General features: G+C 38.3%; 55 protein-coding genes and 1 pseudogene. 37 read left to right on the top strand and 19 right to left on the bottom strand.

Annotated features, from left to right (window positions below; genetic code table 11):
- Window positions 1-69: 69 nt before the first annotated feature.
- Window positions 70-240: a hypothetical protein gene (locus tag BMW39_RS19355; RefSeq protein WP_165569364.1), complete on the bottom strand. Its 171-nt coding sequence runs from the start codon at window positions 238-240 to the stop codon at window positions 70-72.
- A gap of 431 nt (window positions 241-671) precedes the next feature.
- Between BMW39_RS19355 and BMW39_RS16105 the strand changes: the two genes are divergently transcribed.
- The 5 genes from BMW39_RS16105 to BMW39_RS16085 all read left to right on the top strand — a co-directional run bounded on the left by BMW39_RS16105 (window position 672) and on the right by BMW39_RS16085 (window position 4,368).
- Window positions 672-1,592: an HsdM family class I SAM-dependent methyltransferase gene (locus BMW39_RS16105; protein ID WP_083391947.1), complete on the top strand. Its 921-nt coding sequence runs from the start codon at window positions 672-674 to the stop codon at window positions 1,590-1,592.
- 311 nt (window positions 1,593-1,903) lie between these two features.
- Window positions 1,904-2,677: an XRE family transcriptional regulator gene (locus tag BMW39_RS16100; RefSeq protein ID WP_034978555.1), complete on the top strand. Its 774-nt coding sequence runs from the start codon at window positions 1,904-1,906 to the stop codon at window positions 2,675-2,677.
- 21 nt (window positions 2,678-2,698) lie between these two features.
- Window positions 2,699-3,310: an alpha-ketoglutarate-dependent dioxygenase AlkB family protein gene (locus BMW39_RS16095; RefSeq protein WP_034978557.1), complete on the top strand. Its 612-nt coding sequence runs from the start codon at window positions 2,699-2,701 to the stop codon at window positions 3,308-3,310.
- 32 nt (window positions 3,311-3,342) lie between these two features.
- Entirely contained in the window at window positions 3,343-3,555 is a 213-nt protein-coding gene (locus tag BMW39_RS19190; RefSeq protein WP_073334137.1) for a hypothetical protein, read from the top strand.
- Window positions 3,556-3,690: 135 nt separating this feature from the next.
- On the top strand, window positions 3,691-4,368 hold the full coding sequence (locus tag BMW39_RS16085; RefSeq protein ID WP_034978559.1) for a type 1 glutamine amidotransferase domain-containing protein: 678 nt from the start codon (window positions 3,691-3,693) through the stop codon (window positions 4,366-4,368).
- A 108-nt stretch (window positions 4,369-4,476) separates the two neighbouring features.
- Here the strand turns inward: BMW39_RS16085 and BMW39_RS16080 are convergent, their stop codons facing one another.
- On the bottom strand, window positions 4,477-5,370 hold the full coding sequence (locus BMW39_RS16080; protein WP_165569365.1) for a lipase family protein: 894 nt from the start codon (window positions 5,368-5,370) through the stop codon (window positions 4,477-4,479).
- A gap of 111 nt (window positions 5,371-5,481) precedes the next feature.
- On the bottom strand, window positions 5,482-5,643 hold the full coding sequence (locus tag BMW39_RS19350; protein WP_165569366.1) for a hypothetical protein: 162 nt from the start codon (window positions 5,641-5,643) through the stop codon (window positions 5,482-5,484).
- Between the two features lie 201 nt (window positions 5,644-5,844).
- On the opposite strand from BMW39_RS19350, the gene BMW39_RS16075 reads away from it, so the two are divergent.
- The 9 genes from BMW39_RS16075 to BMW39_RS16035 all read left to right on the top strand — a co-directional run bounded on the left by BMW39_RS16075 (window position 5,845) and on the right by BMW39_RS16035 (window position 16,043).
- Window positions 5,845-6,126: a helix-turn-helix domain-containing protein gene (locus BMW39_RS16075; RefSeq protein WP_034978563.1), complete on the top strand. Its 282-nt coding sequence runs from the start codon at window positions 5,845-5,847 to the stop codon at window positions 6,124-6,126.
- 99 nt (window positions 6,127-6,225) lie between these two features.
- On the top strand, window positions 6,226-7,680 hold the full coding sequence (locus tag BMW39_RS16070) for a DUF3945 domain-containing protein (RefSeq protein WP_034978565.1): 1,455 nt from the start codon (window positions 6,226-6,228) through the stop codon (window positions 7,678-7,680).
- A gap of 42 nt (window positions 7,681-7,722) precedes the next feature.
- Window positions 7,723-9,852, top strand: a complete 2,130-nt coding sequence (locus BMW39_RS16065) for a type IA DNA topoisomerase (protein ID WP_034978567.1) — start codon at window positions 7,723-7,725, stop codon at window positions 9,850-9,852.
- Window positions 9,853-9,922: 70 nt separating this feature from the next.
- Window positions 9,923-10,108 (top strand): hypothetical protein, encoded by a 186-nt coding sequence (locus BMW39_RS16060; RefSeq protein WP_131474360.1) that lies wholly within the window; start codon window positions 9,923-9,925, stop codon window positions 10,106-10,108.
- 223 nt (window positions 10,109-10,331) lie between these two features.
- A complete protein-coding gene (locus BMW39_RS16055; protein WP_051880046.1) occupies window positions 10,332-12,188 on the top strand; it encodes an HsdM family class I SAM-dependent methyltransferase in 1,857 nt (618 codons plus the stop codon).
- Window positions 12,189-13,256 (top strand): BsuBI/PstI family type II restriction endonuclease, encoded by a 1,068-nt coding sequence (locus tag BMW39_RS16050; RefSeq protein ID WP_074719364.1) that lies wholly within the window; start codon window positions 12,189-12,191, stop codon window positions 13,254-13,256. It abuts the gene before it with no gap.
- Between the two features lie 209 nt (window positions 13,257-13,465).
- Complete coding sequence (locus BMW39_RS16045) at window positions 13,466-14,521, top strand: hypothetical protein (protein WP_034978571.1); 1,056 nt, start codon at window positions 13,466-13,468, stop codon at window positions 14,519-14,521.
- Between the two features lie 11 nt (window positions 14,522-14,532).
- Window positions 14,533-15,303 (top strand): hypothetical protein, encoded by a 771-nt coding sequence (locus tag BMW39_RS16040; RefSeq protein ID WP_034978573.1) that lies wholly within the window; start codon window positions 14,533-14,535, stop codon window positions 15,301-15,303.
- 137 nt (window positions 15,304-15,440) lie between these two features.
- Complete coding sequence (locus BMW39_RS16035; RefSeq protein ID WP_034978575.1) at window positions 15,441-16,043, top strand: hypothetical protein; 603 nt, start codon at window positions 15,441-15,443, stop codon at window positions 16,041-16,043.
- 57 nt (window positions 16,044-16,100) lie between these two features.
- Here BMW39_RS16035 and BMW39_RS16030 read toward each other — a convergent pair whose 3' ends face one another.
- Genes BMW39_RS16030 through BMW39_RS16020 form a run of 3 tightly spaced genes read right to left on the bottom strand, consistent with a single transcriptional unit; the run spans window position 16,101 to window position 18,214 of the window.
- A complete protein-coding gene (locus BMW39_RS16030) occupies window positions 16,101-16,598 on the bottom strand; it encodes a PD-(D/E)XK nuclease domain-containing protein (protein WP_034978577.1) in 498 nt (165 codons plus the stop codon).
- A gap of 26 nt (window positions 16,599-16,624) precedes the next feature.
- Entirely contained in the window at window positions 16,625-17,410 is a 786-nt protein-coding gene (locus BMW39_RS16025) for a hypothetical protein (protein ID WP_131474361.1), read from the bottom strand.
- A gap of 27 nt (window positions 17,411-17,437) precedes the next feature.
- Window positions 17,438-18,214 carry a DUF6602 domain-containing protein gene (locus BMW39_RS16020; RefSeq protein WP_051880048.1) on the bottom strand — a complete coding sequence of 259 codons (777 nt, stop codon included), beginning with the start codon at window positions 18,212-18,214 and terminating at the stop codon, window positions 17,438-17,440.
- An 89-nt stretch (window positions 18,215-18,303) separates the two neighbouring features.
- Between BMW39_RS16020 and BMW39_RS19345 the strand changes: the two genes are divergently transcribed.
- Window positions 18,304-18,480, top strand: a complete 177-nt coding sequence (locus BMW39_RS19345; RefSeq protein ID WP_165569367.1) for a hypothetical protein — start codon at window positions 18,304-18,306, stop codon at window positions 18,478-18,480.
- Window positions 18,481-18,643: 163 nt separating this feature from the next.
- Here BMW39_RS19345 and BMW39_RS16015 read toward each other — a convergent pair whose 3' ends face one another.
- A complete protein-coding gene (locus tag BMW39_RS16015) occupies window positions 18,644-19,009 on the bottom strand; it encodes a helix-turn-helix transcriptional regulator (protein WP_051880049.1) in 366 nt (121 codons plus the stop codon).
- 646 nt (window positions 19,010-19,655) lie between these two features.
- On the opposite strand from BMW39_RS16015, the gene BMW39_RS16010 reads away from it, so the two are divergent.
- The 3 genes from BMW39_RS16010 to BMW39_RS16000 all read left to right on the top strand — a co-directional run bounded on the left by BMW39_RS16010 (window position 19,656) and on the right by BMW39_RS16000 (window position 26,483).
- Window positions 19,656-22,661, top strand: coding sequence for a SusC/RagA family TonB-linked outer membrane protein (locus tag BMW39_RS16010; protein ID WP_034978578.1), 3,006 nt, complete (start codon window positions 19,656-19,658; stop codon window positions 22,659-22,661).
- 11 nt (window positions 22,662-22,672) lie between these two features.
- Entirely contained in the window at window positions 22,673-24,043 is a 1,371-nt protein-coding gene (locus tag BMW39_RS16005; protein WP_034978580.1) for a RagB/SusD family nutrient uptake outer membrane protein, read from the top strand.
- A 109-nt stretch (window positions 24,044-24,152) separates the two neighbouring features.
- Window positions 24,153-26,483 carry an alpha/beta hydrolase family protein gene (locus BMW39_RS16000; protein WP_175459338.1) on the top strand — a complete coding sequence of 777 codons (2,331 nt, stop codon included), beginning with the start codon at window positions 24,153-24,155 and terminating at the stop codon, window positions 26,481-26,483.
- A 31-nt stretch (window positions 26,484-26,514) separates the two neighbouring features.
- Here the strand turns inward: BMW39_RS16000 and BMW39_RS15995 are convergent, their stop codons facing one another.
- The 3 genes from BMW39_RS15995 to BMW39_RS15985 form a co-directional block, all read right to left on the bottom strand.
- Complete coding sequence (locus BMW39_RS15995; protein ID WP_034978584.1) at window positions 26,515-26,784, bottom strand: DUF6520 family protein; 270 nt, start codon at window positions 26,782-26,784, stop codon at window positions 26,515-26,517.
- Between the two features lie 24 nt (window positions 26,785-26,808).
- Window positions 26,809-28,314, bottom strand: coding sequence for a DoxX family protein (locus BMW39_RS15990; RefSeq protein WP_034978586.1), 1,506 nt, complete (start codon window positions 28,312-28,314; stop codon window positions 26,809-26,811).
- A gap of 198 nt (window positions 28,315-28,512) precedes the next feature.
- Complete coding sequence (locus tag BMW39_RS15985) at window positions 28,513-28,722, bottom strand: hypothetical protein (protein ID WP_175459337.1); 210 nt, start codon at window positions 28,720-28,722, stop codon at window positions 28,513-28,515.
- Between the two features lie 288 nt (window positions 28,723-29,010).
- On the opposite strand from BMW39_RS15985, the gene BMW39_RS15980 reads away from it, so the two are divergent.
- The 3 genes from BMW39_RS15980 to BMW39_RS19625 all read left to right on the top strand — a co-directional run bounded on the left by BMW39_RS15980 (window position 29,011) and on the right by BMW39_RS19625 (window position 31,606).
- Entirely contained in the window at window positions 29,011-30,714 is a 1,704-nt protein-coding gene (locus tag BMW39_RS15980) for a helix-turn-helix domain-containing protein (protein WP_034978590.1), read from the top strand.
- A gap of 45 nt (window positions 30,715-30,759) precedes the next feature.
- Entirely contained in the window at window positions 30,760-31,326 is a 567-nt protein-coding gene (locus BMW39_RS19630) for an RteC domain-containing protein (protein ID WP_260262221.1), read from the top strand.
- Between the two features lie 64 nt (window positions 31,327-31,390).
- Window positions 31,391-31,606 (top strand): RteC domain-containing protein, encoded by a 216-nt coding sequence (locus BMW39_RS19625; RefSeq protein WP_260262222.1) that lies wholly within the window; start codon window positions 31,391-31,393, stop codon window positions 31,604-31,606.
- A 48-nt stretch (window positions 31,607-31,654) separates the two neighbouring features.
- On the opposite strand, the gene mobC is transcribed toward BMW39_RS19625, so the two are convergent.
- From mobC to BMW39_RS19340, 4 genes are all read right to left on the bottom strand, one after another.
- Window positions 31,655-33,655: a conjugal transfer protein MobC gene (gene mobC / locus BMW39_RS15970; RefSeq protein WP_034978592.1), complete on the bottom strand. Its 2,001-nt coding sequence runs from the start codon at window positions 33,653-33,655 to the stop codon at window positions 31,655-31,657.
- A 145-nt stretch (window positions 33,656-33,800) separates the two neighbouring features.
- Window positions 33,801-35,087 carry a conjugal transfer protein MobB gene (gene mobB / locus BMW39_RS15965; protein ID WP_034978594.1) on the bottom strand — a complete coding sequence of 429 codons (1,287 nt, stop codon included), beginning with the start codon at window positions 35,085-35,087 and terminating at the stop codon, window positions 33,801-33,803.
- Window position 35,088: 1 nt separating this feature from the next.
- A complete protein-coding gene (gene mobA, locus BMW39_RS15960; RefSeq protein WP_034978597.1) occupies window positions 35,089-35,526 on the bottom strand; it encodes a conjugal transfer protein MobA in 438 nt (145 codons plus the stop codon).
- Window positions 35,527-35,980: 454 nt separating this feature from the next.
- Window positions 35,981-36,151, bottom strand: coding sequence for a hypothetical protein (locus BMW39_RS19340; protein ID WP_175459336.1), 171 nt, complete (start codon window positions 36,149-36,151; stop codon window positions 35,981-35,983).
- 37 nt (window positions 36,152-36,188) lie between these two features.
- Between BMW39_RS19340 and BMW39_RS15955 the strand changes: the two genes are divergently transcribed.
- Genes BMW39_RS15955 through BMW39_RS15945 form a run of 3 tightly spaced genes read left to right on the top strand, consistent with a single transcriptional unit; the run spans window position 36,189 to window position 37,991 of the window.
- Complete coding sequence (locus tag BMW39_RS15955) at window positions 36,189-36,956, top strand: ParA family protein (protein ID WP_034978688.1); 768 nt, start codon at window positions 36,189-36,191, stop codon at window positions 36,954-36,956.
- A 4-nt stretch (window positions 36,957-36,960) separates the two neighbouring features.
- The gene (locus BMW39_RS15950; RefSeq protein WP_034978599.1) at window positions 36,961-37,356 is read left to right on the top strand and encodes a DUF3408 domain-containing protein; all 396 of its coding nucleotides are present in this window, start codon (window positions 36,961-36,963) and stop codon (window positions 37,354-37,356) included.
- Between the two features lie 11 nt (window positions 37,357-37,367).
- Window positions 37,368-37,991 (top strand): hypothetical protein, encoded by a 624-nt coding sequence (locus BMW39_RS15945; RefSeq protein WP_034978601.1) that lies wholly within the window; start codon window positions 37,368-37,370, stop codon window positions 37,989-37,991.
- A 15-nt stretch (window positions 37,992-38,006) separates the two neighbouring features.
- Here BMW39_RS15945 and BMW39_RS15940 read toward each other — a convergent pair whose 3' ends face one another.
- Window positions 38,007-38,807 (bottom strand): TIGR02391 family protein, encoded by an 801-nt coding sequence (locus BMW39_RS15940; protein ID WP_034978603.1) that lies wholly within the window; start codon window positions 38,805-38,807, stop codon window positions 38,007-38,009.
- A gap of 208 nt (window positions 38,808-39,015) precedes the next feature.
- Between BMW39_RS15940 and BMW39_RS15935 the strand changes: the two genes are divergently transcribed.
- The 12 genes and pseudogenes from BMW39_RS15935 to BMW39_RS15880 all read left to right on the top strand — a co-directional run bounded on the left by BMW39_RS15935 (window position 39,016) and on the right by BMW39_RS15880 (window position 49,106).
- Window positions 39,016-39,321: a DUF4134 domain-containing protein gene (locus BMW39_RS15935; protein WP_034978605.1), complete on the top strand. Its 306-nt coding sequence runs from the start codon at window positions 39,016-39,018 to the stop codon at window positions 39,319-39,321.
- Between the two features lie 10 nt (window positions 39,322-39,331).
- Window positions 39,332-39,664, top strand: a complete 333-nt coding sequence (locus BMW39_RS15930; protein ID WP_034978690.1) for a DUF4133 domain-containing protein — start codon at window positions 39,332-39,334, stop codon at window positions 39,662-39,664.
- Window positions 39,661-42,168 (top strand): annotated as a pseudogene (locus BMW39_RS15925) (TraG family conjugative transposon ATPase). The gene BMW39_RS15930 and the pseudogene BMW39_RS15925 overlap by 4 nt, the downstream one beginning before the upstream one ends.
- Window positions 42,169-42,196: 28 nt before the next feature.
- Window positions 42,197-42,829 carry a DUF4141 domain-containing protein gene (locus tag BMW39_RS15920; protein WP_051880050.1) on the top strand — a complete coding sequence of 211 codons (633 nt, stop codon included), beginning with the start codon at window positions 42,197-42,199 and terminating at the stop codon, window positions 42,827-42,829.
- A 1-nt stretch (window position 42,830) separates the two neighbouring features.
- Complete coding sequence (gene traJ / locus BMW39_RS15915; RefSeq protein WP_034978607.1) at window positions 42,831-43,823, top strand: conjugative transposon protein TraJ; 993 nt, start codon at window positions 42,831-42,833, stop codon at window positions 43,821-43,823.
- 12 nt (window positions 43,824-43,835) lie between these two features.
- On the top strand, window positions 43,836-44,459 hold the full coding sequence (traK, locus tag BMW39_RS15910; RefSeq protein ID WP_034978609.1) for a conjugative transposon protein TraK: 624 nt from the start codon (window positions 43,836-43,838) through the stop codon (window positions 44,457-44,459).
- An 11-nt stretch (window positions 44,460-44,470) separates the two neighbouring features.
- On the top strand, window positions 44,471-44,740 hold the full coding sequence (locus BMW39_RS15905) for a hypothetical protein (protein WP_051880051.1): 270 nt from the start codon (window positions 44,471-44,473) through the stop codon (window positions 44,738-44,740).
- Between the two features lie 4 nt (window positions 44,741-44,744).
- A complete protein-coding gene (gene traM, locus BMW39_RS15900; RefSeq protein ID WP_034978694.1) occupies window positions 44,745-46,037 on the top strand; it encodes a conjugative transposon protein TraM in 1,293 nt (430 codons plus the stop codon).
- Window positions 46,038-46,056: 19 nt separating this feature from the next.
- Entirely contained in the window at window positions 46,057-46,953 is an 897-nt protein-coding gene (gene traN, locus BMW39_RS15895) for a conjugative transposon protein TraN (RefSeq protein ID WP_034978612.1), read from the top strand.
- 7 nt (window positions 46,954-46,960) lie between these two features.
- On the top strand, window positions 46,961-47,518 hold the full coding sequence (locus tag BMW39_RS15890) for a conjugal transfer protein TraO (protein ID WP_051880052.1): 558 nt from the start codon (window positions 46,961-46,963) through the stop codon (window positions 47,516-47,518).
- Window positions 47,519-47,529: 11 nt separating this feature from the next.
- Window positions 47,530-47,970 (top strand): DUF3872 domain-containing protein, encoded by a 441-nt coding sequence (locus BMW39_RS15885; RefSeq protein ID WP_034978616.1) that lies wholly within the window; start codon window positions 47,530-47,532, stop codon window positions 47,968-47,970.
- Between the two features lie 146 nt (window positions 47,971-48,116).
- Window positions 48,117-49,106: a DNA adenine methylase gene (locus BMW39_RS15880; RefSeq protein WP_034978618.1), complete on the top strand. Its 990-nt coding sequence runs from the start codon at window positions 48,117-48,119 to the stop codon at window positions 49,104-49,106.
- 318 nt (window positions 49,107-49,424) lie between these two features.
- Here BMW39_RS15880 and BMW39_RS15875 read toward each other — a convergent pair whose 3' ends face one another.
- The 3 genes from BMW39_RS15875 to BMW39_RS15865 all read right to left on the bottom strand — a co-directional run bounded on the left by BMW39_RS15875 (window position 49,425) and on the right by BMW39_RS15865 (window position 51,456).
- On the bottom strand, window positions 49,425-49,868 hold the full coding sequence (locus tag BMW39_RS15875) for a JAB domain-containing protein (RefSeq protein WP_034978620.1): 444 nt from the start codon (window positions 49,866-49,868) through the stop codon (window positions 49,425-49,427).
- A 61-nt stretch (window positions 49,869-49,929) separates the two neighbouring features.
- Complete coding sequence (locus tag BMW39_RS15870) at window positions 49,930-51,003, bottom strand: DUF932 domain-containing protein (RefSeq protein ID WP_034978622.1); 1,074 nt, start codon at window positions 51,001-51,003, stop codon at window positions 49,930-49,932.
- A 42-nt stretch (window positions 51,004-51,045) separates the two neighbouring features.
- Entirely contained in the window at window positions 51,046-51,456 is a 411-nt protein-coding gene (locus BMW39_RS15865) for a single-stranded DNA-binding protein (RefSeq protein ID WP_034978696.1), read from the bottom strand.
- A 928-nt stretch (window positions 51,457-52,384) separates the two neighbouring features.
- Here BMW39_RS15865 and BMW39_RS15860 point away from each other — a divergent pair.
- Entirely contained in the window at window positions 52,385-53,878 is a 1,494-nt protein-coding gene (locus BMW39_RS15860; RefSeq protein ID WP_051880053.1) for a sensor histidine kinase, read from the top strand.
- A gap of 258 nt (window positions 53,879-54,136) precedes the next feature.
- Here the strand turns inward: BMW39_RS15860 and BMW39_RS15855 are convergent, their stop codons facing one another.
- Window positions 54,137-57,301, bottom strand: a complete 3,165-nt coding sequence (locus BMW39_RS15855) for an SIR2 family protein (protein ID WP_034978624.1) — start codon at window positions 57,299-57,301, stop codon at window positions 54,137-54,139.
- Between the last annotated feature and the right edge of the window lie 370 nt (window positions 57,302-57,671).

Below are 57,671 nucleotides of genomic sequence, written 5' to 3'. Positions count from 1 at the left end.
AGCAAAGAAAACCCTGGAGTTTCCTCTGCCACTATTAACTAAATATTTAAAAAGAGATTACTGCTTCCATCATAAAACCTTTGAATTCACCATCTTTTTTGATGCTGGTTGAAGGATATCCGTCATATTTCTGGTTGACGTATTCCAATTTTGCGAGAAAATTTTGGTCATAAACCAGCCTCCGCCAATATTATATCTGTCCACACTGATATCTTGTCCTGTGATTGTACAATCTAACATATAGAAAATGAATTTATTTTGTGTCTCTGACTGGATTACAATCACTCCTTCTGTTTTATCAGTATTGGTAAGCATAATATTATACCAACGAGTTCTCAAGAAAAAATTTATATATTTAGAAAAACAAAATCTACAATTAATGTTGCCAACTTTGCAACATTAACAGATTTCAAAATAATACATAACGATGAAGAAATTCATAATTATCTTTATTTTGTATCAGGTACAATTATTGTCCCAGGAGATCAAGATATTTCTCCGCCTGAAATACATCATTAATTATATTTTAAAACTAAGGATAATGAAGGTGTTTGGAAAAGACAAAATATATTTGATATTACCCCTCTACTTGAATGTAATCCTAAACCTAATGAAACTATTGCTGATCCCTCTTGTAGAACTGAGGATTTTTTTTAGGAGCATTAAATCATATCGCAGAAAAAAATGAATTAAGTACTAAACAGGAAGATTTTTTAAGATTTAAAACTTTCCATGGCTGGGAAATCGAAAAATCGACTGCTAGACTTTGTTTAATGAATCTCTACCTTCATGGCATTGGTGACTTACAAAAAACGCCTGATATACATGTCTCATACAGTTTAAATCCACATAAAATAAATAAACAGGTTCCAAAGATTAAAATTGTGCTTGCAAATCCTCCTTTTGGAAAAAGTAGTAGTGATATACCCACAACTGATGAAAATTTAGCTAAAAGGGATGGCTACTTCCTGAGTGATGACTTTTGGGTAACAACTAGCAATAAACAATTAGCATTTTTACAACATATTGTATCTATGTTAGAATCAAATGGAAGAGCTGCTGTTGTGCTTCCAGATAATGTATTGTTTGAAGGAGGTGCAGGGGAAATTATACGCAAAAAATTGCTTAGCGAAACAAATCTTCATACTATTCTTAGGTTGCCAACAGGAATATTCTATGCGCAAGGTGTTAAATCAAACGTACTTTTCTTTGAAAAAAATCAAAAATTAGATTCTGTAAAGTCGTCACAAAATCTGTGGATTTATGATTATCGAACCAATATACACCACACGCCTAAAAATAATCCTATTGAAATAAAACACTTATTAGGCTTCATAGATTGCTATAAAAATAGAGACGAAAAACAGTTAAAGGAAGAATGGTCAACAAACAACTCAAATGGTCGTTGGCGAAAGTTCTCATATGATGAAATTATTCTCAGAGATAAAACAAATCTAGATATAATTTGGCTCAAGGATGAAAACTTAATTGATTTTAATAATCTTCCAGACCCGGATATTATAATGGAAGATATAATAGAAAATATTGAAAGCGCTCTATCTGGTCTTAAAATGATTAGGGATTCATATTAATTAGAAATAACAATCCTTCTAACAATAAACTTTAGAAGGATTATTGTTTTCTACAAGTATGCTATTCTATTAATCTGGGGATTTTTGTTAAAAATATCTTTTTCAGATTGTTTAAATTACAATATATTTTTTATTATTTACTTCCTTTGATGTTATAGGTTACCACAGCATTGGTATATGCAAGTAATTTGTATGAAGTGATGGATGAATTTTCATGCATACTTATATTAATTTCTGTTGCTCTTTCCATTTGACAAAATTAGATACATTATGTATCTTTTTTATTATATTTGCAGATACAAATTGTATCAATGTCAATATTTTCAGAAAACATCAGGCTTCTAAGGCATAAGAAAAATTTATCTCAGCAGAGCTTTGCAGAAAGTCTAGGGATGAGTAGAGTACGGTATTCAAAATACGAAGACGGGCGTTCAGAGGCACCTTACGAGATCCTAATCCGGATCTCCAAATTCTTCAATGTGAGCATCGATCTGCTGCTGACCCTTGATATCAGCAAATATCCGGTGGACAATATGATGAAGCTACCGGAGAACAGGGTGGTATTGCCGATCACCGTAGATTCTGAAGGGGAGAATTTTATCGAGATCGTACCTCAGAAAGCATCGATGGGTTATCTGAAAGGCTTCAGTGATGCAGATTATATTGATAAGCTTTCCCGAATGAAACTTCCCTTTTTGAAGAATGGAAAATACAGGGCTTTTCTGGCGGATGGTGATTCGATGCCTCCTTTTGCAGACGGCTCCTATATTATAGGCGAATACATAGAACAATTGACCGACCTGAAACCTGGGAAGGAATATATTTTCGTCACTTCAGAAGGCATCACTTACAAGACATTGGTCAAGCAGACGAAAAAGTCAGTTATTGTCTCGGCTGACAATACATTTTATGAGCCTTACGAGATCCCTCTTGAAAATGTTTTTGAGGTATGGAAATATGTGCGTGGGATCCTTCCGGAAAATTATAAACCTGGAAAGACAAATGAGACCTATATCAATACAGTGTTGCAGGAACTTAAAACCAGTATCAAAGAACTGGATGACAAAGTCTCTTCCATTAAATAATTTTTTTCAATCAATATTCCCATGCAGCTTAGTTTATTTGATACAGAAGAATTTTACGAGTTTCCAAAAGACCTTTTGGAGTACCGGGAGAATTTCCTGAACAAGGAAGAGGCAGATCGGTTAAAAGATCATCTGCTTCAAACAGCGCCATGGGAACAGCGAACTCAGAAGATGTATGATAAGACGGTCATAACACCACGACTGACCGCTTGGTATGGTGATGACAAAAAATCTTACGAATCGGCTGATAATAATACATTCGGTACCAATCCCTGGACTTCGGAGTTGCTGGCATTAAAAGAAAGAATTGAACAAGAATTCGGTTATAAGTTCAATGGGGTTCTATTAAACCTGTATCGGGACAATAATGATTCCGTGGCCTGGCATAGGGATAAGGAAAGCAGGTATGGAAAGCGTCCTGTTATTGCATCCATTAGTTTAGGCGAAACAAGAAACTTTGATTTTAGAAAAAAAGACCATCATCAAAGCAAATACGGTCTGCCGCTTCCTAATGGTTCACTCCTTATTATGAAAGGTGACCTGCAGGAAAACTGGGAACACCGGATCGCCAAATCTACTGTACGTATGAAGGAACGTATTAATCTAACATTCCGATTGATCAGTGAACTATAATATCATAAAAAATAAAATTAAATAATAGTTATATGTCTATTTCTTACTACGATTTTAAAAATCTACCCACTCAATCTCAATACGAATTGGCCTTGGCCGAAGGAAGGGTCATCAGTGAAACCTCTAAGGATGGACTAAAGTTTGTATTGTATGAGCTGTCAAGTTTTTCAGTTGAGATCGTATATAAGACCATCAATAACAAGATAGAAGGTCTTAGCGTATTCCAGAATAAAGGAACTCTATGACACATAAGATAATTTTCATTTGTCTGCGTATCAAAACTAGTGTGATCCAGATCACATTAAAATAGTGATTTGGGTCCTGTGTTTAAAACACAGATAAATTCCAACTTTGTAGTACTAAATTAAATAGATATAAAAATGAGCAAAAAAGTTTTATTCGTGTTAACGAGTCACGACGAATTAGGAAATACTGGTTTGAAGACAGGATTCTGGACCGAAGAATTGGCTGCCCCTTATTATGCACTGTCTGATAAAGGAGTTGAAATAACACTGGTATCTCCAAAGGGAGGTCAACCGCCGATCGATCCGAAAAGTGAAGATCCCTCATCTCAAACGGATGCCACACGCAGAATGGACAATGATGAGGTTTTAAAGAATAAATTAAAAAACACCCATAAATTATCGGAGGTTAAAAGTGAAGATTTTGATGCGGTATTTTATCCTGGTGGACACGGTCCTTTGTGGGATCTGGCTGAAGATAAGGTTTCACAAGACCTTATAGTTGATTTTTATACCAACGGTAAGCCTGTAGCATTCGTTTGCCACGCACCCGGAGTTCTGAAGGATGTGAAAATAGACGGTGAGTATCTGGTAAAGGATAAAAATGTGACTGGATTCACCAATACTGAGGAAGAGGCAGTACAATTGACTGATGTTGTTCCCTTTCTGGTAGAAGATATGTTGAAAGAGAATGGCGGCCTTTATAGTAAGATCGAAGACTGGAATCCTTATGCGATTGTTGACGGAAGACTGATCACAGGACAGAATCCTGCATCATCTGAGAAAGTGGCAGAGGAATTATTGAAATTGATATAGACCATTTCATTCAGAAATAGATCTTGTCATCAAAGATCAGTTGATGACAAGAAAAATGATTGCTTTTTTAGGAAACATTAAGATAATCAGGTCTTTTTTAAAATACAATTAACACCATTGATCATCTTCAAATGTATTTAGTTTCCATAATTTTGCAAAGGAAATACTTGTAAAAAGGTTTTCATGGTTATTAGTTTTTATCCCCATATCATTTGGGGATTTTTTATGACAATTATGGCTATATAGGGATCCGGGTATTATTTTTTTAAATAAAAGATCAGCTAAATATTGACATAATTCCCTTACTTTTCCCTTGAGCTCGATACATGGAAAATGACCTGCTGACCTTTGATCGATCAGTACACCCGTATTTTCATCTTTTCTGAGCATCTCAATATGACTCTTCAGGGCGTGTAACTTAAATTCAGTAAAATATTCGGAGAAAATGAATTTGACATAGGCTTCCTGTTCTTTATAAACATAGCCGTCATCACAGATCCGGTAGAACTTTCCGAAATGTGCTGTTCCATTACGACCTGCTCTGGGCACATAGTCTTTATAGTTAACAATATCATAGACGATAGAACCATATTTCTCCCGCAATTCAGCATTGATCTGACAGGTAACAGCCAAAGGTGGTGCAAAATGATAAGCACCTTTAAAGTTAAGCTGATGATATTGGAGTGGAAGAATAAATAACTGTGCTAAGGCCGCACCAAGAGAATGCCCTGTTAAATAGATAGGAAAAGTTCTCGTATCAGCTTGTGGATCCACTTCCATAATTTTATTTTTGATCTTCTCGACCAAATTTTCCTTTTGCATCAAACGCATCAGAGACCTTCTGAACCCACCGTGTCCTGCCGGCATATTGGACAACTCGTCATTAAAACCTTTCGAATTTTCATAATTCCAATATTTTGAGTCCGTGAGCCAGTCTTTAAGAACAGAAGGTTCGGTACCTCTGAAAGCAATAACCATAAAATCCTTGTTTGCCCATAACAAAACCTGGTTGTGATGTATACCATACGAATCATCAATTAAGGCATAAGTAATTTTGTTTTCCGGATAATTTTGATTGACCTGTTGCTTGAGAATTTCAATATTGCGCTCATTCTAATAGGCAACTTCGGAAATTTGCGCACAAAACAATGCCGTCTTTTGATCGTATTTTGAGAAATCCTGATTAAAATTGGATGGATCAATATCTGAAAGCAAAACATCCTGACCTGGAGAAAGACCCGCCATAGCGAGAAATAGGAAGAATAGTTTTTTCATGGGGTTAGTTTTTTTGGTTCAATATAAATGTACAAAAAATTAATAATCAATGTGTTATGTTTTAATTAAATATGTTTAGCGATATAAATCTTTTCGGTACTACGAAAAGGTAGTGATTTTATGTGATGTTCAATTTCCAACTTTACCCTAATAAAAAGTTGATCAACTGTTCATACCATTTAACATCAAAAATTCACCGTTATGAATACCGAAAGAACAGAATTTATAGCCTGGATGGAAAGGATCATGGAACGATTCGACATCCTCAAAGAACAAGTGTCATCCAGCCAGTCCAGATTCATAGAGATCGACGGCGAAGTGCTGCTTGACAATCAGGACGTGTTGCAACTCTTAAAGATCAGTTCAAGATCATTGCAGCGCTACCGCACCGATAAGAAGCTACCGTACTACACCATCAGCGGCAAACTCTATTACAAGCTGTCCGATGTCCATCAGCTGATCAGGGAATGCCTTAGTTCGTAATTGAGCAGAGACATCAACAGCCAAGAAAACATCTCCAATACCATTATTTAAAGTTTGACCGCAGGTGCACTTATTTTCGTCTCATCAAAATTAATTGTGATGGAGGAAATAACAAAGCCAGCCGCTAACGCTAATGCGATCAAACCGGTATCGGACACCCTTTTGGTTATGAAGAAGGACACCAATAAAATCGAGATGGTCAAAGGCGTAAGCGAGGATGGAAGTCTGCAAAAGGTTCCGCCAAAAGAGATGAAGGAAAATGACCAGCTGATCCGGGTTGACAAGCACGGCGATTTGTTCTCCAACTTCTTCTCCAATTTCTACAGGCAGCTGAAGAACCCGTCGCAATTTAATTTCTTCAAGGTCTCGGAATACGATGCTGTCAATACAGCAAAGGATCTTCAGCAGTATATCGATCAGGCCTCCCCGGAAGAAAAAGAAAAGCTGAAGGAATACGAAGTCTTACCAAACAATACTAACCCATTAAAAAATCAGAATACAATGGAAAACAACACAGAAACTCAGGAATACCGTTTTCAGCCGGAACAGATCGACTGGAAGACAATGGAAAAATTCGGGCTTAATCAGGAAAAGCTCGAAAAGATGAATGCTTTGGATCCACTTCTCAGAGGCTTCAAGACCAATACGCTCATCCCCGTGACGATCAATCTGGGAACAGCGGTCAGCAAAATGGATGTCCGTCTATCCCTTCAGACAGCAGACAACGGCGAGGTAGCCGTTAACCTGCACGGCATTCGCAAAGAGCCGAACTACAACCTCAAGTTCCTCGGTCACGAGTTCACCGATGAAGACAAGAAAAACCTTAAAGAAAGTGGCAATATGGGAAGGGTCGTCGATCTGGTCAACCCCAAGACCGATGAGATCATCCCATCAGTCATCAGCCGTGACCGACTGACCAATGAATTGGTTGCGTACAGGGCAGAGTATATGAAGATCCCGGATGAGATCAAGGGCATCAAGCTGGATGATCACCAGAAGCAGACCTTACTCGAAGGTAAGCCACTTTATCTGGAAGGAATGACCTCCAAAAAAGGAGAACTGTTTGATGCTACTGTACAGTTCAACGCTGACAAACGCTATGTCGAATTCATCTTTAACAACAATCAGAACCAGCAACAATCACAGCAACAAAACCAATCACAGCAGCAAACTCAGAATAATGATGGGGAAGCCCCAAGAGTATTCCGAGGAAAAGAGCTGGACGATGCACAATACGACAAATTCAAAGCGGGGCAGACGGTGTATGTGGATGGTCTTGTAGACGGCAAAGGAAAAGCCTATCAAGGCTATATCACCTTCAACAAGGAAACATCTAAAACGGATTTTTCTTTTACCAACCCCAACAAATTGAAAGAAAAAGCCCAAACATCAGAAGACCATAAGACCCAGAAAGCGGTCAATTCCGATGGCAAGACGAATGAAGCCACCAAGAATCTCAAAGAGCCTTTAGATTCCAAACAGCAACAGCCTGCCAACAAGCAACAGGAAGCCCAGCAAAAGAAACCGGTCAGATCTAAAGGACGCAAGATGTAACCAAAAAATCAAAACAATTCCAACCACAATAAACCCAAAGATATGAAAGCTATCATCGCAGAAAAGCCCAGTGTCGCAAGAGAGATCGCACAATTATTAAATGCCAATGAAAGAAAAGACGGTTACCTGGAAGGCAACGGGTATTGCGTGACCTGGGCATTGGGTCATTTGGTATCATTGGAAATGCCGGAGGATTATGGTATAAGAGGCTTTGACAAAGCCTCTTTGCCAATCTTTCCAGACCCATTCCTATTGATACCCAGACTCATTAAAAAGCCAAATCAAAAAGGCTATCAGCCTGATCCTTCCGCACTGAAACAGCTAAAGATCTTACAAAATGTCATTGATCGATGCGACAGCATCATTGTCGCAACCGATGCAGGAAGGGAAGGAGAGTTGATCTTCCGGTATATTTATCACTATCTCCAATGCAACAAACCCTTTGAAAGATTATGGATCAGCTCTCTGACAGAAAAGGCCATACAGGACGGTTTTAAAAAGCTCCAGCCAGGTTCAGCGTTCAACGGCTTATATAATGCCGCCAAATCCAGAAGCGAAGCAGACTGGCTGGTCGGAATCAACGCTACGCAGGCCTTGAGCATTGCCGCCCATCTGGATGTCTATTCTTTGGGAAGAGTACAGACCCCGACACTGGCCCTGATCTGCAAGAGATTCGAAGACCATCAGAATTTCACACACACAAAATACTGGCAGATCCAGTTGAAGCACCGCAAAGATTATCTGGACTTTACCAGCCAGTCCAATGAACAATGGGAGGACAAAAAGCAGGCAGAACAGATCCTAAAATCTATAGAGCGGGAAGGCAAAGCTACTGTTGAAGATGTATCCGTCAAGACAGTACAAGAATCATCTCCCGTACTTTTTGACCTGACCGAACTTCAGAAGGAATCCAACAGAAAGCTGGGTATGTCTGCTGACGAGGTTCTGCAGACTGCTCAGGCGCTGTATGAAAAGCGATTCATCACCTATCCGAGAACCGGCAGCAAATATATTCCCGAAGACCTTTGGGCAGAGATCCCGGAACTGGTCAGGATCCTGAATACCGTCGATCAATTCAAAGATGCCGTGTCAACCCTGAAATTTGGCAGTTTTAACAAACGGATGGTGAATGACCTGAAAGTGACCGACCACCACGGACTATTGATCACTACGAAGATACCATCCGCGCTTACTGCAACAGAAAAAGCCATCTACGATATGATCGCCTACCGTCTTCTTGAATCACTCTCAGAGCATTGTTCCAAAGAGGTCAGCCATATTATGGTCAAAGTACATCACTATGAGTTCCTTATTAAAGGATCCAAAATACTGACCAAAGGCTGGCGGGCCATCAAAGGCATCGTTTCAGAAAACAGCGACAATAAAACTGAGGACAGCAAAGTCCCCAATAATCATAACAACAATAGCGTTGAAGAACCCCTCATTGACCTTCCTGAGTTCAAGGCAGGAGATGAACTCAAGATCTCACAAGCGGACCTTTCGGAAAAAACAACGCGACCTCCCAAATTATACAGTGAGGCCGATCTGTTGTCGGCGATGGAAAATGCAGGAAGGACAATTGAAGATAAAGAACAGCAAAAAGCCATTTCAAGTACAGGGATCGGCACACCTGCCACAAGAGCCTCTATTATTGAGACTTTGCTTAGCAGGAGCTATATCATCAGAAAAAGCAAAGCTTTAATTCCAACCGAAAAAGGACTGAAAGTTTTTGATCTTGTCAAAGACCAAAAAATAGCCAACGTCCATATGACCGCAGAGTGGGAGATGGCATTGGACAAGATCGAGAAAGGTGAGCTCAATTCAAAACAATTCATCATGGATATTAAAGACTACACAAAAGAGATCACCAAAGAACTATTGTCACTATCCATCCTTCAAGAAAATATCCCCCAACTCAAATGCCCAAGATGTCAACAGCACAACCTCATCATTAAAGATAATATCATCAAATGTCCTGATGAGCAATGCAACTGGGTGCAGTTCAGAAACGTTTGTGGAATAACGCTCAACATACAGCAGATCACTTCACTGATCAACAACAGAAAAACCTCGCTCATCAAAAATATGAAGGCCAAAAACGGCAAACAGTTCAGTGCCTACATCGTTTTGAAAGAGGATCACCATACCATATTTGAATTCCCAGATCACTAAATTTATTTTGAAAATAAGTATCTTAGAATAAAAAAATATGAAAGTGTTTTTATGTTATAAACATTCATCAGTGGAAATCAAATGGGACCTCCCATTCCTTCCCCATATTGGAGAATACATTTCAACCACTGAACTTTTATCCGAAAAACAACATAAACAGCTTGGAGCCCAAAATGATTATCTCAAAATCATCAACATCTCATGGTTTCTGTATAAAGACAGCAGAGAATCTTCTGTAGAAATTCTTCTTGAGTAATCGGTAAATAGAATTATGGTGTACAGGCTATTTTAATATTAAATATATTTCATGATATTAGTTGATGGTTTACGACTGTTTTTATTCGCCCGATTAGTTTTATGATAAAAATATTTATTTAATACGTCATAATTTGTCGCATTAGGAACCTAGCTTTGCAAAAGACGATTCTTAAGAAGTTTCTTGTCCAAAGATTACAGTTTAGCTATATTTGAAATATATTATGAGTACTCTATTAAGCCATAAAAAAACTACAGTTAAATCAACTATCACAAAGGAGATTTTAGCTGTTTTGAATAACACAGATAAAGACCCTTCAAAAACTTTGGTCAGTGGGAGGGTTATGGCTAAAGCTTGGGTAAAACAATTTGAAGATGAGGTAAGACTCCCCACAGTGCAATACTTCATGCAACGTGTTATTAATTCATATTGGAATTCGAATCGAAATTTTTCTTTACAATCTTTTCCGATACAACTCAGTCGAATTGAGTTACCATTTGTTGAATTTGACGATAGTATCGAAGCGGTTGCCAACGTTATCGGCAAGGCTGCCGCTGAACTAGACGTAATTAAAGCCTCATATGAGTTAGGAAATTTATACACCAGTATCCTTCCGGAAAAAATGAGATCAGATAACGGTGTGTTTTATACTCCACCTGCACTTACGGACAGACTATTAAACGGTGTGGAAAGTGCTGGAGTAGATTGGGCATCTTGTTCTGTAGCCGATCCGGCATGCGGGGGTGGTGCATTTTTGGCACCAATAGCTCTTCGTATACTCTCTGCAATTCATTATCTGTCACCTGAAGAACAATTACAACATCTGGAACAAAACCTAATGGGTTATGAAATTGACCCATTTTCAGCATGGTTAACAGAAATATTTTTACAAATTGCAGTAAAAGATATTATGAACTTAGCGGGTCGTCGTATCAAATCTATGGTAACGATCTGTGATACAATCACTTTTTTTTCAAATAAAGCCAACCGAAGAGCATTTGATGTTGTCATTGGAAATCCCCCTTACGGTAAACTGACATTGACTAAAGAAGTAAGAGAAGAATACGAGGACAGTCTTTTTGGTCACGCAAATCTATATGGCATATTTACTCATTTAGCGATCAATCTTGTTAAACCCGGTGGGGTTATAGGGTATCTTACACCTACGAGTTATCTTTCTGGTGAATATTTTAAAAAATTGAGAATGTTCATTCGAAAAGAAACTAGCCCTGTAACGATTGATTTTGTTGCTGGTAGAAAGGGAGTATTTGAAGATGTGCTCCAAGAAACCCTATTGGCAGTGTATAAAAAGAAAAGTCAATTGTCTGACGAAATCCCAGTTGTAGAGATTAGCGAGATTGCGACTTTACCTAATGGCAAATTAAAGATTTCTTCGGCTGGTAAGTATGAATTACCTATTGATAAAGGCTCTCCATGGATATTACCACGAAATATAAAACATGCTAAAATTGTAGCATCAATGTCCAACATGAACGATAGTCTTGTTACTTACGGATATAAAGTAAGCACGGGGCAATTGGTTTGGAACAGACATAAAAAACAATTATCTGATAAAAAAAACGGAAATTCTTTTCCCATAATTTGGGCTGAAGCCGTTTCAAAGGATGGGAATTTTCAGCTTAAAGCAGAGAAGAAAAATCATAAAAAATGGTTCCAATCTAAAGATGGTGAGGATTTCCTGAAGACCAAAAACTCTTGTGTTTTGTTGCAACGAACTACTTCTAAAGAGCAGGAGAAAAGATTGATCACATCGGTACTTCCAGATGAATTGATTGAAAAATATACAGCGGTAATTATTGAAAATCATTTGAATATGATTATTGCAACGGTCGCTAATCCTCTTGTAAACCTTAAAACATTATCAACTTTCTTAAATAGCAGAGTTGTTAACGATGCATTCACGACAATCAGCGGGAGCGTTGCGGTATCTGCGTATGAATTAGAATCACTACCATTACCCGAACCATTAAAATTGAAACGCCTAAATACATTAATCAATAATAATGCAAGTTCTGATCTTATAGAAAAAGAATGCACAAAAATATATAATAAAAACTAAATGAGTCAATTGCCTCCATACGTGACAAGAGAATTAATCCATGAGCGTCTTCCTTTGATATTTCCTGAAGGTACTCCCAACAGAACATATCTTATTAGGGAGATGGCTGCCAGTACGATTTTTACCATGCTTTATGTTGGTGCGATTGATGGAAATGACACTTTTATCGGTCCTGTTCATGTATATAGGATGACAACTGAGCAGTCAGTCCTCTCTGATGATTTGAATCGTAAGCAGTATGGTATCCAAGCATTATCGAAAGGTTTTCAGCCCGAAGGCAAAAGATGGTATGCAGATAATACGAGAGAACCTATCAGAGACGAGACTTTAAGAGAAGGATTGATTCCTGTAGGAGCGGTTATTACTAGAGCTGGTCTACCTACTACGTCCAGCCGACCTCGCTATACACTTCAGAATGATTTTGCAAATCTTTTCAACCCAACGATTGCGGAAGAGGAATTGGAATCAGAAATCAAATCATGGCAGAGTACCAATTTATCAGCCAGCGCAAGAGCGAGATTATCGTTAGCAAGCCGCACTGGAAATGTAACTGATGGGAGAGTTCTGGTGACGTTTCCGAATGGTGAAGCAAGAAACTTAAGTGCTGGTCCAAGTTCGGAAATATCTAAAGCTGTTGTGGAAGTTTTTTCCAAAAAATTTTTAAAAGAACCAGCTGTTTTATGGCTAAGCACAAGTGACGCTAAAGTAACATTTGTAGATGATGCTATTGCTAAAACCATAGGCCTTGAAATCGAAGCAGATAAAAATTTGCCAGATCTGATCTTAGCAGATCTGGGTACACCCGATCCGCTTTTGGTATTTGTTGAAGTTGTTGCCTCTGATGGGCCAATTTCCGAGAGAAGAAAAGAAGCTTTGTATGAACTCAGTGACAAGGCTGGTTTCAAACGACAAAATATTGCATTCGTTACTGCTTATAGGGACAGACAGGTACAACCATTCCGCAAAACCGTTCCTGAATTAGCTTGGGGGAGCTTTGCGTGGTTTATGTCAGAGCCCGACAACCTTATTTTCTTAAGTGACAGTGAGAGGAAATTGTCTGAATTTTAATCAATACCGTTAATACTTAGTTTTATTAATACTTACATTGTCTCAACGAATGTTCTATAGTACTATATGATTTTTCCATTTAATTACGGAAACACGTAAATACTGATAATGTATTTTTAATATATTTGGCAATTATGTTATAAATCATAACATTAGCAAAAATTATTAACCATAATACATTAAAGTTGTATTTTCATTCAATTACTCAAATGGCAGACAATAACGATTTACAGCAGGAAGCTGCTTTTCCACAGCGCGACCTTCAGCTTCATAGCATCGGTTCATATACATTGGATTTAGATGCTAACAAGCATACAAGTTTAGAAGCAACTGATAATGAAGCAGATTACATGAATTTTATTCATGGCATTGTTCACGAAATTTCAACACAAGGAGGTAGACAGTTTATATGTAATAGCATGCATACTGAGGTTATTAATATAGTCAGCCAAATTGTTAATAATGATATAGATTTTAGTGAAGTAGAAGCAATTGCCGACAGATTATTGAGAATTGAAGTTGAAGCCCAGGAAAAAATTTCAAGATTAGGTAAACAACTGCATGAAGGCTTGCTTATCATTTCGCATATTACCGATCGAAATGTTGAAAAAATTATCATATGCAAAGCTGAAACTCTTTCCTATATAGAAAGGACAACCTTTACTCAACAAGATGGATTTCCATTAAAGAAAAAGATTTTTAAATCTGTCCAAATTACTTTTGACAATGATAAAAATATAGAAGAGATTTATGTTAATGATATTAATGAATCAATATCAAAATATTGGTGGGATACTTTCTTAGAACTCGCAAAAAAATATGAAGATGAAGAAAATACGAAAAAAGCATTTTCTATTATAGAATCTAAAATTCTCAATATTATTAGAAAGGAATCAAATACTGATTTTTGGAACTTAAGAAATACTACTATTCATTATTTCCGCTCCAATGAGGAGTTTGAAATACAAGACTATATTGAAAAATGTTTGGATGGATATGTTCCAGAGAAGGAAGATTTAGATATTGAAAAATTTGCGCTTAAGGCTAGAGAGCTTCCTACAAAGTTTGTCTTTGATCCTCAGTTTAGCTTAGTTAAAAAGGCAATTACTGCGAAAATTAAGAAAACTATTAGTTTACATGAGAGTATTGATTTAGTTCTTAAAGGGGAAGTAAATCCTGGTACAATAGAAAGTGCTCGGAATGGCCGACAAGAAAAAGGTATCTTTATCAAAACCTCAACAGGCTTTGACGAATTTGGTGGTTAATATTTAGAAGTATGAAATATAATTCTTTTTTAAATAGTATTGGAACTCCTAATGAGATTAAAATTTTTGAAGAAGATTTCAGTGAATTTACTGTAGAATATTCATATCCTACAATCCTAATGCCTACAGAAGAGAATTTCAAAGATATTTTTACAGAAATCAGAGGTTCAGATATTTGTTCTGTTTATTTATCTATTGAGCAGGGTGAAGCTGTTGTAATCAAAGACGATAATAATTTTACATCAGGTTTAAACGATCTAAAAAATTTACTGGTAAGTCATGAAGAGGGAGAAAAGATCAATGTTAAACTCAATGTTTATAAGAATTCAAACGATAATCAATTTTATTTTTACTCAAAAGACTGTTTTTTCAATTATATAAAATCATTTGACAGTTTAAGTTTAGCAAACTTTTTCTCCAGCAATATTTTTAATCATAATTCAAAGGTATATATCTTTATAAATGATTTTGTTGGTACATTAAACAGCAATAAATTTTTTATTTCGGCTCAATATCAACCTACAGAAGATAATTATGAATATCCTGAAAAAAGAATTAGTAATATAGTTTCTAATAATCACTCATCATTTTTTGGAAAACTACATGTTCTTCCAGAAGATTTTATTTTCAGCGGTAATGGTGAAATTGATTTGTCAACATTGGAACGATTTCAGAGGTTAGCGAAAATTCTTATAATATCATCAGTTTTTGATATCACTGATTTAACAAAAGAAAGTTTTTTTTATAAGTTAATGGTTATAAGTCAATCAGTGAATCCATAGATGAAGATAATATTACTATTAAAAATTTAGATGATTTTTACAATATATATTTATGGATATACAGTAGCGGGAATATTTTAGATAAGATTGGATTAGCTAGAAACTTAATCTCGTTACATTTAAGAAAGAACTCTAGTTTGGAGCTTGAGGGAGATGTATTTGAATCTTTAAAATCCAGTTATAAAATTTATGAAAAACAGAATGTAAAACAATACATTGAAGTTAGAAATAAAATGTCCGACCAAATTTTAGATTATGGTAAGCGCGTAGCCAGTTTTACAGATAATTTTGCTAACGGATTTCAAAAGTCTGCACTTTCATTAGTTACATTTTTCTCTTCCTTAATAGTTACGCGAATTCTGGCTACTCCAAAAAACAATTCTGATTTTATTATGTACAGTACTCTAATAACTATAGTATTTATTGGAATAACATCAGTTTACATGATAATTTCAAGATTTGAACTGAATGAGCAAGAAATTAGATTTAAAAAAAGTTATAAAGATTTTAAAACAAGATATACTGATTTATTAACTGAAGAAGATATTGCCCGTATCCTTAATAATGATGAAGAACATAATTCTGATCTATTATATATCAAGAAAAAGAAAAAATGGTATACCACCCTTTGGATTATAGTGCTCGTTCTTATATTAATTGCTACTATTATATATTACATTTGTGGAAATGTTAATCAGACTTCGCCAGAAAACATCGTTCCAATGCCGAAATTTATATAAATATTATTCAATATTTCAAGTCGCGCTTTGCAAAATTTAACATTTTGTATGTAGCTTTTATTTTTTATTTTTAATTGTATGTCCGCTTAAAACTAAGTTCCAATTATTTGGAAAATGTTTACTTTTCCACGCAATTTCAATACTTTCAGGTGTTGATATTGAAATATCTTCAATGTAGATAACAGCATAAAAATTTTCGTATCTAGAATCGTTAACGTAATTTGTTGCATCAATTTTTATTTGATCCATAAATTCATCAATATTATCATTCGCTGAATCCACATATTTATATTCTATTGCGGTTTTCATCTCAGGGATTAAAATATCTGGATTGTAGGCCTTGAATTCTTGTATAAACGAAGCTTTATTTCTAAGTCTACAGCTCGGATAGTACAGACCCAAAATCCATTTCACTTGCTGATAGATGTCGCTTTCATTTTTTATGGGTTTGTTTAAATTTTTTACTATAAATCCTGTGTTTTGTAAAAGAGAAAACAATTTTAGATTTTCATCCTCTTTTATTTTTGCATAATCGAAAAATGAGAATGGCTCCAAATACCTTCTGAAAAGCTGAGTTATGACTAATTCAGGCTCTCCTTCAGGATTAGATAATTCAGACTCATGTATGTTTTTATCAAATTTGTACTAAAAGTCACACAAATCACATTAGAAAATTTGTCACTTTGGTACTGTGTATTAAAAATGAACTGTCCGTCGTTAGAATTACTGTTTGGTTGTAAAACGGAATTAACCATTTTGTTCAACAGGTATGATTTTCCTACTCCGTTACTACCTATAATTATCTGAATATTTGTTGGAGGATATTGTTCTGCAATTATATCGAAACCTATTGGCGGAGTATGTTCAGTTTGCGAAGAATAAGTAAAACTGTAGTTACTTAGCCTGGCTCCTCCATTAGCAATTCTTTTAAATTGATTAACTATTGTATAATATGAAATATCTCTCAGAAGAGAATCGGTAGTTACTTCTTCATTTATTGCTAGATTCAATTTGTCACTATTTAGAGCGATATCATTAAGTCCAACTAAAACAAAATACTTAACTTCTTCTGGTAATTCATTTAAAGTTTCGTAGTAAGAATCTTCAGTACCTACAGAAAAATGATTGTCATCAAGTGTTTGGAAAGACTCTCCAATCTTAATTTTTTTCTGATCAATACCTTTTCTCTGGCCAATATAAGCGATTCTAACAGCCCCTATTGTGCATTTTTTTCCTTCGGAATCGACATACTCAACACCGAATAATGTGTAATATGAATAATCATTCCAATCGTCCCAAGTTAATAGGATTGTATTTTTTGTATTTTCGGGATAATTACCAAATTTATCTGTTACTAAAAAGTTCATTTCTGACATTTGCAAGTAGCTTAATTGTTATAGACACACTGTTCTGATCCTTTTAGTTTCTTTAGAACCTTCTATCGGAAAATCCATGAAATATCTGTCTGATAGATCAACTGATGTTGTCATATGAATAAGATTTGAAATAAAGTAAGAATGGGATAAGTCTTCAAGTTCGTATAAATTATAGAAATTCGAATTGCAGTTTGCATCAACCGGTGGATCTAATCCTATACCGTCTATCCAGTGCCTTATAAAAATATTTCCTCCCAGTGAAATATGATTAATTACTCCACGAGATAATCGTATTGAATCGTCAATAACACTAGAGTTTATTTTACCTCTATAATCGAAGGAAATTAATCCTCTAAAAATTCTGTTTTCATCGGTTCGACATAATGTTGGGAATCGATTAATAAAATTAAAATTTTCCACAATTTTCGATAGACCATTTTTGTCTGTACGACTTGATGATATGTTTGATTTTACTTCGATAATAGCTTTTACAGAACTTGGCGTAACAATGACAAAATCTCCCTCTTCAAATATTTTAGAATAATTATTATCGTAAACAATAATATCTATTTGTTTTGATAAAACATTTTCTGTTGGTGTAATTTGATGCAGTATAAAACCTGTTCCAACAGATAAATTATTAGGTAATTTTGTTTTTAAAAGAGATTTTAGCTTTTCTTCTTTATATCTTCCATCTTCACCCCAGTGTGCATCTCCGATTAAATTTCTGACTCTATTTTTTACAATGTCTAATTCTCTATTTAAAGATTTTTGATAATCTAGGGTATTAATCATGGTTATTAAAAGTTCGTTATAATTCAAATATACAAGATATCACCCTATTTGACGTTTCAATTTTTCTTAACTTTACAAAAACCACAAATATGAAAACACTAAAAATCTACAGTGTAATTGCTACTATTGCAATCATCGCATTATCAATAAGTCTTTATCAGACCATCAAAGAGCACGACAAAACCAAAAAAGTGCTTAAGGAAACAGAAGAAGTTCTGCTGCAATGTTCTGATAGGTACTATAAGGAAATATCTATTTCAAAATAAATAAATACATTTGCATGATCTCTCATATAAATGAGTTTTCATGGTTATTAGTTTTTATCCCCATTTATTGGGGATTTTTGTATTGAATCTATCTATACTACTTGAACTTAAAAAACAAATCCTGACAACCGTCAGGATTTGTTTTTTAAGTTATCCTAAAGTATCATTTTTTTATTTTATTAAATTTTTCTTTAGCATCAATCTCTAAGTTTTTGTAAAATAGTTCTTTTTCAGCGGTTAGTTTTTCTTCCAAATTAAATGATTCCTTAATTATAGATAGGACATAATCCAATGATTGTAATATAAACAGGGGATTGTATTCGATTTTTAGTGACTGACAAACTTTAAATAGTATTTTCCAACTTGTAGAATGCTCATATCTCTCCAATCTACCAATAGTAGTCTTATTAGATCCGATCAAAAGTCCGAGACTTTCTTGGGATATTTTTTGTTTAAGTCTTTCAACTCTAACTATACAGCCGATCTGTAAGGCTAAAAAGTCAATTTCTTCATTACTATATTCTTGCATATAGTAAAATTTGAAATATTCAATAATATTATTCGATACAAATTTGTATCGAATAAGAATTTTTTTATTATATTTGTAAAAGAGGTTACAGAAAATGTAACTTTGCGATACTTCAAAGAAATATAGAAGCTATTGCTTAGAATCTTGTAATAGAAAACTGGTAATTTTTAAACACACAAGACGATAAGTAAGCGGCTCACGACCTAGGCGTGGGTCTCTTCCCCTTATCTGTGTGTAAGGTATACCAGTACCCCTATTACTGATAATGTAGAGTACCCATGCCGTCTTTTTTCAATGCAGTTCGCTCATTTCTACAAAAAATCTAAGCCCGCTTCCTAAAATACAGTATCAGACTACACGATACAATAGGAAGGTACAACCTATTGCGGCTTTAAATAGCTCACTCGGGACACAGATTTCATTCATATCAAATTCTTTCCGGTGCCTTGCGGTCACTGCTTACAGATCCTCACCAGTCCTTTTTCACACCAAAGGGCATTAGGAAAGTTTTTAACTATCAATGAAGCCACTACTACAATTACAAAAGATCAAAAAACAAAAAAGCCCCTTCCCATACAGTTTGACGACCTAGGGAAAGAGCGAAGCTTAGTAATTACTGAACAATTAAAAAACCTTTTACAAATCTATGAAAAATTCCTATTCTAATATAGGAGGTATTTTCTTTGGCCTTATGCTGACCGCTGTCAGCAGTAACACAAACGCCCAAACACGCACCATATCCGGTACCGTTACTTCATCCAACAAACCCCTTTCAGGAGTAATGATCTCCCAAGAGGGAAGTGACCAGGTAACCACCACCAGCGAAAATGGAACCTATACGTTACAGGTTTCAGTAGAAAATCCCATCCTATTGTTCAGACACCCTGATTATTCAGAAGAGCGAATCACCGCTACCAATCAGAAAGTCATCAATATCAGTTTAAAGGAAAACGTAAAGGGAATCGAAGAAGTTATTCTCAATGCAGGCTACTACAAGGTCAGAGACAAAGAAAGCACCGGTAGTATCGCCAAAGTTTCAGCAAAAGACATAGAAAACCAACCCGTGACCAATGTTCTGTCAGCTGTGCAGGGAAGAATGCCCGGCGTCAGCATCACCCAGAATTCAGGTGTGGCTGGTGGTGGCTATGATATCCAGATACGTGGAAGAAACAGTCTCCGCAACAGCGTCAACAGCAGTGTGGATGGCAACCAGCCGCTCTACGTCATCGACGGTGTACCATTGGGAGGTCAGCTCAATTCCGCCTATTCCGTGACCATTATGCCTCTGCGAAGCATAAGCCCGCTCAATGCCATCAGTCCCAATGATATTGAGAGCATTGAAATCCTGAAGGATGCCGATGCCACCGCGATCTATGGGTCGAGGGGTGCAAACGGAGTGGTATTGATAACGACCAAAAAAGGGAAGAAGGGTACTTTGGGGCTGAGCCTGAATACCAGCTACAGCCTGAGCAGTGTCGCCAGTCATATGGATATGATGAGTACAGAACAGTATCTGTCAATGAGAAGGCAGGCCTATCAGAATGCCGGAATCGCCACACTGCCTGCTACGGCCTATGATGTGAATGGCACATGGGATCAAAATCGTTATACGGACTGGCAGAAGGAACTGATCGGACGGAAGGCTGCGGGAAGCATGACGCAGGCCAGTATCAGTGGAGGGACAGACCGAAACAGTTTTCTGGTAAGCTTTACGCACAACGACCAGTCTAGCGTATTTCCAGCCGATTACCACTACAAGACCAACATCCTGAATTCTTCCTTCAGCCATGTGTCGTCGGATCAGAAATTCCGCATCGAGGCTTCCAATATGTTCTCTTCACTTTCAAATAATGTCGTGAACAGCGACCTGACCACGCAGGCACTCGGTATGAGTCCCAATGCTCCTGCACTATATGATTCTGCAGGAAATATCAACTGGGAGAATAACACCTTTACAAATCCTGTGGCTTCTCTGGTAAGTACTTATGAAAATAAGATCTCACAGTGGAATACCAATGTTAATCTCTCCTACAGATTTTGGAAGGACCTTTCGTTCAAAATAAATGGCGGCATCAATTATCAGAATCTGGACGAATTATCCCTGAAGCCCAGCAATATGTACAATCCCGCCTACGGCATTAAGCCTGCCAGTTCTTCTGTCCTGAAAAGCAATAACAGCCTGTTTTCGTACATTATCGAACCTCAGTTGTCGTGGAAGAAAAATATAGGCTTGCATCAATTGGATGTACTTGCAGGAGGTTCTTTTCAGGAAACCAACGGTAGGCAGTCCTCGATGATCGGAGTAGGTTTTGCCAGCAATGCCCTGATCACCAACATAGGTGCCGCAACGACAAAGATCGTAGCCGATCAGGTCAATGCGCCTTACAAGTACGCCGCCTTGTATACACGTCTGAATTACCAGTATAACAACAGATACATTGTCAACCTGACGGGACGCCGTGATGCATCCAGTCGCTTTGGAACCAACAACAGGGTCGCCAATTTCGGTGCGGCAGGAGCTGCCTGGCTATTCACGAAAGAATCTTTTTTCGAAAACATCAGCTGGCTGAGTTACGGAAAGCTTCGTGGAAGCTATGGGATTACAGGAAGCGACTTTATCGGCGATTACCAGTATCTGGATACCTACACGATCAATGATATAGGCTACAACAGTATCACGGGATTATATCCTTCAAGACTCTATAATCCTGACTACAGCTGGGAGAAGACAAAAAAACTGGAGGCCGCTTTGGAATTGGGTTTATTTAAAGACCGACTGATGCTGACGACGTCCTGGTACAGAAACCGTTCATCGGATCAGCTAGTAGGGATCCCACTGCCATCGACCACAGGGTTTTCAAATGTCCTTGCCAATCTTGGTGCGACGGTCGAAAATTCAGGCTGGGAAATGTCCCTGAATTCCAATATCGTAAGGTCTGAGCAGTGGAAGTGGGAATCGGGTGTGAATCTGACCGTTCCACAGAATAAACTGCTGTCATTTCCAGGATTGGAAGGCTCTACCTATGCCAACACTTACAAAGTAGGCTATCCAACCTCGATCGTCAAAGTATTTGAATATCAGGGGATCGATCCTGTGACAGGCAATTACACTTTTAGAGATTTTAATGGTGACGGAAAGATCAGTGCGCCTGATGATACGCAGGCGGTAGAAAATATTGGGGTCCGATATTTTGGTGGATGGCAAAACCAGGTTTCCTACAAGAATATAAGCTTGTCATTTCTTTTCTATTTTGTGAAACAGAGAAACTGGAACTACACCAGGAATATGCCGACGCCAGGAACCATGAGCAACCTGCCGGCGGAGTTTGTCAATGTTTGGTCTGTGGAAAATCCGGGCGGGATCATTATGCCTTATTCCACTGGTACCAACACGCAAGTCAATACACTGACGAATAATTTCAGGAACAGTACCGCAGCGATCGGTGACGCTTCCTTCATCCGTCTGAAAAATGTACAGCTGAATTACCGTATTGAAAGTTCCGACAGGTTCTTTAAGGATGCGGTCGTCTATGTGCAGGGGCAAAACCTGTGGACCTGGACCAAATATTTTGGATTGGATCCGGAATTCAGTGTAACGGGCTACCTGCCACCGCTTAAAACCATTGCCTTTGGACTACAGTTGAATTTTTAAATAACAACATTATGAAACACTATATCATATTAATTACAGCATTGATCTCATTAGGTTTTTTGCTGAACTGCGAAAAACTGGTAGAGATCGACGCACCAAATAATCAGATCAGTACCGCCGCCGTTTTTCAGGATACCAACACCGCAGATGCGGCACTTGCCAATTTATTGGCAGAGATCAGAAATAATTCGCTTTTGTCTGGTGGAAACCGGGGGATGGGCGCTTTGCTGGCAAGCTATGCCGATGACCTTGATGGCTATTACATCAATAACATCAATGCTTCAATGGATATTTACAACAATCAGCCGCTGGCAGGAAATACCATTGTCGAATCAACCTGGCAAAATGCTTATAAAGAGATCTATATGGCCAACGCAATTATTGAGGGACTGAAAAGTTCATCCATACCGGAAGCTGACCGCAAGCGGATCAGCGGTACTGCCTTACTTATTCGATCGGTTATTTATTTTAATCTCCAGCGTATATTCGGTGACATTCCCTACACGGACACAACCGATTTTGAGATCAACAAGCGTTTAAAAAAAATGACAGCCGATGCAATATTTATCCAGGTTGAAAAAGACCTGCAGGAATCATCGAGGCTTCTGGAAGATAACTATACCAATGCTGAACGCCTTTACCCCAACCGAAAAGTAGTCCATATGGTACTGGCTGACCTTTATCTGACACAACGTGAATGGCAGAAGGCAGAGTCAGCGGCCAAAGAGGTCATTAACAGCCCATTGTATTTGTTCGAAGGAGACATTAAGAAAGCATTTTTAAAATTAGGAAAACATATTCTGTGGCAGTTAAAACCGCAAAATATCAATGACGGGACAGCGGAGGCACAGCTCTACTATTTCGATAATGCCGCACCGCCATCCTATGCGCTTTCCACAAGTCTTGTGAATGCTTTCTCCAATACAGACCTGCGGAAAGAAAACTGGATGAAGCCTGTCACCTTCAATCAGCAGACCTGGTACAGACCTTACAAATACAAAAGCCTGTCACCGAATACCACAGAATATTCGATACTGTTCAGATTGGAACAGGCTTACTTTATTGTAGCAGAAGCACTGGCACAGCAGAACAGGGTAGGTGAGGCCTTGCCATATATCAATGCTGTAAGGCAGAGAGCCGCCTTATCAGCATTGCCGGGCACTCTTTCCAAAGATCAGTTTTTAGAAGAATTAATAAAGGAAAAGCGCCGTGAATTTTTTACCGAAGGCGGGCAGCGTTTTTATGATCTGAAGCGTTTCGGAAGGCTGCAGGATCTCAAAGCAGTGAAGCCGAACTGGAATAATTTTAATCAGCTGTGGCCGATCCCCCTCAGTGAACTGTTGCTCAACGCCAACCTCAACCCCCAGAATGAAGGCTATTAAACTGTTATATTGTGCTATCCTGTTGTTGTCATCTAAACTTCATTGTCAGTCCGGAGTTTACCCGAAGGGCACCGTACCCGAGCAGCATAATCGCCGTTATACGATCGGGATGCAGGTGTCTTCACCCGATCATCAATGGACAGCATTTCGTAAGATATACGATGAACAGGATACATTGATGGTGGTCAGCCACAAAGATCCTAACGTTAACAGACAATACGCCGGAATAGCAAAGTATTATTTTACAGAAAGCTCAAAACTGCTGCTCATCAGGAGCGGCAGTGCGGAGCTTATCAACGTGCATTCCGGAACTGTGAGACATTGGTCTCAGATGGCAAAAGCAGCATATCTGAAATCAAAAAACCTGCTGGTCATTTTGCAAAAAAGAGAAGATGCAGAAAAGGATCTGGAAGTGTGGTCAGAGGACCGGTTGCTGAAGAGATACGAAAATGTGGACCAGTTTTTTATTAAGAACGATCAGTTGTTTTTTACCAGACTAAAAGAAGGTCACACGACATTGCATGATGGTCAACAAACTGATAAACTGATCCTGACAACGGATCAGAAGATAGTTGACCTCACCTGGACAGACAATGGTGAAACTGCCTGGGTCGAGGAGCAAAAAGACGGGCGTAGGGATATGGTCTATATTGATCAGAATGGTCAGGTTTTTAGGATCAAGGACGATATAAAGCAGGATTTCCGCTCTGCCAGCATAATGCCTATTCCTAACAGCCTTTGCTTTTTTGTCACCCTGAGCCTTAAAAGTGAAGCCTCCAAAGGATCTTCTGATCCAGATATCTGGAATACAGTTAACCGGAAATTGGAAAAGAAATTTCACAATGGATCTGAAAGTCTCTCCCTGATATGGAATCCGGTCAGGCGTGTTAGCAAAATAATAACTGAAGAACCATCTACCACTGCGGTCAGTATAGGCCATGAGAACTATTTTATAACATTTGACCCTTCTCTGAACCAGGATTATGTGAAATATTATCCTGAAATCGATTTTTACCGTTATGACAGCAGGAACCTAAGTAGGGAATTCATTGGTGCAGGAGGCTCAAAGGTCATTTACGGAAAGACAGGCCGTTACTTTCTGTCTGATTTCAATGGTCTGTGGATCCTGTTTGATGTAGAGACACTTGCTGTAAAAAAACTCGGTATCGAAAGCAGTAATGAGGGATTCTTCTCTTCAGACGGCCAATCTATAATGTTCACATCTAAAGAAGGTCTGATGAGGTACAGGATCAACGACGGGCAAACAGAAAGGATCCGACTATTGGAGGGCTATGTTCCAACTATTTTAAATGCCGCTCAAAAAAGGCAGAGTTCGGGTGACGCATCGCAGAATATCTATGATCCTGAACAAAGACTTCTGTTGAAGATGTATGATCACAGTGAAGATAGGACGGCTGTGATTTCCTACTTCAATCATCAGATAAAAATACTGGTTAAGCCCACAAGGCAAAGGATTGAATCAATCGTCCAAAAAGATGGCGATCTGATAAGCTACGTTGCAGAAGATTATAGCGTACCACCTTATCTTAACGTGATTTCAGGGAAAAAGTTGAAAACGGTTTTTAAAAGCAATGGCGATGACCGATTGCTGCCATCGATTCACAGCGAAAGGATTTCCTATACCAACGCAGAAGGTGTCAGGCTTACTGGGATTCTTTATTTTCCTGTCGGCTATAAGGCTGCTGCAAAGTACCCTATGATCGTCAGCATCTACCAAAGGCAGAGCAAATACGGGAATGAGTATCTTAGGGATGGTTTTTTTGAACGGACAGAAGGCCTGAACATCAGATCCTATCTTGAAAGATCCTATTTTGTTTTTTTACCTGATATTGTTTATGGTAAGTCAGGAACCGGTTTTTCAGCACTTGACTGTGTCAACCGGGGTTTAGATGCCTTAACCGGATTTTCTGCCATTGATTTTGGCAGGATAGGGCTGATAGGACATTCGCACGGTGGTTATGAAGTTAATTTTATTGCCACACACTCCAAAAGGTTTGCCGCCTATGCTTCAGGAGCAGGAAACAGCGATCTGGTAAGATCTTATTTTTCTTTTAATTATAATTTTCTCAAACCTTTTTACTGGCAGTTTGAAGATGGACAATATGAAATGCCGCAAAGTTTTGAAGATAATAAGGCGCTTTATATCAGAAATAGTCCTGTCTACAATGTTTCCGGAATCAATGCTCCCATCTTGCTGTGGGCTGGAATGCTGGACAAGAATATTGCCTGGGACCAGGTCATGGAATTTTATGTTGGCTTAAAACGAAATAAAAAAGAAGGTGTTGCACTCTTTTATCCCGATGAAGGCCACGGTTTTCTAAAAAGAAAAAACAGGCTGGATATTGCAGGGAAAATAAGTGATTGGTTTGATCATTATCTCAAAGATGCGGATATTGAAGAATGGATGGATCAAAAATAACAAAGGATGCTTTTCAGCATCCTTTTTAAATTTATGGTCTTACGAAAAGAGGGTTCGGACAAGAAGTATCATCGATCTTCTCATAGAGTTGTTCCGGACCACTGCCTAAATTAGCCATGCAGGTAACAGATCCCGTTGTACTGCAAGAGACATTGCTGTCTATACATTTTACTACTGGTTCTGCATTATGGAATGCAAAACCGTTTACAATTGCTTTATCGCTGCCTTTTCCTAAATTGCCAGCTAAAGCTGATGTTGCGCCTATCATCACAATCGCGACAGGCATAATGAACTTTTTCATAATATTAAGTTTGTTTGTTGCTGCCTACTCTAATGTAAGGTTTTCGGCATTCCCTTTCCTGAGATCGCTAGCAAACGCCTGCGCATAGCGGTAACGAATAATCTCATTTCCTATAAGCGTGTAGAAGTATTCATATGTAGCGAACATTTGGATCAATTTGTCATCGCCCTTATTCTGAATGTAGAAACTTCCTCTGTAGCTTTTATTGTTTGTATTGTAGATATCGATGATTGAATTGGTTTTCCATTGATTGCGGTTTTCATATTTCCCCATCAGATTGGACTGGTTGAATAAGAAACCATTAACTGCGGTTCCCATCTTATTTACCATCACGGGTGGTGCGTTCATTTTGATCTTACCATTGGTCATCATCTTACTTTGAACCTTGGCAATGCTGGTTGTATCTATGGTATGTTGACTGCTGAAAAGCTGATCCGCATCAGCGCTGGTAATCACATTACGGTAGAAGTAATTATAATAATATTGATCCGTTTGATTGTCTGCAATGAGATAACCATCTGTATCAAAAATACCGTCCTTCTGCTTTTGAATGATATTCGGATTCAATTCATACTTTCCGCTTGCTGTATTTAAGATTCCTAGAGATCTGACCATCGTTTTAGGATTAAAGGTTCTGAATGCAATTTTTACTGAATCAATGACCGCTATCTGGTCAAAATAGAATTTTTTGTAGCTAACGGTCTCAGCATAATGGCTTTTGATAGTTCCTCTGTAAATAATTGGAACCGTCCCGTCTGCAAGATAAAATTCAGAACCTTGGACATACAGCTTTAGAAATTTAAATCCGTGATCATAGTTATCAAGCTTGATCATCTGTTTTCGGTAATTGTTCATTGATGGGTCAACCTCCGTTATTATCATTGGATTTGTATAATTGCCAAGAATGATTTTTCCCTCGCTCACACCCGCAAAATAATAAGAGTTGACCTTCAGGTCAAGGCTTTTCTCTTTTATAATGAGATGATGGGGAAATCGTCTCACGAAACTATTTCCTTTCTTTATCATCTGTTCTGAAGAAAAAAATAAAATCATGACCAAGGCACAGTTTAGAATGATCATGATTGTAACTGAAACCAGTGTTTTGATCCAATGCTTCCTTACATGTTCAAGAATGAAAATGCTTACAGCAGCAGCGACAACACAGCAAACATTAAAGATCAGATGTTCTTCCCATCCTAATTTTTCTAATATGCCTCCGCAAGAACATGGTATAAATTCACTGTAGTTGAGAATAAGGTAAATGTATATTGTAAATGATGTCATTATACCCAGTGAGCCGTATAATCCTATTATTCTGTATTGAGAAAATATGAGAAGAAAAGCAATAAATAGCTCTGAAATGATCACTGAATAAGAAACAATACCTGCATAAGAACTTAATAATGGAGATTGCCCGATCTGCACCTGGAAATTTTCAAAGTCAAGAATTTTACTGATACCCGCATAGACGAACAGCAGAATAAAAAAATAACTGACTATTAAAATGAAGATATTCAAATAATTTTTCATCACCAATATTTTTAGAATTTAACTGGACCGCAACAGTCTCCATTTAACTTTCAATCCGCAATAATCCGGCATCTTGCTGCCTTTCATAATCGGACAGGTGGTTTTAAAATTCCCCATACTTTCCCAGATGCCGCTTTCCGGACATGGTAAGCCTGTGACAACTGATATGGAGGTATGGGGAATCATAGGATATAGAATTTAATTATTTATTGGAACAGTCCGCCAATTGTCACCATCTCTCACAGGTGGATCGGGATATACTGGTGGATTGTCTTTTCTGATCGTGTCCCCACGCAGAAATACGGCAGGTTTCAGATCATCAGTTTCGGTTTTCGGTAACACAGCATCATCATGTTCTGCACAATTCAGCACACCAAATGCGCATGCGATAAGACTTAAAAATGGCAATAACTTTTTCATTTTAAATAATTTTAAATGGTTATTCCGACCGGATTATATTAGAATTCTGAGACCAAAGGTAGAGTCGTCGGGAATTGAAAAAAAGCCTGCTGTGGCGCTATTTTAAAATGAAGACGTATCAATTTTAAAATTGTACCACTCATTTTCAGGTATTAAGCCCTTAGTCATGAGAGTTAGGAACAATTTCCGTTTGACAGACCATCAAGCCGCACAGAAATCCTTTATTTAATGGGAAAATGTTTAATTTTGAGATGGTGAGGTTCTAATAATAAGCATATGAAAAAGTGTTACGGCTTTCTCATGCTCTTTTCCTTTTTATCGCAGCTTACATTTTCACAGCCAAAGAAAGAAAAGACCTTTGAGAAAATAAGAAGAAAGTATGAGATGAAAACCATTGATGACATCAGTGCGATGCCTGATGTGAGGATCTTTATCCTAAAGGCAAAGGATGAATCCAATTTCTCAAAGCTGATCCAGGGTTACCGGGACGGCCGGCAGTTCGATCTTCCGCATAAGATCAACTATGCGGACAGTGCTATCGCAGCCAGCATCAAATATGGATCTAAGGACGACATCAGTAATGATTATCTCAGCAAGGGTATCATTTACTATTTCTATCACAAAAACTATAAACTTGCACTGGACCAATATCTAAAAGCCTATGGATTTTCCAAAAGGTCATATGACCAATATCTTCATCATAAGGTGATCTATCATTTAGGGGTTGTGAAATTACATTTAGGTTATTATGAGGAGGCTCAGGAGCATTTTGATGAGTGCGTTGCTTATTATGGAAAAAAAACAGAGGCGAAACTTCATTTCAACGAAAAGTTTAACCGCAAAAAGGCCTATCTAAACAGCCTCCACCAGCTTACGGTCACCTGCCGGTATCTTAAAAACTACAAGAAGAGCGACAGTCTGAGCCAGTTGGGACATGACCTTACATTAAATGATGACGATTTTGCTTTAGAGCACAGCTATTTTCTAAAGTGCAGAGGCATTTCAAAATATATAAAAAAGGATTACTCAGGTGCTGAGGCCGACCTTGAAAGTTCATTACCAGTCATAGTCCAGAGAAATGATTTCGCCTGGGCCTCTGTGGTGTATTACTATCTGGGCAAGATCAACGAGGCACAAAACGATACCGATAAAGCCATTTTATATTATACGAAGATCGATTCTATCTTTGAAGTTCACGCCTTTGTATTACCCGAGGTCTATAAAAGCTACAACTTTCTGATCGAACATTATAAAGATAAAGATGTTAAAAGACAGTTGTACTATACCAACCAATTGCTGAAAGCTGACAGCCTGCTGACCAAGAATTATGCTTATCTCTCGTCAAAGCTTCACAGGGATTTTGATCGCCGCATGCTGGTAGAGGAGAAGGAAAGGCTGGAGCAGGTCAGCAAAAAAAAGACTGTTTACGCTCAATTCCTTGCAGGACTTGTCTTATTGATCCTGATTATTTTCACAGTCCGTTACCGGAAAGACCGAACAATTAAAAAGCAGTATTTATTCCTTCAAAAAAAACTGGCAGAACAATCAATTGCCAAAGACGACCTCGTCATTGATGAGGCACCGGAATATTCGATCAGAAAAACTTTTCTGACCGATGAGATGGCGCAGAAGATCACAGAAAAACTAAAAAAGTTCGAAGATGAACATCAATTCCGGAAAAAGGGATTGACGCAACATAGTACAGCCGTAAAACTAGGTACGAATTCCCACTATCTTTCCATCTACATCAATGAGAACAAAGGCATGAATTTCAACAGGTATATCGCTGAACTTAGGATCAACTATATTACCAATCTTCTCAACACCAACAATAAATACCTCCATTACACCATCGAAGCTTTGGCAGAGGAGTGCGGCATAGCGGCACGCCAAAATTTCTCCAGCCTGTTTAATGAGATCAATGGTATCAGACCGACTGATTACATCAGGAACAGAAAAAAAGAATTGGGATTGAGCTAACTAGGCATCAATAAAGGATTTTTTGTAAATTTCTAAAAAAAGGACATGGTAACAAAAACTATTTTTAGAAAAATCACAAAACTAAATGACGACCTGGAGTTGAAGATCAACGAAGTGTATGACGACGACGAAGACATGGTTAAGATCGCTGAGAAATCTCTTATACTCATCGATGAATCGGTCAGAAATTTAAAGGAGATGATCTCCCCGCATCATTTTGAGACGGTTGCTGAAGAAGTCTACTTCTTTAAAACACTGAAGCCCCAGTTTATTTCTAAATTCATTTATTATTCCACTATTCTTGACATCGAATCCCATAAACCTAATGCGGGAAACAAGGCTCTGAAAAAGTATTACGAGGCAGAACAGGAAAAGCTGAAAACCTTTTATGAGGAGCAGGCAGAATTTTACAGTTATTACAGGAGGGAAGCCACCTATCTTGACCAGAAGATATTTGTCAGAAATTCCTACGACCTGAAAATGAAATTATCATTTGGCTTCTACAATTTTGACACGAGTTTTACCACTTCTCACGATCAGATGATCGCGAGGTTCCTTGCCAGCCAGAAAATGGACCAATATTTAAAAAAAACAGCTCGAAAATATTGGTGATCATCCCATTGGTAAAAGCTTTTCACCACTGGTATGGTCTGCATCAAAGGTCGGCCTGATCGAATTGGTCTATGCGCTTTACCAGATGCGATGTTTCAATGGCGGTAATATCGAGCTCAGTGAGGTCATTAAGTTTGTGGAAAGATCTCTGGACACAGACCTCGGCAACTTCCACAAAACCATTTTTGAGATCCGGAACCGTAAACAGGGGCCGACAAAATTTTTGCATCTGGTCAGTGACCATCTTCACCAGCATTTTCTGAATACTGAAGGGGAGTGATCGGTTTAAAAACCTTGAATGCCTGTCAGTCTGCATTCAAGGTTTTTTTTATTCTTTATTGATCAAATGCTGCAGATCGGGATCGTTTGAGATCCTGTCCATTTCATTCGTAATAATCATCAGGATATCCGCTTTGATATTTTTATAATTGGCTGTAATTTCCTCCCGCATACGCTCGGCTCCGTTCTCGTCAACAAATGAACGGATGTGAGGTATTGGTTGATAGTTTTTTTCTTCCGCAGAAAGTTTAACGGTGTCAACGACAATCTCAGAATGGAATATTTTCTGATTGATCCTTTCATCAAAGTTGTCAGAAACGGCACCCACAAAAAATCCCTGTGTGAGCGTTGAGATCTTCGAGGCCGGGATCAGGCTGTCCAGTTGTGTTGAAATGGACGTTGACGTGTCATTTCTATTGATCGATATGCTTTGCCTTTTTTGCAGTACTTTCCCAAACCTTTCTGACAGTGATTTTGCAGTTTCGCCAACCACCTGTCCACTGAATATATTTCCCACGGTGTTTTGAATCACTTTGCTTTCCTTATCTCCATAATCTCTTGTCAGCTGAGAAAAGTCCTGAAATCCCAAGCAGACCGAAACCTTGTTGCTTCTGGCAGTTGCGATCAGGTTGTCCAGTCCCCTAAAGTAAATGGTGGGCAGCTCATCAATAATGACTGAACTTTTCAGCTGCCCTTTTTTGTTGATCAGCTTGACAATTCTGGAGTTGTAAAGTCCCAGTGCGGCTGAGTAAATATTCTGACGGTCAGGGTTGTTGCCTACACATAATATCTTGGGTTCCTCCGGATTGTTTATGTCCAGTGAGAAATCATCTCCTGTCATCACCCAATAGAGTTGCGGGGAGATCATTCGGGACAAAGGGATCTTTGCAGAAGCAATCTGTCCCTGCAGCTGATCCTGCGCACCGCCCTGCCAGGCATCCATAAAGGGGGAGAGGTAGTTTTCAAGTTCGGAATAGGAGGTAAGTATTGTAAACACATCCTCGTACTTTTTATTGAGCAATTCTATGGCGTGCGGGAAAGTGCAGTATTGACCATCTTGATAGATCTTCAAGAACCAAATGATCGCTGCCAAAAGGATGATCGGGCTTTCCACAAAAAAGTCTCCCTGCTTTTGGATCCAACTTCGGTTCAGATTGAGCATAATTGTGTAAGCTGCTTCATAGGCATCTGATATATCCGTCATAAAGTTTGGATTCAACGGATTGCAACGGTGGCTTTTTCTGGGGTCATCGAAGTTGATAATATAAAATTTCGGTTTGATCTTGTAACCCTCCGAATGATTTAACAGATGGTTGTAAGCAATAAGGGAAAGGTCGTCAAACTTAAAATCGTAGATGTACATGGAAAATCCCTTTTCAATATGCTGCCTGATATAATTGTTTACAACAGCATAGGATTTTCCTGATCCAGGCGTACCAAGAACTATAGTAGCCCTGAATGGATTGACCACATTGATCCAACCACTGTTCCATTTGTTTTTGTAGTAAAACTTTGTGGGGAGATTGACGGAATATTCGTTTTCCATCAGTCTGGTCTCCTGCAGAAAGCTTTCATTCTCACTATTAAAAACATCATCCATCAGATTATGTTTCAGAAGACGACTTACCCATACACCGGCTATCATCAATAAGATATAGCCCGAACCAGTTGAAATCATATAAAGCAATGTGAAAGGATTTGGTGAGATCAGCAATAAAGGTGTGTTGAAAAAGAATAGGGCAGTACCCAATGCTAAGACTACAGATATTTTCGGCCAAGTGATCTTTTCATTTTTCACCCCTTTGGTTCCAAGACAGCTCAGCCCCAACAATACAACAGCAAAAAGTTTTGAATATATTGTGCTGCCAAAGAGTCCTGCCGCCCTGTTAAAATTTTGCAGGATCTTATTGACAATTTCGAAGTTCCAGCTACGCTGTTCAAAAAAGCCATAGCAAAACCAGTAAAGATGCATCAATATCACTATGATACTAACTGCTCTCATAAAAGCCATTATTTTGGCTAAACCTCTTAAATCGTCTTCTCCCTGCATTATATTGTTTTTTTTTATTTATGGGCGTAAATTTATGAGCTTAATGCAAGCGACTTCAGGAATGTGGATTTTAGTGGAAGTGCATGGCAGTATGCTGATAGAATATTCAAACATTTGTCAAAATATTATTTTGTGACTCTGATCTCTATCTCCGATTTCTCCCGTGTTTCCTTTTCTTCCTCATTCTGTTCGCAAAATCATGTTCCTCCTGATCTTCACCCAAAGCTTCGGGAAGAAAGCCTCCTAATGCTTCAGCAATATCATCTTCATGTTTGTCATCATTATTAAGGAAACTGAATAATTGGTGCGGTTCTTCAACAGTAAGATCTAAATCATCTTTATGAGATGGTTTCGGTAGTTTTTCCACTGTCTTTGAAATGTCAGGGTTATAATGGTTCCAATGTTCATTGAAGGTATTGGCAGAAAATTCCTTACCCAAACGTGAACCGTTCCAAACCGTTCTGGAATGATGGTCTATAAAAGTGATCCCGTAAATACGTCCTGTCTCATTTCTGCGGACCACTGTATCAATGTTATGTCCGACAAGATTCTTTTTGAATTCGCACTCACTAATCGTAGCTCTCAAAGCAGTGGTGACGGCATTTATAAGTTTAGTTTTTGAGGAGTAGCCTTTTAAAGACACTTTATTTTTAGCAAATTGCAGCTCTAATGCTGGCAGTCCTGCGTTCTTTCCGAACAGGGAAGCCTTGAGAGGATGTCCGGCTGTTTCGCCTTTTTCATTTAAGGGGATATACAACAGACCCTGCTGCATTTTTCCCTGCAGTTCGCCTTCGGTTTTATCTGTTGTAATATTGAAAAGGGAAAGTAAAGCATTATATTCTCCCAAAGTCTGGTATTGATAATAGTTTGGCAGGTGGCGAACTACTGAGGCTATCTGACTTTTGATATCGCCTGCACGATAATTTACAGGCCGGAAGATCTTGTCATAACTCTTCCTAACCTTATCGATTGCGGTTGTCAGTAAGTATTTTTTCTCCAGTTCACGACAAATATCCATAGACCGCATTCTCTCGAATTTATCGGAGATCTTTTTTCCTTTTTCATCTACACAAACCGATACAATGTGAATGTGACTACGGTCAATATCTGTGTGTTTAAAGACAACAAAAGGCTGGTCTCCGTAGCCCATTTCTGCCATATATTGCTGGGCGATTTCCCTGTATTTTTCATCAGAGACCTTATCTTTAGGATCAGGATTCAATGAGATATGCAGCGTATGCTTTTCTGTATTTCGATTGGCTAAAAGGTAAGGCTCAAATGACCTCGCCAACTGGGCAACAGAATACTTGCTGTCTACAGTTTCAATCATTTTGTTCATCAACAATATCTCAGCATTTTCCTTTTCAATTTTTTGATTATTGTAGGACAATGTACCGTAAAGATTGCTGCTTCTTCCAATTTTTGCGATCATTTTATTCTGAATTTTTCAGATGCTTTTGGGCAAATTCCTCTGTCAGCTGCATTACCTTTTTGAAAATTTCCACCATTTCTATAGTTTGTTTTTCCAATTTATAGAGCATAGCCGCTGCTTTTCTCTCTGAAAAATGCGTGTATAAAAGCTTAACCATCTGATTATAATTAACGCCAACAGCACGAAACTGACTGTGAAATGAGGTCAGTCTCATATAGAAATCCACAGTTCCTTTATCTACTTTAATGGTCTTTATGCTTTTTTCAAAAATACAAGACGTAATAAAATGAGCCTTAACTTTCATTCCCGACTCGTCAAAAAGTTCAAGAAAGCGGGTATGTTCCACCTCATTAAATGAGATCGTATATCGAATCTTGGCAGGATCAGCCTTCGGACGGCGTCCTGTTTTTTTCTGTGGTTTACCATTATGATCCTTCATAATCTATCTAATTAATTATTAAAACATCGACTTCGGAGATTGTTTTTCAGCTCCCGGCAGGGCAAGTTGTTTTGAGCATCCGAAAACGTTTCGAGATGCTCAAAACACAACTTGCCCCTTCGGGTGAAAGGCTAAATCCACAATACAATGGATCCAATCCAGCATTACATGCTCTTACTATGTGTAAAAATTTAGAGCTTAAATCCATTCAATCATCCTTTGACAAAGTAAACCACAATGCTTCACAGATTCTCTGAAGTTCATAAGGCCAAACAAGACCACTGCGAGTCAAAGACAACCACTCAGAAGCTGAATACAAAAGGATGTTATTTATTTGTACAAGAAGGTCGGCAGGACTGATGTATGGCAAAACTGTTTGAGATCTTGAAGGCAAACATTCTGGAATTCAGGAATTCAAGCTTTTCGGACATCCGGAATTCCCGCAGGATAAAGATCAGTCAGGAAGTATGACCTGATATGCGTACATATAGGATTCTAGCAAGAAAGACCAACTGAATGATTGAATTCTTACCGTAAGATTGGATGGCAATAGTGCTTTCAGCCCAGTCAGATTCCCGGAGATCCAGATGTAGTTTAAGACTGCTGGCAAAATGTTATTACTCATATACCGACTACCAATGTTCAACTATAAAATCAAAAAAATGAAAACAGAAAAACAACCAGTCATTATTGCCTTCTCCACTCAAAAAGGAGGCGTGGGAAAAAGTACTTTCACAGCGCTTTTAGCCAGTATTCTTCATTATCGATTGGGTTATCAAGTCGCAGTGTTCGATTGTGACTTCCCGCAATATAGTTTGATACAAATGAGGGAAAGGGATCTTAAAACAGTGATGCAAAATGAGGTGTTAAAAAAAATGGCTCATAAGCAGTTCACCAGCATCAACAAAAAAGCCTACCCTGTTTTCCAAAGCAAAACTGATACGGTTTTGCAAGAGCTTGAAGCGTATGTTGATAATTCCGAAGTTGTTCCGGATATCGTTTTCTTGGATCTTCCCGGAACGGTCAATACGGCTGGCATCTTGAGTACACTTGCCAATGTTCACTATATCTTTTCACCTATAACGGCTGACCGGGTTGTTCTTGAAAGCACCCTGAGTTTTACGGATGTCCTGACCAACGTCTTGGTGAAGAAAAAGCATACTGAGATCAAAAGCATACAGCTGTTCTGGAACCAGGTCGATGGCAGGGAGAAAACACCATTGTATGAAAATTACAACAAGGTAATCAAAGATCTGGGACTTCAATTGATGGAAACATCCATCACAGACAGCAAGAGATTTCGTAAAGAAGGGGAGACGGTTGCAAAAACTGTTTTCCGTTCGACATTACTGCCGGCAGACCCTAAGTTGATGACCATATGCCGATTGGATCAGTTTATGGATGAGTTTTTAAGAATTGTAAAATTGTAAAAAGATGGACAGTGATAAAAAGAACAACGAAGAAAACAATATCGATGAACAATATCTAATGTCTATCATGGCAGGAAATACAAAGAAGGAATCGCAGAACGAGGTACGTGATTCTGAAAAGGAAAAGCCGATCACGAAACCAAAACTGAAGAACCGAAAAAGTCTTGAAAATACCTATGCTGAGCAGTTTCTTACGCATCACACCATGACCAAGCGTGGTGATAAAAGTATCTACATCCGTCCGGAATATCATGAACGACTTTCTCGTATCATCCAGATCATTGCCGAAGATCAAATTCCTTTATATGCTTATCTCGATAATATTTTGGCGTACCATTTTGAAACGTTTGAAAGAGAGATCACCGATGATTTCAACAATAAATACCGTCCAATCTTTTAATTAATCATCTTATGGAACAATTAATCATCATAGCATTATTACTCATAATTATCCTACTAATGTGGGAGAGGAAATCTACAAATCACCATCCTAAGGAAAAAAGTACTGAAACTCACCAAGCTTTGCCCTCTATTATGGGGAAAACAAGGATGGAAAAAAGAAAGTTACAGCCATTTAATGCCGAACAGGGCCAAGGTGAATCTGTCGTAACAAAAGCAAATAATTTTGATTCAGAAACCAAAGAGGAAGTAATTGAAAATACGGCTTCAAAGAAAGAACTTGACGAGATACTTGTCATAAATAATGATTGGGAAGACGAGGAAGAGGACTGGCAGTATCAGGATGATTCTAAAATAGAAAGCGGGTTTGCTACAGGGGTTACCTTTCAGGAATTGAGTACTGCGGGACAGTTGCTTCAGCAAGATGTGCTGGAGCCTGACTTAGAACAACAAGCAGTTACCATTATTCAAAAAATTCAGGGAACCGAGCTTTTTGATCTTTTAGAAAATTCATTGGATGACGCTTCAAAACGAATTGCCGCTTTGTTGAGTAATAGTACTTCGAATGAAGATCAGAGAATTTCTTTCAAGCATAAAGATGGTGCAGAAGGTTTCGATATTGGGGAGTTCATTTAAATGGACTCCCTTTTTTTATAATGCTTTATCAAGTCTTTTGTGGATATAGGAAATAGTATTTAAAATATCCAGAGCCTCTTCCTCGTTGATATCAAATTTGATTTTCGGTTCATGAGCGGTCGAATTTCTGATTAAACCAAAAATTCCCTTTATAAAACTCCCCAAACCGATATGTTCACTTCTATCAGTTGCTGTCAAAAAATTATTAATTTTTATCAATGGTTGCGTGGTAGAAAATGAAGTATCTGCCAAAGCATTACCATCAGTGTGCAAACCCGTCATATCTCTCAATCTGTCAGCAATACTTTTTGTAGCTTCAAAAACTGCATGAAAATAGTTTTCAACCAATAATTCAGCAGTACAATACTCAAAAACTTTTATATGGGTATTTCTATTTTCTAATTTCTGCTTCAAACGGTTTGAACGTTGCTCAGCTTCAGCAATAGTTGTTGCTTTATCTACAATCCTATATTTTCCTTCTTCAGAGAGTTCAACACCAATAAAAAGTAAACGTTTGTTGACTTCCAGCCTACGATTGTGAAATAATTCCTCTTTTTGTAGGTATCTTACCGGCTGTAAAGCGTCTTGTACAAATCGAAGTATGTGATTTGAACATTGATTTTTATTTTGCCAGTCAACAAACGCTGCGTAAAGTCTTTTCCATTTGGTCGCTGTGGGATCAATGTCTGCAATATCAGCATTTAGAAGTATATGCCCAATTTCACTTCCTGTCAGACCATCAACTGTGTCACCGATTGTTTTGCATAATCCTTCTAAGACGGAAGGTGTAAACATGGGACGTTTTATATTGGCCATTATACTTTATTCTTTGATGTTATTATATAATATACCTCATAACATTATGAGATCAATTGCTAAAATACAAAATTATAAAAGCAATTAGGTCATAAAGCGCCAAATATCACCCCTCAAAGACAGTTAAAAAACACCCCGTTTTTCCATAACAAATTTGCTTTTGAGTAATGCAGAGTGCAGTTCTCAGTAACCAACTAAATTTTGTAAAATGGAAAAACAAAGAAAAAAGCTGCTGTTTACGATGTTAGCAATAGTTTTTGCTTCCTGCGCTTTCGCCCAGGGAAACGGTACGGCAGGAATCAACGAAGCGACCCAGATGGTCACCTCTTATTTTGAGCCTGCAACACAACTCATCTATGCGATCGGGGCTGTCGTGGGACTGATCGGTGGGGTTAAGGTTTACAACAAGTTCAGTAGTGGTGATCCCGACACTAGCAAGACTGCTGCCAGCTGGTTTGGTGCGTGTATTTTTCTGATCGTGGCAGCAACGATCCTTCGTTCATTCTTCCTTTAAAATGATGATCATGAATACCTATCATATCAACAAAGGCATCGGAAGGACGGTAGAGTTCAAAGGGCTAAAAGCCCAATACCTGTTCATTTTTGCAGGAGGATTATTGGGGATACTCGTAAGCGTAATGGTCATGTATATGGCTGGTGTCAATACCTATCTCTGCCTTACGATTGGCGGAGCAAGTAGTGCCATACTAATCTGGCAGACCTTCTCGCTGAATGGAAAATACGGCGAGCACGGACTGATGAAATTAGGCGCTCAAAAAAAGCATCCAAAATACATCATCAGCCGCAAATGCATCTATCGCTACCTGAAAAGTAACCTTCAAAAAACTTCAGCATGAGAAATACCTCCAAAGCCGCAACGCTGGAGAGTAAATTTCCACTGCTTGCGATTGAGAACGATTGTATTATTTCAAAAGATGCGGATGTCACGGTTTGCTTCAAGGTCAGACTTCCTGAACTATTCACTGTCGCATCGGCAGAATATGAAGCGATGCACTCAGCCTGGTTCAAGGCCATCAAGACCCTGCCTGACTTTACGGTCGTGCATAAGCAAGACTGATTTATCAAAGAAAACTACAATCCTGATCTTTCGAGAGAAGACCAGAGTTTTCTGTCAAAATCCTTTGAACGACATTTCAATGAGAGACCTTTTTTAAACCATTACTGTTACCTGTTCATCACGAAAACCAGTAAAGAACGAATGCGGATGCAGAGCAACTTTTCGTCCCTCTGCAAGGGTAAGCTGATCCCGAAGGAGATCAAGGACAAAGAAGTGATCAACCGCTTTATGGAAGCTGTCGACCAGTTCGAAAGAATTATAAACGACAGCGGTTACATCCATTTGAAAAGAATGACCGAAGATGAGATCTCAGGAACCGCTGAACAGTCTGGAATATTGGAACAGTACCTGACCTTGTCTAGAGAAGTGAATCCATCATTGCAGGACATCAAACTCGGATCAGAAGAAATGCGTATCGGCAACAACCGTATCAGTATGCATACTTTATCCGATACGGATGATCTGCCTGGGACGGTCTCATCTCATAGCCGATATGAAAAACTGAGCACCGACAGAAGTGACTGCCTATTGTCTTTCGCATCTCCGGTAGGACTCTTATTAAGCTGCAATCACATGTACAACCAATATTTGTTTATTGACAACAGCGAAGAGAACCTGAGTAAATTTGAAAAGTCTGCCAGAAACATGCATTCATTGGCACGATACAGCAGGGCGAACCAGATTAATAAGGAATGGATAGAAAAGTATTTGAATGAAGCCCATTCATACGGTCTGCAATCCGTCCGTGCACATTTCAATGTGATGTCATGGTCTGATAATCCTTCAGAATTGAAACAGCTGAAGAATGATACCGGTAGTGCCTTAGCTTTGATGGAATGCAAGCCCAGACATAATACCACCGACACGGCAACGCTTTACTGGGCGGGTATTCCGGGAAATGCAGGTGACTTTCCGAGTGAGGAAAGCTTTTACACGTTCATCGAACCAGCCTTGTGTTTTTTCACAGAAGAAACCAATTATCAGGACTCCCCATCACCCTTCGGGATCAAGATGGCTGACCGTCTGACCGGAAAGCCTATTCATTTGGATATTTCCGATCTTCCGATGAAGCAGGGGATCATTACCAACCGGAACAAATTTATTTTGGGACCTTCAGGAAGCGGAAAATCATTTTTCACCAACCACATGGTCAGACAGTACTATGAGCAAGGTGCCCACGTGCTGCTGGTTGATACCGGAAATTCTTATCAGGGATTGTGTGAACTGATCAAGGGCAAGACAAAAGGGGAAGACGGCGTGTATTTTACCTATACCGAAGACAATCCGATCGCCTTCAATCCATTCTATACCGATGACGGCGTCTTTGACATTGAAAAGCGAGAAAGTATCAAAACCTTGATTTTGACTTTGTGGAAACGGGATGATGAGCCACCCAAGCGCTCAGAGGAGGTGGCTTTATCCAATGCAGTAAGCGGCTACATTGAACAGATCAAACGCAGTGATCAATTTCCATCGTTCAATGGCTTTTATGACTATGTCACGGATGATTATCAAAAAATCCTTGACCATAAGAAAGTTCGGGAAAAGGATTTTGATATCGCCAACTTTCTCAATGTATTGGAACCATATTATAAAGGTGGAGAGTACGATTACCTGTTAAATTCGGAAAAGCAACTGGATCTGTTGTCCAAGCGCTTTATCGTATTTGAAATTGATGCCATCAAAGATCATAAGATTTTGTTCCCGATCGTGACCATTATCATTATGGAGGTTTTCATCAACAAGATGCGAAGACTCAAGGGCATCAGAAAACTGATCCTCATCGAAGAAGCCTGGAAAGCGATTGCTAAAGAGGGTATGGCAGAGTACATCAAGTACCTATTCAAAACGGTAAGAAAATTCTTCGGAGAAGCTATTGTGGTCACGCAGGAAGTGGACGACATCATCCAGTCACCGATTGTCAAGGAAAGTATCATCAACAATTCAGACTGCAAGATCCTGTTGGATCAGCGTAAGTACATGAACAAATTCGATGATATACAGGCGATGCTTGGGCTCACGGACAAGGAAAAATCCCAAGTGCTTTCCATCAATATGAACAACGATCCGAGAAGACTCTACAAAGAAGTCTGGATCGGACTGGGCGGAACGCACTCTGCGGTCTACGCTACGGAGGTTTCGACCGAAGAATATCTAGCTTATACCACTGAAGAAACAGAGAAGATGGAAGTCATGAATCTCGCTTCGGAACTTGACGGCAATGTAGAACATGCCATCAAGAGGATTTCTTTAAAAAGAATCAAATCGAACAAAGACAATTAATTATTCAATCAATTAAAATTTAAAAACAATGAAAAATTTCATCATCAAAACAGCAATGGTAGCAATTTTCGCAACCGCAACTTACGCAAAAGCACAATTCGTAGTGACCGATCCGGCTAACCTCGCATCAGGAATTCTGAACTCCGCCAATGAAATTGTGCAGACCTCATCAACCGTTTCCAATGTCGTCAAGAACTTCAACGAAGTTAAGAAAGTATATGAGCAGGGTAAGGAATATTATGATAAGTTGAAAGCCATCAATAATCTGGTCAAAGATGCCCGAAAAGTTCAGCAGACCGTTCTGATGGTAGGAGACGTATCAGAAATATACGTCACCAATTTCAGCAAGATGCTCAATGATCCCAACTTCAATGCCCAGGAGCTGACGGCGATCGCAAACGGCTACTCAGCATTACTGACCGAAAGTACAGAACTGCTGAAAGAGCTAAAAGAGATCATTACGGCAAATGGCCTTTCGCTCAATGATAAAGAAAGAATGGATGTGATCGACCGAGTGTACAAAGAGGTCAAAGAGTACCATAATCTTGTAAGATACTACACAAATAAGAATATTTCTGTCAGCTATTTGAGAGCAAAAAAACAGAACAATACCCAAAGGGTATTGGATCTTTACGGTACATCAAATCAAAAATACTGGTAAGATGGAACCTAGCAATTTACACGAAGTCCTTCGTTCGGTCTATGATGAGATGATGCCATTGTGTGCCGATATGGCCGCGGTCGCAAAGGGCGTGGCTGGCCTGGGCGCCTTGTTCTATGTGGCCATCAAGGTATGGCAGTCACTCAGCCGTGCCGAACCGATCGACCTGTTTCCAATGCTAAGACCATTTGCCATCGGCATCTGCATTATGTTCTTTTCAACATTGGTACTGGGAAGTATTAACGGTGTTTTAAGCCCGATCGTTCAGGGTAGCCATTCAATGTTGGAGAATCAGGTGTTGGATCTGAACGAATTGCAGCAAAAAAAAGATCTTCTCGAACGAGAGGCCATGCTCAGGAATCCCGAAATGGCGTATCTGATCTCGGATGAGGAATTTGACAAAAAGCTTGACGAGCTAGGCTGGTCGCCATCTGATCTGGTCACGATGTCAGGAATGTACATTGAGAGAGAAATGTTTGATATTAAGAAGCAGATCAGGGACGGTTTTCGAGAGTTCTTAGAAATCCTCTTCCAGTCCGCAGCGTTGGTGATTGATACAATCCGGACCTTTTTCCTCATTGTACTTTCTATTTTGGGACCCATTGCATTTGCCATCTCTGTATGGGATGGTTTTCAGACCACACTGACGCAATGGCTGACGCGATATATCAGTGTTTATCTATGGTTGCCGGTTGCTGATATTTTCAGTGCCATACTGGCCAAAATTCAAACACTCATCATTGAGAAAGATATTGAAATGCTGGCAGACCCGAACTTCATTCCTGATACTTCTAATACCGTCTACATCATCTATATGGTCATCGGTGTTGTCGGATATTTTACGGTGCCAACTGTCACAGGATGGATCATTCAGGCAGGTGGTGCCGGAAACTTTATGCGCAATGTCAACCAGACCGCTACAAAATCAGGCAACATTGCAGGAGCGGCAGCGGGTTCGGCAACAGGGAATATTTCAGGCAGACTATTAAAATAAAAATACGATCCAATGGAATTTAAAACTTTAAGAAATATAGAGAGCAGCTTCAAGCAGATCCGCTTATTCACCTTTGTTTTTGCGGTACTCTGCTTTGCAGTAGTGGGCGTTGTTGTTATCAAGTCCTACCAATTTGCTGAAGAGCAACGTCAGAAGATCTATGTATTGGATAACGGCAAGTCGCTGATGGTAGCACTCTCGCAGGATATGTCGATCAACAGACCCGTTGAAGCGAGAGAGCATGTAAGACGATTCCATGAATTGTTCTTCACTGTTGCACCGGATAAAAATGCCATTGAAAGCAATGTCAAAAGAGCTTTCAATCTGGCAGACCAGTCTGCATTCGATTATTATAAAGACCTTCAGGAGAAGGGCTATTATAATAGGATCATCTCAGGGAACATCCAGCAGAGGGTCGAGGTTGACAGTGTGGTGGCTGATTTTAACAATTATCCATATTCGGTCAAGACGTATGCAAGACAGTTCATTATCAGGTCCAGTAATCTGACGATACGAAGTCTAATCACCAACTGTTCATTAGTGAACTCCGTGCGGTCAGACAGCAATCCCCAGGGATTTACCATTGAAAAATTCAATGTCGTTGAAAACAAAGATGTTGAAACTGTTGAACGTTAACAATAAGAACAATGAAAAAAATAAGAGATATAATAGAACGCCATGTCTTAAAGGCAGATCAAAAATGGAAAGCGCTACCCACGGTGCAGCAGCGGTTAATGACTAAGCTTTTTTTTGGATGTTATGTCGTTCTTACAGTTGCTGTGCTGGTAAGCATAGCCATTTCGACTGGAAATAAGAATAACACCATCTCGATCAGTCACATCACCACCTTTTCAGACCGCGTTGATGTGGGAAATACTGCAAATGATAACCGCACGAATGCCCCGATTAAAAGATAAACTTATGAAAGATTCAAATACAATTAAGATCACTGAAGGTGATTCACCGCAATCTGAGCAAGAACCAAAAAACTTTCAGAATTCACAGTGGGAGCGACTAAAGAAGCCGGTCATTTATTTTTTGATGGCAGCGTTTTGTGCAGGTTGTTTTTACCTCATTTTTAAGCCTAAGGAGAATACAATTGTTGATGATTCCGGTTTTAATGCGGGTATCCCGCAGGCCAAAGATGATCAGCTGCAATCTGATAAACAAAAAGCGTATGAACAGCAGCTCCTCGAGCAAAAAGATGAAGCGAAAAGAAATGCGATCACCACTTTATCGGATTACTGGTCTGACGAAAACAATCAAGGCAGTAATCCCGACGGAAATCCACTGACAGGCAGTTCGGACGGCCTTCCACCGTCTGATCAGAATGCTGTCAAAAGTTATCGCAATGCGCAGCAAACATTGAGTTCCTTCTACAGTCGTGACGATCGTGAAGTAAATAACCTCAGAAATGAAATCTCCAGATTAAAGAATGAGGCTCTTCAGAACAATGCTGTCCCTGCAGGTATGGGCGTCAATGACCAGCTGGAACTGATGGAGAAATCCTACCAGATGGCTGCCAAGTATCTCCCTGTCAATAATAAGGAGGAGGGATCAGTATCTGGAACAGATGATGTGAAACCATCTACTCAAAAGGATCCGCTTTTCACAGCAGCAAAACCAGTCCGTCAAAATGTTGTCTCATCCTTGTACAGGGAACCGTCAGACAGTGCATTTATAACAAGTTTGAATGATCGTTTTTTTGGATCTGGCCATGATATTAAGGATGACAGGCAAGTCGGTAATGCGATTAAAGGCACTATACAGGAAACAAAGACAGTGACTTCTGAAAGTACTTTATCCATAAGACTTGTGGAAAATATGCGCCTCGGCCGCAAGGAGATTCTCGCCGGAATCTCACTTAAAGCTACAGGAAAGTTTCAAGGTGGGAGACTGCAGCTTATCATTTCATCCATCGAATATCAGGGCAGTATCTACCCAGTAGAAATCAATGTTTATGACAATGATGGTCAGCCAGGTTTGTATGTTCCATATTCACCGGAACAAAATGCCGTAACCGACATTGTGGGCAGTATGGGGCAAACTTCGGGCACCAACATTATGATGACCCAATCAGCAGGTCAACAGATCGCTGCAGACATGAGCAGGGGCGTGTTGCAAGGCTTGTCGGGCTATTTCCAAAAACGAGTCAGACAGCCCAAAGTCACTGTAAAGTCTGGTCACCAGGTATTTCTGATATCTAAAAAATAACAACAAAAATTAAAGAAAAATGAACAAAAATAAAAGTCATTATCTCTTGATAATTCTGTTTCTGCTCTTTGCGAGCAGATCGTCCGCTCAGGATTCTATCTCAAGTCATCTGCCATTGGAAGAGGCAAAATTAAAATCCTTCAAAATGCAGGTCACGTACAACAAGACTTCCCATCTGCTGTTTCCTTCACGAATCCGCTACGTTGACCTCGGAAGTGATCTGTTGATCGCCAGTAAGGCTGATCCTATCGGAAATGTTCTTCGTGTCAAATCTGCCGTCAGGGATTTTGAAGAAGAAACGAATTTTTCGGTAATCACAGAGGATGGGAAGTTTTACAACTTTGATGTCTATTACAGTTCTTTTCCGGACGTGCTCAGTTATGATTTGTTAAAGCAGCAAAGAAGCATGGAACAACAATATTCTACGGATGTTTTGTTTGAAGACCTCAAGGGAAGTTCGTCTTCCCTAACAGAACTGATCATGGAAAATCTGTATGAAAAAAGCCATAGAACGATCAAACACATTGCTTCTAAGAGCTTTGGAATTCAGTTCTCAGTGAGAGCACTCCATGTCAATGACAACAAATACTATTTTACTTTACAGCTTAACAACAGCAGTAATGTAGCCTATGAAATCGAATGGGTCACTTTCAAAATTGTCGACAAGAAGATTTTAAAAAGAACCGTTGTTCAGGACAAATTATTAGTGCCGATTCGGGTCAATATGCCGCTTACTTCAGCTTCTCACCATTCCGACCTGATGGGAATTTATTTATTGGATCAGTTTACGCTTTTGAAAGATCAGGTTTTAGAAATCGAAATTCTGGAAAAAAATGGTGGACGGCATCAGAAAGTAGAACTTGAAAATAAAGATCTCATCAATGCAAGATTGATTAGCGGTTTAACTATAAAATAGAGGTATGATGAAAAAGATATTTTTAATAATAATAGCACTGCTGATGAATATTATGACTTATGCTCAGCAAATGATCCTGAAGCAAAAGGGTTTAGAAGTGTCGTATTCCGTATTTCCGCAGTCTCCTGAGAAATACAATTATGCATTAAGTGCAGGTCTAATTTCCTATGCTAAAAACGGTAATTATCTTTTCGGATATGCGGAATACAACAGACAATATAGCGAATATACCCATTACGATATTCCGATTGATACGTTTTTGTTCAATGGAGGATATAGCCTTTATCTGTGGGGAGACCTGATGCGAAATGTCAATTTAAATCTAGGCATAGGCGGGCTCGCAGGTTATGAACAAATCAATAAGGGAAATGAAATGATCTATGATGGCTCTATTATTAATTCTACCGGGAATTTTATTTACGGTGCCAATGGTAAGCTGTCCTTGGAAAGCTACCTGACGGAACAACTGGTTTTTCTGGTCAATGGTCAATTGCGCTATTTGCAGAATAGTCAGCTTGGACAGCTTCACGCTTTGTTTGGTTTTGGACTGCGATTTAATTTTTAAAATGTTACAAAATGAAAAATGTCATCAAACGTAAATTATCAATATTGTTCAGGTATTCGTTGCTCATGTTTATCGTCAGTTTGCTAATGAATTCTTGTCAAGACAACGATCTGGAAATCCAGCAGGACTTCCCATTCGAGGTTGAAATATTGCCTGTTCCATCGAAAATAGCAGAGAAGGAAACCGTAGAAATTCGTATTTCGCTCCTCACTTCTTCCAATTTTGATGGAACCTCGTACCGAATCCGTTATTTTCAGTTTGAAGGCTCCGGTCAACTTCGCTATTACAACGATGAGCCCTACCTGCCTAATGACGAATATCCATTAAAGCAAAAGCAGTTCAGGCTTTACTACACCTCTCAAGCTTCGGAATCCCATCAGTTCAGTATTTGGATCAAAGATAGTTTTGGAAACGAACGGAAGGTTGATTTTGAATTTGACAATGCGTCGTAAAAAATAACGTTAACTTGTAGATGGCTTGGTGTAAAACCAAGCCGTTTTTTCATAACTAAAATCATAATGACATTCAGAGCAAAATCAGGTCAATAACAGACTGAATAAAGTTTCAGCCTCTTCATTTAGGAGATTGCAAATAAAAAATGAATTATCTGGGATCTAAAATAAGACTGTCAAGTTTTATCTACAATGTCATATCAAACTCTGTAGATCAGAAACTGTCTGATTGCAGTTTCTTCGATCTGTTCGCAGGAACAGGAGCAGTGGGGAATTGTTTTTATAATAAAGTTAAGAGTATTGGGTACAATGACCGTGAATATTACAGCTATGTTCTCAATTCCGCATTTTACAGTGAAGTAGGCGGGCGGCAATACCAGTTGGTACTTGACGAACTCAATCAATTAGAAGGGGTGGAAGGATTTATATTTCAGGAATACTCGGAATCAGGAACGGCAGGGAGATTATATTTCTCCGCAAACAATGGAAAGAAAATTGATGCGATGAGGCTGAACATTGAACAACTGTTTCAATGTTCTGAAATAAATGAGGACTTGTATATTTTGTTGATAGCGACACTTCTTGTCGCCGCAGATAAGATTGCTAACACTGCATCTGTTTATTGCGCTTACTTAAAAAAGTTGAAAAAAACAGCGACGTTTACTATTGAACTAAATCCCATTAAAAGGGCTGTGAGATTAATAGAATATAAAGTCCACAAAGATGATAGCAATATGCTGATTAAAAATATCAAAGGAGACATATTATATTTGGATCCGCCTTACAATGCTAGAGAATACGGATCATACTATCATTTGCTCAATACCATTTCAATTTATGATACCAAATTTAAACCCAAAGGCAAGACCGGAATAAGATCTTATGAAACATCTAGATTCTGCCTGAAAAAAGAAGCGGATAAAGCGCTTCTGGAAATACTCAATACTGCTGATTTTAAGCATATATTTCTTAGCTACAATAATGAGGGTTTCATTTCATCATCCCGAATAAAAGAGATGATGACGGGTTTGGGGTACTATCAATGCTCATCTATAAAATACCCAAGGTTTAAAAGTCATACAGATGATAGAAAGTCCTATACTGAGGAATCTTTACATCATTTAATGAAATATTAAATGGATATTCTAATCAGCAACTTTTTTGAATAGTGAAGATCTTTGTTTTGGAAATTCAAATGTGTTGCTTCGATTGGTTGAAAAAGATGTTTTCGCCCGCAGAAAGAAATAATCTTTTCTCCGTCTTTCAAGAAAGACATAAAAAACTTTCCGCAACTGTTTTGATAAAGAAGGACAAAGAAGGCGTATCAAAAGGGTTGTATCATTATTAATGCGAAAAGACGTTTCCGACCAGCGGAAGGAATTGTCTTTTCGCCGTGTTTGAAAATACACGACAATTCAAATATTGCCGTGTATTTTATTAATTACAGAATCCATTTATAAATGACCTTCGTCGGCAAATGATAAATGATCGGTTGATGTCAGAATGAAATGATCGAGTAATTTAAGGTTTAAAAATTCTGATGCGCTCTTAATGCTCTGCGTAATTTTCAGATCCTCGGCAGAAGGTTTTAAATTTCCGGAGGGGTGATTATGTGCCAGTATCACAGCTGAAGCGTTGCAAAGCAGTGCCGCCTGCATAATAATACGGACATCGACAACAGTGGAAGAAATTCCTGATTCAGAAATTTTTCTAATTCCCAAAACCTTGTGAGCCTGATTGAGATACAGCGCAAAAAAAGATTCTCTGTAATCCATTTCATCACGGTCAAAGTACTCGCGGAATACCTCAACGGCATCTCTTGAACTACCGACCAATTTCTCAGAATTTCCTTTTCTGGAATAACTTAATTTTATCTCGTTGACAATATTGAATTTCATAGGTGTTGCTCTTGTACGGCAGAGACTTGAATTTCCCGTACTTAAATTTTAAAACTGATAGTTAATTCATAATTAAAGTTTCTGCGCCAGATCGGGCAAACTTGTCGCAAAGATCAAAAGCCTTTTGAGACTTCAACTGTGCGGTTCCTCCTAAGACTATGGATTGAAGTTTGGCTTCGTTATCCTTGTAATTTCTGACATTCTGAAAGTAACCTGTAACAGCATTGTAAGCACCAAACAAAGTTCCTTTCGTTGTCTCCATTTGTTGGCTTTCGCTGATCATCGCATAGGCAAATGCATCTTCAACGGTATTTTTAAATATGGTTGACAGATCATCAAAATTTCCTTTTTGTAAATGGTTCAGCATTACTTTATTAGGACACAGTGCCAATTGGATCAACTTTTTCATTTCATCATCACCGACCGTAATTTTTGCCCAATGGTTAAAGGTACTTTCTAATTCATTACTCAATTTATTCGCTAATCCCATGACTTTGTGGGCATCTTCCAAGCGTTGTTTTGCTCCTGCTGTATGTCTGATTCGTACCACATTGCTTATATTTTTTAGAGAAGCATTCAAGGTATTTTGACAGACAATGCGGACAGGGGTAAATGCGGCGGTGATGCTTCCGCTCCCATCGTGCGAGGTGGTAAGGAATATATATTTCTCTGTAATATCGTCACCGTTACCAACTCTTATGTAATCGGGTAATTTGGCGGTGATAAAAATGCGTTCACCATTTCCTAAAGCTCCTGCGGTCTCGTACAAGATTCCTTTTCCACCGCCTACAATAGCATCAAAAAATGAAAAGGCTTCACGGTTTTGTACGATATGGTAGTCTCTACCGACCACGCCTAAAACGGTGTTGTTATCGGTGCGGATATTAGCAAAATAGTTAGAAACTTCCAATTCTGAATCGATCATTTCTATTCCGTTGCTATTTTCTATAATGCCTGCACCTTTTGTAAATAGGGGAGACTTTTCTACCTCGTAGTCAAGTCCTGCAAATTTGATGGCTTCTTCACTTGTTGGGTATTCTTCTACGACCTGCCCCAAGTTGTGCCATGCTTTTTCCCTTACACTGAAAAATGAATATTTTCCTGTTCTGTTGTTGAAATTTAAATTATGTGCCATGATTTTGATATTTTGATTGTTAGAGAATTTTGGTTGATTGTTTTAAAATGGTAGGTCATCATCCTTGTCAGTGTCGTTGGATTTAGAATTGGAAATTTCCTTCCTATCTGTTTTGTTCGCCTTAGTAGAGATGTTTTCGGTTCTTTTACCACTACTGTGAACTTTGATCTGTGAGGTGTGGAAATTCAGACCTGCGTGAGGTTCTCCGTCTTTTCCCAACCATGCAGAGGTGTAGGCTCTTCCGCTTAACTCTACCAAAGTGCCTTTTGTTAAAAGATCGGCCACTTTTGGAGAGATCCAATAGGCGCACTCAAAATAGGTGGTCTGTTCGATCCGTTCGCCCTGTTTGTTGCGATAATTGTCATTCGTAGCAATTGAAAAATTAACTACCTGTTTTTCATTGGACAAGTTGCGCACTTCCGCATCCCTTGTCAGTCTTCCGATAATGTTCATAACCCTAGGTTTTTTAAGATTGTACATTTTGATCTGTTTTCAATCTTTTCTCCGACCCGTCCCCAAAAAGCCTTTCAGGCTTCGCTGAATATTTTTCAAAAGAAAAACCGGAAAAAAGAAAGCAGATAATCTTAGCGGACAAAGAGGGAAGCCAAAAGGAAACGGAATAATTGGAGGGTACCTTTAGGGAGGAAACCGTTTATGCCGTAGTCTTTTTGCTGGATTAAGAATTGGATGACCGATATACCTTAGCTGCCTTTTTACCGGTTGCTTGTAAAAAATTCAAGTACTTAAAAGTTATTTTCTTTCCCAAATGACTTATAGGCTGTTATAAACGAAATAATGTTAATTGTAATTATGCATCTATTATCATGATTTCTCATTTTCTAGGAATTTTTTAGCGAAAGTAATTCGCCTCCGGGTTTCCAAAAGTTCTTCATGCTCGTTTGGGATTTCAATGTTTGCCCCAAAGTTCTCATTCTAAGCTAAAAAGGCAAGGATATGAAATGATGGATATTAATGAAAAAATCATTGATTCCGAAACAAGATATGTGTTATTCGAAAGAGAGGCTTTAAAATCTAAATAAGCAAATCGTAGAAAGGCTAGGAAGGTTTTTTTGTCGATTATTATAATATATTAGGAAGTTTATTTGATCTCCAAAAAGAGAATTTCTTAAGAAATAACTGGAACTTTCGGAAAATACTAGACACTGTCTCGTAATTCTGTATTGGCGATGTTGTATTCCTACTGTATTCGTGTGATGAAAAATTAAGATGAGTATGAGAGAATTTCTATGAAATAGAGGCAGCTCAAAACAGTTTGAGGATTGAGAACTTGCCGGCAATTTAACGTGGCAAATACTCGCGATAACGCATTTCAAACAGTGCCAAGTTGTATGATAATATACAAATATCTAAATTTGCGGCTATGGAGGGAGACGCTCAATTACCGAAATTACGATTGTCTGATTTTAGTCCTATGGAACAAAAGCAGGCGATTCTGGCTGCAATTGTCGCATCTACGGATGATGCAATTATTAGTAAAACACTTGATGGAATTATTAGCAGTTGGAATCCTGCTGCCATAAAGATGTTTGGTTATACAGAAGATGAAGCAATTGGTAAACATATTTCCCTAATTATTCCTGATGATCGATTAGATGAAGAAGCTTTTATTATCAGCCAGATAAAAGCGGGAGAAAAAGTCGAACATTTTGAAACTGTCAGAATGGCGAAGGATGGCAAATTTATTTCCTTGTCACTGACTATATCTCCAATTCTAGATGGAGACGGGAAGGTTATAGGTGCATCAAAAATTGCACGTGATATCTCGGAGCGCAAAAAAGCCCGTGAGAAACAGGCAATGCTTGCATCCATTGTTTCCGCCTCAGATGATGCAATCATTAGTAAAACGTTACAAGGAATTATTACCAGTTGGAATCCTGCTGCTATAAAGATGTTTGGTTATACAGAAGATGAAGCCATCGGTAAACATATTTCGCTCATTATTCCTGATGACAGGTTAGATGAAGAGACCTACATTATTGGAGAAGTTAGCAAAGGTATAAAAGTCGACCACTTTCAAACGATCCGTAAAACGAAAGATGGGAAATTGGTGCCGCTCTCTTTAACGGTGTCCCCGGTTATCAATGAAAGTGGCAATATCATTGGGGCTTCTAAGATAGCTAGAGACATTAGTGCGGAGCAGGCGTCACAGCAGGAAACTGCTAGATTGTATGAGCATCTGAAAGTGCTGAATGCAAAAAAAGATGATTTTATAGCGCTTGCGAGCCATGAGCTCAAAACACCTCTCACCAGCATGAGCGCTTATTTGCAAATTCTCGCAAGACTGGAACAGGATGTAAAAAATAAAACATTTGTAGATAAGTTGCAACATCAGTTAAAGAAACTTTCTTCACTTGTGGATGATCTTCTGGATGTTTCTAAGATTGAAGCAGGTAAGATGCGTTTCGAAAAAGAGGATTTTGATCTTAAGGAGGTTATTGAAGAAGCTATCGATATGATTATCCACGCAAATCCTGGCTATAGTATAACTTTTGAGAATGCAAGTCCCAAATGTATCGTCAACGGCGATTCGCACCGAATTGAGCAGGTCGTAATAAATCTTATGACCAATGCCATACGTTATTCACCCAATAGCAATAGTTTAAAAATATATTTGATTGAAGCATCTAATGAAATAAAATTAGGTGTCGAAGATTATGGGATTGGCATTGCGCAAGAAAAATTGCAAAATATTTTTTCCAGATATTACCGTGTTGAAGGCAGCAACGGTAAAGTTTCAGGTTTGGGTATCGGTCTTTATATCTGCCATGAGATCGTAAGCAGACATAATGGAAGAATATGGGCAGACAGTACTCTGGGTAAAGGCAGTACATTTTGGTTCGCCTTACCTCGCTAATACAACCTCGGATAGGTATATCATTCCTTTGAATTATTTATACTTCCTGCCTGGCAATATTTAAAGAAGAATTAACAGAATATACGGCTATAATAAATCTGCAGCAATGCTTTTTAAACAAAACAATAACCATAAAACAACGCATTTTTTGATCTAGCAGAATAATTGTATCGATCGAAACTTCTATTTATTTTATGAATGCAAGTCCGCACGTCCACTGATTTTTAAGTTGGCAAAATGCTTAGCCTCTGTATATCTTTAAATAAATAATCTATAATCATAACTTCGACCCTCAAATCTAGACAGTAGCTTACCAATCTTAGCAATTTGGTTAGACGAGTCGATTGTAGAGGGCAACTTAGAATAGAGATCTAGTGAGTTCCAATTCATTTTTGTTAGACCAAGAATCTCTGTAGCGATTACATCTATATTCGATTCTCCGTAGTGTTTAGTAATTTTAACAGGCGCAGGAATGCTTCGGCCACCAAGATAAAATTTGTAATTTGGCTGTTTTACAGAAGGAACTATTCCATGTGTCCATAACAATGCCGTCTTTTTATTAGTGACAATGCAAGTACCTCTTGATATTGGAAACTTATCAATTTGAAGATTATTCTGATAAACACTCATCGCAAGAAATTTTGCGTCAGTATCATAATTAATTTCTATCAGATCAATCTTTTTGATACCAGCCTGATTAAGACTTGCCTTTATACCATTAATTTCATCTTCGGTAAATCGTGTGCGCTTATGAATAACTACCCTTTCAGGAAGTGAATCTAAAGACTCGTAAAAAAGTTCCCTAATTGATACTCCAAACTGAAATGCGTCTTTATAAGAAAGATAAGGGTTATTTTGTTTATCCAAAAAATAATTATCGATTTTTGAAAGTCTATATTTCAATCCCTGACCATTAGAATCATATATGTGACTGCAGCCGATTACAATTTCGTGTTTGTTTTTGATTTTTGAAACACTGTAACCTATGCCCGCATAAGCAGTTTTTCTTTCTTGATTATTTAAGATCCAAGGCGTTCTTAGTGATTTTACATAAAATGAAAGTGAAAGCCACCAATATATTTGACATTTCAGTTTGTCATCAAGCGTATCTTCTCTAATAAGTTGGGTTGATATTCCTTTTGATGCTGCAAAAGCCTTGATATAATCATGAAGATCAAAACTCTCTGTTTCATTTATATATGTTTCAAATGGCTGCCATTCTAAAGGTATGAATATTACAACTGTACTCGAACTTTGAATAGCAGAAATCTTTTGGATTCTGTCTGTTATAAGTCTGGCCAAAGCGATTGCGTTTTCATGAGTCTGCTTTGAGTTCTCCGCTACAAACTCAATGTTCATCCACATGGTGTTATCATTGGTTGCCGGAATATTAATGGGAATATTAAACGCCGATACAAACCCTGGATAATCTATCAGGTAGTCCGTATTAATGTTTTGTGTGGAATGTCGTGAATTAATGGCTGAAAGGAAGCTGAAAAATCTTTCTGAGTATTTACCTCCGCATACAACTGAAAGGTTAATTTCATTTGAATGAATAATTCCATTAAGGTTCACATCATACGGACGATTATTAATAAGTCCCCGCATTGGATGATAGTCCTTGAAATCATTGTCGCTAGAGGTATTTTTAAAGATCAACTGCGGTTCCAAGAATTGTACTCCTCGAAATTGAGTCTGCTTTCCATTATAATTCTGTGGAGCATATGAACGATATTTGTTGTCGATGACGTCGATTTCTCCATACGCTGTATTTGAGCTGATCTGAAATTCAAAACCTGTTCCTGAATTTGGCGGATATTCAAAAATCAGTTTTCTATTGTTAAATAATAGTCCGTTCCACAGTTGCAGTTCCTCGTCATATTTATGATTGTAAAGCTTTTCTAGAATGTTCTTACTGATCTGCTGTTTTAGAGATTTTGAAATTTCTTTGGTGGAGTTTAAATAAACTGTCGGTGCAATAGCTAAATAACCGAAGCCAGAGTTCTTGTCAAAATAGAGCGAGATGTAAATCGCTTTATGAACAGTTATGTCACCTTGTTGGCTGATGTGAGTCTTCATCCAAATTTTATCTCTGTAATTTGAGTTTACCTGCGTAGTAGAGCAGAAGAATTTTAAGATGGCATTTAGCATCAGGTTTTTAAAAACAGTGACGTTCTCTACATCTTGACGTGAAATCTGTTCCCTTTTAATATCAGTTTTAAGGTAAGCTCTAAATACAGAATTAATCTCACTTAATGTACCCAGTGCAAAAACTTTACCTTTAAATGGAACTGCTGAAATACTTGTGTTTTCTGTAATTTTTCTTAAGAAAGCCCACGGTCTTTCGTTTTTATAATCTATTTCAAATTGAAATACTTCCCGGGGAAACACAACAGGGTGAAGATTGCTTTTTATGTATTTATCGGTTTTGGTGAAATTTAGTTTGAAATCTGTATTTACCGTTTCCTGATCGTCAGATATTTCAAGGACTTTTTGAATTTTGTCAGAGATTTCCTTATTGTCTTCAAAAATTGTCTTAGTAAGGTGAATTAAGGTTTTGTCGAATCCATCTGTAGAAATGTAAAATGCTTCTCTGCCAGATTTTCTCACATGTTCGATAAGTTCTTGTACTTCAATATTCATATTGTCACCATGCCCGCACCAGTATAATCTGCCAGTGCCTCTTTTGGAGAATGCAGACTTCAAAGCATTCATTAGTGAGACATCACGGCCACTATATCCAGCGACAATAAGATTTTTATCCGAATGGTAGTTTGCAAGTTGTTCTTGGAAAATTTCGTGCTGTGAGTCAAGTTCATTATCAGTGTTTTTTAATGTTGAGTATTTATAGTCACCATGTAATGCGATACACATTAATTCCTTTGTACTTTGGTTTCTAAATATGCGTTCAGCATTATCAAGCGTGATTTCGATCGGTGTTAGATTATTTTGGTGTGCGGCTTTTACCATAAGACCGTCAAAATTCGTCGTCCACACTGACTTCACGATGCCTTGTCCTGCTAAGAAACATAATAGTTTATAACCAATATATGGTTGTTTGTTTTCAATGAGGCTAAAAAAATACTTTCTTCGATCTTCAGCAATAGGATAGGCCTTTTCTGCATAGTAAGAATACTCTTCCGAAGCATCAATCTTCGGAAAGCCTCCATGGTTATCGATCCATTTTTGTATACTTATCCGTACATTTTCATTCTTGTGATTTTTGTAGTATTCAGCTGCATTTATATTTTTTGAAATATAAATATCACGCTTCCACTCCCAAATGCAGTCGTACGCAGATTGTATGCCTGAGCTTATTGAAGCTCCAGCGCCAAGAAGAAAGGAGTGGGGGACATCAATATTTCTTTTAATTGATCGCAAGAATGCGTCATAATCTAAATGTAAATTTTCTTCAATTATCATGGGTTGTATAATCCTATTTTTTAGCGTGGCCTCTGCATTTTTATGTTGATAAATATAGTATAAAATTTTTACAGGTTTTAATATTTTTAATGACAGAAAATTTAAATATCATATAGTAGAAATAATTCTTTTAGTGTTCTAGACTAAGAACAAAAATTAAATTGTGTGTAAGGTTTCCCGTAAATATATCTGGATTTTTTAATTAGGGGTTGTGCTATTTATTATTTATTATGCCAATAACGGCAAAAAAACTTATATTTGCATCGTGAAAATTGTGTAATTTTTGCCGATGAAGGCTATCTAGAATCTTATGAAATATATATCAGTAGCAGAATTTTCCAAAAAATGGAACATACCTGAAAGAACTGTC

Source organism: Epilithonimonas lactis (assembly GCF_900110605.1).
Taxonomy (GTDB): domain Bacteria; phylum Bacteroidota; class Bacteroidia; order Flavobacteriales; family Weeksellaceae; genus Epilithonimonas; species Epilithonimonas lactis.
This window is presented reverse-complemented; position numbering and strand designations above follow the sequence as displayed.

Bases quoted from the DNA above. Each gene is read 5' to 3' on its own strand.
- BMW39_RS15930 (WP_034978690.1), top strand. From the start codon at position 39,332: ATGAATACCTATCATATCAACAAAGGCATCGGAAGGACGGTAGAGTTC.
- mobB (WP_034978594.1), bottom strand. From the start codon at position 35,087: ATGATCGCAAAAATTGGAAGAAGCAGCAATCTTTACGGTACATTGTCC.
- BMW39_RS19340 (WP_175459336.1), bottom strand. From the start codon at position 36,151: ATGAGTAATAACATTTTGCCAGCAGTCTTAAACTACATCTGGATCTCC.
- BMW39_RS15955 (WP_034978688.1), top strand. From the start codon at position 36,189: ATGAAAACAGAAAAACAACCAGTCATTATTGCCTTCTCCACTCAAAAA.
- BMW39_RS16015 (WP_051880049.1), bottom strand. From the start codon at position 19,009: ATGCAAGAATATAGTAATGAAGAAATTGACTTTTTAGCCTTACAGATC.
- mobA (WP_034978597.1), bottom strand. From the start codon at position 35,526: ATGAAGGATCATAATGGTAAACCACAGAAAAAAACAGGACGCCGTCCG.
- BMW39_RS16070 (WP_034978565.1), top strand. From the start codon at position 6,226: ATGGAGGAAATAACAAAGCCAGCCGCTAACGCTAATGCGATCAAACCG.
- BMW39_RS16095 (WP_034978557.1), top strand. From the start codon at position 2,699: ATGCAGCTTAGTTTATTTGATACAGAAGAATTTTACGAGTTTCCAAAA.
- BMW39_RS15865 (WP_034978696.1), bottom strand. From the start codon at position 51,456: ATGAACATTATCGGAAGACTGACAAGGGATGCGGAAGTGCGCAACTTG.
- BMW39_RS15905 (WP_051880051.1), top strand. From the start codon at position 44,471: ATGAAAAAAATAAGAGATATAATAGAACGCCATGTCTTAAAGGCAGAT.
- BMW39_RS16085 (WP_034978559.1), top strand. From the start codon at position 3,691: ATGAGCAAAAAAGTTTTATTCGTGTTAACGAGTCACGACGAATTAGGA.
- traJ (WP_034978607.1), top strand. From the start codon at position 42,831: ATGGAACCTAGCAATTTACACGAAGTCCTTCGTTCGGTCTATGATGAG.
- BMW39_RS15920 (WP_051880050.1), top strand. From the start codon at position 42,197: ATGAAAAATTTCATCATCAAAACAGCAATGGTAGCAATTTTCGCAACC.
- BMW39_RS16020 (WP_051880048.1), bottom strand. From the start codon at position 18,214: ATGATTAATACCCTAGATTATCAAAAATCTTTAAATAGAGAATTAGAC.
- BMW39_RS19355 (WP_165569364.1), bottom strand. From the start codon at position 240: ATGTTAGATTGTACAATCACAGGACAAGATATCAGTGTGGACAGATAT.
- BMW39_RS16065 (WP_034978567.1), top strand. From the start codon at position 7,723: ATGAAAGCTATCATCGCAGAAAAGCCCAGTGTCGCAAGAGAGATCGCA.
- BMW39_RS16005 (WP_034978580.1), top strand. From the start codon at position 22,673: ATGAAACACTATATCATATTAATTACAGCATTGATCTCATTAGGTTTT.
- BMW39_RS19630 (WP_260262221.1), top strand. From the start codon at position 30,760: ATGGTAACAAAAACTATTTTTAGAAAAATCACAAAACTAAATGACGAC.
- BMW39_RS19350 (WP_165569366.1), bottom strand. From the start codon at position 5,643: ATGAAAAAACTATTCTTCCTATTTCTCGCTATGGCGGGTCTTTCTCCA.
- BMW39_RS15875 (WP_034978620.1), bottom strand. From the start codon at position 49,868: ATGAAATTCAATATTGTCAACGAGATAAAATTAAGTTATTCCAGAAAA.
- BMW39_RS15995 (WP_034978584.1), bottom strand. From the start codon at position 26,784: ATGAAAAAGTTCATTATGCCTGTCGCGATTGTGATGATAGGCGCAACA.
- BMW39_RS16075 (WP_034978563.1), top strand. From the start codon at position 5,845: ATGAATACCGAAAGAACAGAATTTATAGCCTGGATGGAAAGGATCATG.
- traM (WP_034978694.1), top strand. From the start codon at position 44,745: ATGAAAGATTCAAATACAATTAAGATCACTGAAGGTGATTCACCGCAA.
- traN (WP_034978612.1), top strand. From the start codon at position 46,057: ATGAACAAAAATAAAAGTCATTATCTCTTGATAATTCTGTTTCTGCTC.
- BMW39_RS16025 (WP_131474361.1), bottom strand. From the start codon at position 17,410: ATGAACTTTTTAGTAACAGATAAATTTGGTAATTATCCCGAAAATACA.
- BMW39_RS15980 (WP_034978590.1), top strand. From the start codon at position 29,011: ATGAAAAAGTGTTACGGCTTTCTCATGCTCTTTTCCTTTTTATCGCAG.
- BMW39_RS15935 (WP_034978605.1), top strand. From the start codon at position 39,016: ATGGAAAAACAAAGAAAAAAGCTGCTGTTTACGATGTTAGCAATAGTT.
- traK (WP_034978609.1), top strand. From the start codon at position 43,836: ATGGAATTTAAAACTTTAAGAAATATAGAGAGCAGCTTCAAGCAGATC.
- BMW39_RS19190 (WP_073334137.1), top strand. From the start codon at position 3,343: ATGTCTATTTCTTACTACGATTTTAAAAATCTACCCACTCAATCTCAA.
- BMW39_RS15870 (WP_034978622.1), bottom strand. From the start codon at position 51,003: ATGGCACATAATTTAAATTTCAACAACAGAACAGGAAAATATTCATTT.
- BMW39_RS16040 (WP_034978573.1), top strand. From the start codon at position 14,533: ATGAAATATAATTCTTTTTTAAATAGTATTGGAACTCCTAATGAGATT.
- BMW39_RS16050 (WP_074719364.1), top strand. From the start codon at position 12,189: ATGAGTCAATTGCCTCCATACGTGACAAGAGAATTAATCCATGAGCGT.
- BMW39_RS15885 (WP_034978616.1), top strand. From the start codon at position 47,530: ATGAAAAATGTCATCAAACGTAAATTATCAATATTGTTCAGGTATTCG.
- BMW39_RS15990 (WP_034978586.1), bottom strand. From the start codon at position 28,314: ATGAAAAATTATTTGAATATCTTCATTTTAATAGTCAGTTATTTTTTT.
- BMW39_RS15855 (WP_034978624.1), bottom strand. From the start codon at position 57,301: ATGATAATTGAAGAAAATTTACATTTAGATTATGACGCATTCTTGCGA.
- BMW39_RS15890 (WP_051880052.1), top strand. From the start codon at position 46,961: ATGAAAAAGATATTTTTAATAATAATAGCACTGCTGATGAATATTATG.
- BMW39_RS16045 (WP_034978571.1), top strand. From the start codon at position 13,466: ATGGCAGACAATAACGATTTACAGCAGGAAGCTGCTTTTCCACAGCGC.
- BMW39_RS19345 (WP_165569367.1), top strand. From the start codon at position 18,304: ATGAAAACACTAAAAATCTACAGTGTAATTGCTACTATTGCAATCATC.
- BMW39_RS16010 (WP_034978578.1), top strand. From the start codon at position 19,656: ATGAAAAATTCCTATTCTAATATAGGAGGTATTTTCTTTGGCCTTATG.
- BMW39_RS15945 (WP_034978601.1), top strand. From the start codon at position 37,368: ATGGAACAATTAATCATCATAGCATTATTACTCATAATTATCCTACTA.
- BMW39_RS15950 (WP_034978599.1), top strand. From the start codon at position 36,961: ATGGACAGTGATAAAAAGAACAACGAAGAAAACAATATCGATGAACAA.
- BMW39_RS16000 (WP_175459338.1), top strand. From the start codon at position 24,153: ATGCAGGTGTCTTCACCCGATCATCAATGGACAGCATTTCGTAAGATA.
- BMW39_RS15860 (WP_051880053.1), top strand. From the start codon at position 52,385: ATGGAGGGAGACGCTCAATTACCGAAATTACGATTGTCTGATTTTAGT.
- mobC (WP_034978592.1), bottom strand. From the start codon at position 33,655: ATGCAGGGAGAAGACGATTTAAGAGGTTTAGCCAAAATAATGGCTTTT.
- BMW39_RS16100 (WP_034978555.1), top strand. From the start codon at position 1,904: ATGTCAATATTTTCAGAAAACATCAGGCTTCTAAGGCATAAGAAAAAT.
- BMW39_RS16055 (WP_051880046.1), top strand. From the start codon at position 10,332: ATGAGTACTCTATTAAGCCATAAAAAAACTACAGTTAAATCAACTATC.
- BMW39_RS15880 (WP_034978618.1), top strand. From the start codon at position 48,117: ATGAATTATCTGGGATCTAAAATAAGACTGTCAAGTTTTATCTACAAT.
- BMW39_RS15940 (WP_034978603.1), bottom strand. From the start codon at position 38,807: ATGGCCAATATAAAACGTCCCATGTTTACACCTTCCGTCTTAGAAGGA.